Source organism: Citrobacter sp. 172116965, from assembly GCF_013458095.1.
GTDB lineage: Bacteria > Pseudomonadota > Gammaproteobacteria > Enterobacterales > Enterobacteriaceae > Citrobacter > Citrobacter braakii.
The window spans coordinates 2,923,680-2,979,071 of the sequence record NZ_CP046673.1; the positions used below are offsets into that span (position 1 = coordinate 2,923,680).

Consider the following 55,392-nt stretch of genomic DNA (forward strand, 5'->3'; position numbering starts at 1 on the left):
TCAAATTTAATGAAATTTTGTTTTATAAAATAATGAGGTGCTCACATTTTTTCTGAGACAGCTCAGAATAGCCTCAATAAAATGACGTCGTTGCGATTAATCACAGGTGATCTTCGGGCTATTCAAGCCATTGATGCGCCCCACATATGCCATGATAGCCTATCTCCGAACTTTCAGAGCGATCACATGAAGACCTTTATCCTTGCCCTTTTGCCGCTCGTGCTGACAGGATGCACTATTACTAAACAGGCGCAGGTCAGCGAAGCCAGTGCCATCACCGGCGTCGTTCGCCTGACCTACAACCAGGCCATGCTACAAACGGCGCGTACCGATGATTACGTGACCCAAGGCACAGCCACCAAAGAGTGTCAGCGCCTGGGTTATGCCAACGCAATGGCGTTTGGTCAGCCGGTATCAACCTGTAGCGTATATGCCGGTTCTCTGTGCTTAAATACCAAAATCACGCTCGCCTGGCAGTGTCACGGCGTTGCGGTATCCCAGTCGCCTGCCTTCAATTATTAATATTTTCGACCAGCACATTATTGCTGGTCTTCTGCCTTTTCATTATTTATATTCCCCGCTTAATAGCGTTAATGCGTTTTATTCCCATTCGCATTTTTAATAAATAAATTTATTATTTTACCTTTTGCAAATAATTAAATAACAAATTATAGTGACGCCACGCTAATATATAATAACGTTTGTGGAGCACAACCATGCTGAAAACAGAAATGATCGACCAACTGAATGAGCAAATGAACCTTGAATTATATTCATCTCTGCTCTACCAACAGATGAGCGCGTGGTGCAGCTATCACAGCTTTGAAGGTGCCGCCGCGTTTTTGCGCCGTCACGCCCAGGAAGAGATGACGCATATGCAGCGTCTGTTTGACTACCTGACCGATACCGGCAGCTTGCCGTGTATTAACACCGTCCCTTCCCCCTTTGCTGAATATGCGTCTCTGGACGAACTGTTCCGTGTTACTTACGAACACGAGCAGTTGATCACCCAGAAAATTAATGAGCTGGCACACGCGGCAATGACCCACCAGGATTATCCGACGTTTAATTTCCTGCAATGGTATGTTGCCGAGCAGCATGAAGAAGAGAAATTATTTAAATCTGTCATTGATAAGTTATCGCTGGCAGGGAAAAGTGGCGAAGGTCTTTATTTCATCGATAAAGAACTGGCTACGCTTGATACACAGAATTAATGTTGTGGGGTAATGAAGGCAACCCGCCATCATTACCCGCTAAAATCAGTGACGGCAGATCTTGCTTTCGTGCGTAGAGAAGCCGTCTTCTTTTGCAATAAATTTTCCCTTCGCCGCTAAAAACGCCACCAGCTCGGCTGCCGACATATCCGCCGCAGAACAGGTGTGAAAACGAGCCTGCTCGCCAAACCGTGCCGTAATCGCCGCTTCAAGGCTGGCATGTGAATACTGCTCGCCAGATTCAATCATCATGTTGAGCACTTCGTGACCGTGAATAGATTCCATACTACCTCCTCAATAAAGTCCGTAGCCTAATGTGAACGGCACGGCCTTGCTTTGCGCTAACGCAGGTTTACCCGCAGATAAATATCATTTGTGATACATCTTAACGCGCCAAACATCGTAAAGATTAATGTACATTCATTGTAACGATGATTTGACGAAAATAGCGTTTTGCCTTAACCTGCGCCGCAGATATAACCGTTGATTATCTCTGGGACAGAGGAAAGCGTGAAAAACAGAACCCTGGGTAGTATTTTTATCGTGGCGGGAACCACGATTGGTGCCGGTATGTTGGCAATGCCGCTGGCCGCGGCAGGCGTGGGGTTTAGCGTCACGCTGGTATTGTTAGTGAGTCTTTGGGCGCTAATGTGCTACACCGCGCTGTTGCTGCTTGAAGTGTATCAACACGTACCGGCAGACACCGGGTTGGGTACGCTGGCAAAACGTTATCTTGGTCGTTACGGACAATGGGTAACGGGCTTTAGCATGATGTTTTTAATGTACGCGCTGACGGCGGCGTATATCAGTGGCGCTGGTGAGTTGCTGGCTTCCAGCATCAGCGACTGGACCGGGACAACGCTCTCCCCGACAACAGGCGTACTGCTGTTCACCTTTGTTGCCGGTGGCGTGGTTTGCGTTGGCACATCTTTGGTCGATCTGTTCAACCGTCTGTTGTTCAGTGCCAAGATAATCTTCCTGGTGGTGATGCTGGCCCTGTTAATGCCGCATATCCATAAAGTAAACCTGCTTACGTTGCCGCTTCAGCAGGGGCTGGCACTTTCTGCAATCCCGGTTATCTTCACTTCGTTCGGTTTTCACGGCAGCGTCCCCAGTATCGTCAGCTATATGAACGGTAACATCCGTAAACTGCGTTGGGTGTTTATCACCGGGAGCGCCATTCCGCTGGTCGCCTATATCTTCTGGCAACTGGCCACGCTTGGCAGTATTAACTCCTCAACGTTCATGGGGCTGTTAGCCAACCACGCTGGTTTAAACGGTTTATTACAAGCATTACGTGAAGTCGTGGCTTCGCCGCACGTCGAACTGGCGGTGCATCTGTTTGCCGACCTTGCGCTGGCAACCTCTTTCCTCGGCGTCGCACTGGGATTATTTGACTACCTGGCCGACCTCTTCCAGCGCCGCAATACCGTAGCAGGAAGAATGCAAACCGGCGTGGTGACCTTCCTGCCGCCGCTGGCATTCGCGCTGTTCTATCCGCGTGGTTTCGTCATGGCCCTGGGGTATGCGGGCGTTGCCCTGGCGGTGCTGGCGCTGCTCATTCCCTCGATGCTGGCATGGCAGAGCAGAAAACAGAATCCACAGGCTAACTACCGCGTGGCAGGGGGTGCTCCGGCGCTGGCGCTGGTATTTTTGTGCGGCATTGTGGTGATAGCCGTACAGTTTTCTATTGCAGCAGGATTACTACCGGAAGTGGGTTAAAACAAAAGGGGCTTAACGCCCCTTTTTCTTAATGCAAACAGCACTGCTTATATTTTTTGCCGCTACCGCACGGACAAGGGTCATTGCGCCCTACCTTGGCATCCACTTTGACCGGTACTTTAACCGGCGTTTCCTGAGGATGCGCCATCCAGTAAGCATGCAGATCCAGCGCCGCCAGGCGGATGGCATCCACGCTCTCTTCGAACGCTTCTGGCGTCAGTTTCTCAACGACCGCAAAGTTTTCTTCCGTACCGTGCAGCGCAATAGCCTCGAGCGCCGGTTTTAACGAGTCTGGTAACGCGGACCAGTCCGACAGCGCGACGCCGCGCATATAACCAAAACACCACTCTTCAACGATGGTCAGTTCATGCTCGTCAATTTCACGCAAACCAAACAGCGGCTCAAACTGCTCAGGATATTCATCCAGGCGATCGGCCGTATCCGCCATATGTTGAAACGCCAGGTTCATGAAACGCGTCATTTCTTTTTCGGAGGACCAGCGAGGAACATACTGCGCGCCGCCCCAAATAGCGACCAGCCACTGCTCCGGTTCAATTTCATACGGTGAACTCAGTACCGCCGTCAGTAAACCATCCAGTTCTGACACATCCAGAATAGCCTTATCCGTATTGTACTTAGTCAGTACATCATCCAGCCATTCCAGTTCGCTCTCGTTTAATGGTCCCGTTTTCATAACGCTTTTCCTTAGTCAAAAAATCTTGCCTGTGATCATCCTACATGGCTGGAGGGATAACAGATATAAATGGGCATATGCGGCTTACAGCAGCCGCCTGTTCAGGTTAACAGGAAAAGAGGGGAATTCCGGTAGTTAACGCACAAAAGAGAACACTAAGCCGCCGGGCATCATACCGGGAAAACACAATAAAACCACCCGCAGGTGGTTTACTGTTGTTCAATACGGTTGAGCGTTGCGGTATAGCCCGTTTTCGCTACTGCGTTAAGTAGAGTATCGGTTGGGAAACCTTCTGGCACGATGGCTTCTGCCTGCCGGGTTTTGAGAGAGGATTTTGCTTTAATCACGCCGTCGGTTTCACGTAGCGCCTGATTGACCGAAATAACGCATAACGAGCAGGTCATATTTTGTATATCCAGCACCACTTTTTGATTGGCCGCCTGAGCCCACAGCGGCAACAGCAAGCATGCAACTAACGCGAAGATCTTCATTCAAATACCTCATAAAACCAGGCAACAAGCGTTGGGTAAAATAGCACCGGCAAAATCAATGCCAGCGCGCACCAGTAGAGAACGCGCGCTTGCTTCAGAGTTAACCACCCGGAGCACCACAACCGTTTGGAAAAATAGAGCTGCCAGAAGACACGCAGTAATAATCCCAGGGACAGCAGTACCAGAGGAGTTCGCAAAAACTCAAACCGGGTGAAAACGGCGAAGCTCGCCGCCGAAATACCAAACAGCAGGTAAAGTAGCGGTCCAACACAGCATAAGCCAGCGGTGACGGCGGCGGCCGCAGCCGTCAACAGGGTAAGCCCCGCACCTTTAGCGTTGTTCTGTGGCGACATAGCTGTAGGAGAACGCTTTAGGATCATAAAAATTGATCGGGTCACCATCGACTTCAGCGTAAGGATAACCAAAGTTATTCATGGCCCCCTGCTCCGTTGCCGGATACAACTCGAAATCACGTCCGTAGTTGAATCCAACCCAGTTCATTTCCCAGTTACCAAACAGGTAAGCGTTAACCGCCTGGACATCGGCATCCTGATGCGTTTTTTTCTCTGCCAGACGCATTTTGGTCACGTCAGCAGGATCGCACGGTAACCAACCGTAACCTGCCAGATAGAACTCAGCACGGCAGTGTTGACCGCCGCTCACATTGGCAACGCCTGCACTGTCGGCTGTGCCAAAAGCACTTTTCGAGTAACGTTCGAGCTTAATGGCCTTGCCCAGACGGATGCCAAACAGTTCGCGCGCCGGAATACCGCTGGCCCGCGCCAGAGCAACAAAAACGGAGCTCATGTCGGTGCATTTTCCTTTGAGCTTACCGCTTTTTAATATCTCCGCCACATCCCCCGTGCCGCAGCCAATAACGTCGTTGTCACGCTCCATATGGCTGCTGACCCATTCGTAAATCAGGCGCGCTTTTTTTAGCGGATCCTGCTCATTACCGGTGATTTTACGCGCGGTTTCCAGGACCAGTCCATCAACTGGGGTATGTGCCGTCGGCAACAGATACGGTTTTACATCCAGCGGATAAATAATCTGCTCAGGTGCCTGCCAGTTTTTCAGCGCGTCCTGCTTCAGCGGTTCCCAGTCGGCGGTTTCAATGTCGATATCAACGTTAACCAACAATTCACCCTGCGAGTCAGCCCAGGTGGCAAACAGCGTTTTCGCGCCGTAGGTATTATTGGTGGTGACGTACGCCTGCTTATAGTTTCCGCTAAAGGCAAGCGCCGTCATTTGTTGAAACGCGGTATCCACCGGTAGCGGGATCCACAGTTTCACCACGCCGCTCGATCCCTTAGGAGGATTAAGTTTATACGTTTGAGATAAGACAAAGCGTCGACGAGCTATTGGCGCAACGGATGGCTCAGCGGCACGTACCGTCTGGCTAATGACTGCAGGGCCGACTAATCCGGCGGCGGAAAGGAGAACGCTATTTTTGAGAAATTGACGACGTTGCATTGCTGTCTGTCCAGGTTGTAAGAGTTGAGCTACGGCTAAAGGGGAAACCGTACGCGATCATCACAGCAGACAGAGGCTGGCATAAAAAGGCGAGTCGATGGAGATTATTCATCAATAACAGACCTGTTAACTGTGAATGAAGTGAGAAACTGCAAGGTCGCTATTAAGCCATTTACAGCCAAAAAAGTACAGCAGCGGAGATACGTTCAGACTATATACACAGTCGTTGCCAGTTTGCGGGCTAACCCTCTTGCCCCCTCGCGCATGACCGTATTGTGATTCCAGCGAAATACAGGTGCTGCAAGCGGGGCGAGATAATTCATCCAGCGGATCGTGGTACGCACATTCCAGTCATATCTGACAATAGTCGCTGTACCATTGGGAGTAAAAGACCATACCCCTCGCCCTTCCACCGCGCCGCTGGCTTGTCCTTCAAGCAATGTGCAAGGCCGTATTTTCAACACATTGATATCAAAGGTTAAGCGATAAGGAAGCGCCCCTTTCCAGGTATAACGATGCAACGCCCCAATACCCCGTAAATCCCCTTTCCTTATCTCAACGATGCGTTGCAGACTTCCCCACCATTCAGGCCACCTGTCCGGATGGGAAAAAACATCCCATACCTCCTGAACTGAAGCCTCAACCCGCCAGATTGTGGAAAACTGATAGTCAGCCATAGTGCAGGCTCCCTCAAGGCGTGAAAAAATTGACGGTGAAACGGGTGTTAATAACCATAGCATCCAGAAGAACAGTTTCTAATCGCTGCCCATCTGGCGCATAGCTGATCACTTTGGCAGGGAGTCCGTGATTATTATCCAGCCAGATGTCGTAGCGGTGAACGCAACTCGCGGAGAAAATGAGCCGCGCATAACCGCCCCCTGTATCGGTACTATCTGCAAACTGGAGTCATCAGCTGTCGACTGTTTTTATTATAGTTCTTAATTGCGCGGCACTCCTCTCCCGCCCCCTTAGACTCTGTACAGGCAACAGGCTTAAACTGTTCATTTTCTATTCAGATGAGATGACGACATAAGACTATACTTTAATAGCCATACTTTTAATGGGTATTAATCATGAAACTGCCACCGGTATTTTCATGCGCCGTCCTCGTATTGCTGTTGGCGTCATCGTCTGCCGCAGCCAGCGCGTTACAAAACCAGGCCGCAAGAGAGCAAGAGTTAAGCGCGGCACTTCTTGCAGGAAATGGCGTCATCATCATTGGCGGGACGGATGATTTCGCTTTCACATTCAGGGCACGTAACCGAATCCACAGACATTTGGCGATTCAGGATGGCATAGGCGATCCCATCATGATGAATGGTTTTCAGGACCACAACTATAATCCCGCCCGGGATGGCTTTATCAACAACCCAGCCCGGGGAAGGTTTATGTTTAATGCACCGATTCGTCGATAGATTGATTGGCAATGGGGAGTGTGTAGCGGGCGGCTTAACGTATCTGGCAGGCTTACTTGACGCAAAATATCTATGGTTCGTCAAAAGCCGGCACAAAAAAACCACCCGTAGGTGGTTTCGCGACACTGCTTATTGCTTTGATTGTTCTATTCTTTCCCATGGTTCCGGTGTGGGATTTGCCCCCACACAGCACGAACGCCGAGCAGTTCAGAATATTTTTCAAGAAGTTAATATGTAACTTACTTCTGCGTAAACACCTTTGTTAATCAGGTATGCGGGATCGGAAGTCCGGCAACAGAAAACTGGTGATTCGATTATTTTTAACCTGCGTGGTTAAGCTTGTTGCAGACCGTTCAAATCGTTAAGCATCCGCTTGAGACATTTGATTTTATTCTTATCGCGAACTGATTGCGAAAGCTTACTGAGTTGAAAAAACGTTTTGTCACCAAACCCGTCAATAACTTTGAAGCGATAATCCTGACGCTCGCTATCCCAGGCATAAACAATGTTTTTACAATGCAGGGAGTTAATAATGACTTTGGTGCTGACAAACCAGGCTAAAAAAGCATTCAGCTTCTGCAATTTGCTGTCATCGAGTTCGTTTTTGAGAGCAAGCTGATAAAGAGTTTGAGCAAGGTTGCCATGCTCATCGCACTCCTTCACAGTGATCTGCCCTACACCTTTATTTGTTTCAACAAGGCCTTCGATCTTTTGCATATAAAGAGAGTCTGTTTGATGGCCAGGCTTGCATTCTTTGAGGTCCCGGAAGACTTCCCGTAACTTGCTTTTATAGTTCGCAATATCTGAAATAACGATTTTGATCAGCAGGTTACTATCCTGTGGATGCTGAAAGACGTAACGATCGTTACCTCGTGCAAGTAAGTCTTCATCTGTCAATACAAGCTCTTGTTTCATGATAGTTTTTGACTCTTACCCTAAGGGAAATGAAATTGCCTCAACTGACCTGCATCGGTAAGTTCTGCTAATCAAAAACTATTATGTATATATTTATTTCAATAATTGATAAACGAAATGCATTCGGAGTGAGACAAATGTCTCTTCAGGCAAGTGGGCAGGCTAATGAACCTGTTTTGATCCCCCGCAAATACGCTTCTCCAGTCGTGAACGAGGGTTATCAGCAAAGAGCAGGCACCGGTATGAAGTCAACAGGCACCCGATAATATTAAGCGGAAAGATTACTTAACCCGTTTCCCCGTTTCGTCAATGACCTTTTCGCCATCCTCTTTGGTAAAAGAGCCTTTCTGACCTTCAGGTAAAATATCCAGCACAATTTCTGAGGGACGACAAAGACGCGTGCCAAGCGGCGTCACTACAATCGGCCGATTAATCAGGATCGGATGCTGAATCATAAAATCGATCAACTGCTCATCAGAAAACTTATCTTCATCAAGACCAAGCTGCTCATAAGGTTCAACGTTCTTACGCAGCAATGCGCGTACTGAAATGCCCATATCTGAAATCAGTTTGGTCAGTTCATCACGAGTCGGGGGCGTATCGAGATAATAAATAATAGTTGGTTCGTTACCGCTGTTACGGATCATCTCCAGCGTGTTACGTGAAGTGCCACAGGCCGGGTTGTGATAGATGGTAATGTTGCTCATATCAGTATCTCATTACAAAGTGACAAAGAGCCGCCACGCCAGCGCGGCCAGAGTGACGAACAGCACGGGCAGAGTCATGATAATGCCGGTGCGGAAGTAATATCCCCAGGTGATGGTCATATTTTTCTGTGCCAACACATGAAGCCACAGCAGAGTTGCCAAACTGCCTATCGGGGTGATTTTAGGACCTAAATCGCAGCCAATCACATTGGCATAAATCATCGCCTCTTTGACGACGCCGGTCGCAGCACTCCCGTCTATGGACAATGCACCAATCAGCACCGTCGGCATATTGTTCATCACAGACGACAAGAAGGCAGTCAGGAAGCCGGTACCGAACGTGGCAGCCCATAAACCTTTGTCTGCCAGCATATTGAGTACAGCAGAAAGATACTCGGTGAGTCCTGCATTACGCAGGCCGTAGACGACCATATACATACCCAGCGAGAAAATCACGATCTGCCAGGGCGCCCCGCGCAGCACTTTCCCGGTATTAATAGCGTGGCCACGCTTGGCTACCACGAACAGCACCGCAGCCCCAACTGCTGCTATCGCGCTTACAGGGATCCCCAGCGGCTCCAGAACAAAGAAACCGACCAACAGGAACAGCAGAACAATCCAGCCCGCCCTGAACGTCGCCGGATCTTTAATCGCACTGGCGGGCATCTTGAGCAGTGAAACGTCATATCTGGCCGGGATATCGCGGCGGAAGAAGAGATGGAGCATGACCAACGTGGCAGCAATGGCCGCCAGGTTCACAGGGACCATCACGGAGGCATACTGTGTAAAGCCCAGGCCGAAGAAATCCGCCGAGACAATATTGACCAGGTTAGAGACAATCAGCGGCAGGCTGGCAGTATCTGCGATAAATCCTGCAGCCATGACAAAGGCCAGCGTCGTCGCCTGGCTGACCCCCAGGGCGAGTAGCATCGCAATCACAATCGGCGTCAGTATCAGTGCTGCACCGTCGTTAGCAAACAGCGCAGCAACAGCAGCGCCAAGCAGTATTATCCAGGTAAACAGCAGGCGACCACGCCCGTTACCCCAGCGGGAGACATGCAGCGCGGCCCATTCAAAGAAACCGGACTCATCGAGCAGCAGGCTGATGATAATCACCGCGATGAATGCCGCTGTTGCGTTCCAGACGATATTCCAGACTACGGGAATATCATCAATGTGGATGACCCCCGTCCCCAGTGCCAGTAAGGCTCCGATACTTGCGCTCCAGCCAATGCTGAGACCTCTGGGCTGCCAGATGACCAGGACCAGCGTCAGTATAAAAATACTCCCTGCCAAAAGCATTTTAGATTCCTTTATATATGATTATGTGTATGTAAAAAATTCTCTCAACAGGATGTGCAGGCTGATTTTTTCAGCCATTCACCCACATCTTTCCTCAGACACTGCCAGGACGTCGTGATCGTCTCAGCGGCCCACGCAGGCATGTGGGGAGACAGACGGTAGTGAATCCATTTGCCTTCCCGGCGGTCAAGCACCAGCTCCGCTTCTCGCAGAATAGCCATGTGGCGAGAGATTTTAGGCTGTGATACAGAGGTCGCCGCGCATATATCGCATACGCACAGTTCGCCGGATTCCCGGAGAAGCATAACAATGGCGAGACGGGTTTCATCCGACAGGATTTTAAAAAGCTGAACTGGCTGTAGCATTTTTTACTCCGTTCCCTTTAGAATACATATATGATAAATCATATGTGTTGAATTTGAAATCACAGAACCTCCCGGAGGAGTAAAAAATGGAACACTTTCCTGCACTGAATGCTGATTGCTTCGATCAGCAGATTGCTGAACGCCTGCAGCTCCAGGAACCGCCACGCATACTGATTCTGTATGGCTCGGTAAGAGAGCGTTCTTACAGTCGTTTTGCCGCAGAAGAAGCGGGACGCCTGCTGACGGCGATGGGGGCGGAAGTAAGACTGTTTAATCCCTCAGGTTTACCCCTGCCGGATGATGCCCCAGATACGCACCCAAAAGTCACCGAGCTGCGCGAGCTGGTCAGATGGTGTGATGGGATGGTGTGGAGTTCCCCGGAGCGGCATGGGGCAATGAGTGCGGTGATGAAGGCACAGATCGACTGGATACCCTTAAGCGAAGGGGCCGTTCGCCCTTCACAGGGAAAAACACTGGCGGTGATGCAGGTCTGCGGCGGGTCTCAATCTTTTAACGCCGTGAACCAGATGCGTATCCTTGGGCGCTGGATGAGGATGTTCACGATCCCTAACCAGTCCTCAATAGCCAAAGCCTGGCAAGAATTCGATGAGAACGGGCGAATGAAACCTTCGTCCTGGTATGATCGTATCGTCGATGTAGCCGAGGAGTTGTTTAAAATCACGCTGCTGCTCAAGGGGCAAACCGATTACCTTGCCGATCGCTACAGCGAACGAAAAGAGAGCCATCAGGAGCTTTCATCTCGCGTCAATCAGGCCAAAATATAACGGCCTTTTTTACTGAGCTCAAAAACGTCCGCTTTTTGCTGTGCGTTCAACCGCTGGATGCAACAATGTTAATTCTTTGCTGGCTGCGAACCGATAAGCCAGCTCCTTTTGGAAAATACTGTCTGAGCAATCTGTTCGTATTTTCATTAGAACCACGCAGCCAGGGAGATTGAGGATTACAGAAATAAATTTGGGAAGCCGCCCTTATCATCAGGCTCTTTGCGATACCTTTTCTTTATATTTACATATCCAAAACATCATAAAGTTAAGATTTTTTGGACAAATTAGGGTATGGTTGAAGTTCATCCACTCAAGGAAAAGCCTATGTCAGAACGTAAAGACTCTAAATCACGCCGCAACTATCTTGTCAAATGCACCTGCCCAAACTGTACCCAACAATCTGAACACAGTTTTTCAAGAGTTCAAAAAGGTTCTCTTTTAATCTGTCCTCATTGCAATAAAGTATTCCAGACAAACCAAAAAGAAGCAGCCTGAATCCGTTTTAGACTCTATTTCTGGAACAGAATCACCACATCTGTATTTTAAGATTTATCAAGCTACAGATAATAGAAAACCCGCTGGCTGCGGGTTTAGTATTTTCATATTTAAAAAATAAAAATTATGGTGATATCTGGGAAAAGCTATCCCCTTGCGTACGTTGCCGTGCAAAGCAAGCGGTTAGACTTTTCGTGCAGCGAACCTACACGTACTCACAATGGTCAGCATACTTTCTCATGCAAAAGAGAGATGAAATATGCTGACCGTTGCCCTGAATGCCGGATCAGTAACATTTCATCTCTACTGACCCAACAATACATCCATTGCTTCTGTCAGTATGTCTACTCAGGCTTTAGCCTTCTTCGTTATCGCATACAGACAATAAAGGATTTACTCTGTAATAACTACATTGCCAGCAACCGGACCTTTAGTACCATTCTCAATGGAGTATGAGACTTTTTGCCCTTCAAACAAGGTGCGGAAATTATCGCTCTGGATAGCAGAAAAATGTACAAATAAATCTTTACTACCGTCAACAGGAGAAATAAAACCGAATCCCTTATCGGCATTAAACCATTTTACTAAACCATTCATCTTTTTTGACATTTTGTATTCCTTAATTTGGCCTTCCGGCGAACATGGTTTTATTACAGAAACTACTTAGTGCTTAGTGGGGAGACTCAAAGAAGGGATAAATATAAAACACCTGAAATGAGAACTGCTTTAGTAAACTACTTTGTATTTTGTCTGTTCTTCAAACCGACGCGACCATTAACGCACGGGCGTATATAATAATCAATGTTTATTTTAGCTATCCAGATCTCACGATAGCTGAAAAATATTTCTGGCATTATCCCGGGGTATGTGTATAGTGCAACACGTTATTAGCTTTAAGGAATTTTTTTGTCTCGTAAAATGACAGGAATTGTCAAAGCCTTTGACTGCAAGAGCGGTAAAGGCCTTATCTCCCCCTCCGATGGTCGCAAAGATGTACAGCTTCACATTTCAGCCTTAAGTCTCCGTGACTCAGAAGTACTCATCCCCGGATTACGCGTTGAGTTTTGTCGAATAAATGGTCTTCGAGGCCCCTCGGCTGCGAACGTTTATCTCTCATGACCTGTAGCCGCCCCTCCTGACTTCTGGAATCATAAAAGAGAATTTCAAAACAGGGAGAGTTTCATATGTATCAGAAAATCTATCTCAACGACTGGCTGACGGGCCTTAAGAGCTCATGCTGCACGCTGATAGTAACTCTGCTTGTTTTCATCTAACCTGTTAGTTCAAGACCGGTAAGAGTTGCAATAGCGTTGGCGTACCTGTGTTGCGCCCGTCAGGGTGATATGCTTGCGTTACACCCCAAATGCCTGTGATGCACAAAGGATGAAAGCCAGGGGATTTCTTATCTTGAAGGTTCGCTGAGCGAGAAGCGGGAAATTTCAGGCACAAAAAAACCACCCGTAGGTGGTTTCACGACACTGCTTATTGCTTTGATTATTCTTTTCTTTCCCATGGTACCCGGAGTGGGACTTGAACCCACACAGCGCGAACGCCGAGGGATTTTAAATTCTACGCAGGATCAATGAGTTACATAGCAGTGCATTGCGAAACTTTGCTGTAATTGTTTACTCATTTTACTGTAATTGGCAGTAAATAGATAGACTTGGATAACTTTGAGGACAGAATCTGCACAGGTAAGTCCCCCTCTCACGGAGGCCTACCTGTCCTTTGCTATATCTATATGACTGCAAAGTTACGAGTTTGACTGGAAGTCTTCAATTATCTTCTGATTGTAATCATCCAGATACTTTTGCAGTTCATCCCTGTCGATCAAACGTACCAAGGCTGATTCAGCTAATTCTTTGGCAGAGCGTGTGAAGTAGGAATTAGTCACTACCATCGCCTCATCACAACCATAGAACGTTTTAGCCGAGATCACCTGCTGCACCGCCGAGTTACCTACAGAACCAGAATAATTTTTCGCCTGAATAACCATATCCTTACCAAATCGAGTGACGAAAAGATCTGCACCCTGATCTTGCGTTCTCTTGGTTTCTTTGACGTCATAACCCATAGTCTGGAATATTTCCACAAGGAAATCTTCGAACTGGAAACCATCCATTGCATCAACTAAATACATGGTGACGAATTTATTAGGGTTAAAATGCTCAAGGCGTGTAGCTAATCTATCAACCAGAATATCAAAATAAATACGTTCGCACACTGCCAAGTATTTTTTAACTTCCTCAAATAAAACCAAAGGGACACCAGGCGTGGCCTCTGCTTTTTCATTGAATTCTACTGATGAGAACTCTATATTATTACTCCATATATAGAATAGAAATAATGAAAGATCTGCCCGAAAAGTGGTGCCCGCTTCCTCAATCCATGACTTCAAGGATTCAGTAAGTGTAGATTTAATATGCCGTTTAACTTCCTTAGCGAAACCATAATAAAGAGCGTTAAATGACGTGGTAAGGAGTAATTTATCTAATAGCTCAGGTAACTCCTCAAGCTCATTGAACCCTTTTCTGACCAACACCTCGCGGAAAAGTTGTAATTCGGAGTATGTGCCATTATCTGTTGAGAAATCTGCTTCAGATTTATTATTATGTGAGAATCTGGAAGTGTAAATGAAGTTAGTAAAATATGGATCTTTTAAATTGGAGTATTTTTCGAGAACATTTTCAAGCAATTGATTAAGCTGAGTTTGTTCTTTCTTTTTCCCAAATAGATCTTTAAGAACACCCTTTGAACGATACTGAAATTCGGGATAAAACGATGGATTCAATGGTGTCATACGTTGTATATCTATTGCTTGTGAGGTCGATGATGCTGAACCCCATGCAGACGTTTTTACAGGCGAAACTCCACTACACCATGGACAATTAATCTCAAAAGTCGTTCTACTGCAAGTATCACACTGATAAATCATTTGAATATTCTCCTTTTATTCCAATATCTGTCTATTCGGCGCTTCAATTACCAGCCTAATAATCCACAATTTAAAAAAATCGTCATCACTCAGTCATATTACTTTATGTTCTTATTTTTGAGTCCATCCACTTAGTCATATCCTTAAGTAGAACCAGTGCATCTTTTTTGCTTCTCGTATTCCCCCAAAAACTCAGTTCAAGCACTTTCCCCTTCCCAGTAATTGATACTTCATAGTCCTCAGGGCTAGCTGTTGGAATGAAATCTCCAGCACTTAAAGCAACTCTTATTTCTTCTTTTAGTGCATTAACTTCAGGGTAATCATCTGAATGTATCCATCCATATACGTAGAACTCAGCTTCATCTCGTCCATCCTCTGAAGGGCGATAAACTAACGTAATTCCTGTTTTACCTTGCCCCCAGCATCCCGGCATCAGATGAATTGCTTTATAGTAACCCTTCCAGTTATTAATACCTGTTGCAATATGAATATCAGGCAATACCTCTGAGACAACCGATTTAGCTTCCTCGGTGATAGCATTTTGGTACATTTCCAGCAGTTGAACCGATTTTATCAAAGCTGAGAAATTTTCAGTGACAAACTCCACATTTTTATCAGATACCTTATCCATACTAACCTCACTCAATTTTTTAAGATGACTTAAAAACTCCTGATAAAAAACAGTCCACTTGCTGAACTCTTGATTCATCATCTCCAACCCCAGACGTCGAATGGCGGTTTCCTGCAGCAGTGAATAATTGATCAGTTGCCAACCGTCTACGCCTTTAGCACTGTTACCGTCAGGCTTTAATATACAGCGAAATAGATTTTGATTGTTGCCGCCGTAACTATCAATGAGACTTACATAGCTGGGAAAAGGATTATATGTATCAGCCAAAACTTTATGCTCAATACCTATGATGAATTCATCATGTCTGATAAGAATATCAAGATATTTCCCATCCTCTGTTCTGGCCTCTCTCATTAATTCCAGAGAGGTGAAATCAATTTCATCAACATCGAGGGAATCATCCAGGCAACATAACAATGCTTTTAGCAACCATGGCGGCACCATTTTCTGGGCTCCCATAAACAAAGCCATCAAATCCGTTGTTGGGTTTTCGAGATATCCGGAACCTCCCAATTCAAAAAAATTGAATTCAACATCATCCTCAACCGAGATGCCTTTCAGTTGTTCAATAAATTCGATAGCCAACGCTTCAGAATGCAATTCAACCTCCCTTTAACAATCATGTTTACTATGCCATTTGTTTGATATTTTAGTTATTGAAAACTGTCACTATTAATCAATATCCATGCAGAAAACTCAAACATTATTCATTAATCCTCTTGCGGGCAATATCTATCTCTATCGCCATTTTAATTTCATCTTTCTGGGATTCTATAATCCTGATATCTTTTTCCATACTTCCAATTAAAGCATTAAGTGTTTTTCTTTTTTCAGGGTCACTTTCATATTTTAACTTTACCTCCGGCTCAATCATTTTCATTCTTATTGCATGAATTTGTTCGTTAAGAGGTTTTGTTTTTTCATTTATGATTCTGTTTTTCTCATTGAACCAGTGCATGCCTTCATTAAAACGTTCCAGCCCGACATTTGTATCATTGAGCACCCTGGCTACAACATTTGATACTTCTCCTGATTTACTCTTTCTTTTACCGAGAAGTTTCATTAATAATCCAGAAACAACAATCACCGGAATAGCCACATAAGTTAAATAGACACCAACATAGCTGACAGTTAGTAATGTCAGGACATAAAGAATCAGAGTGGTATAAAAAACATACTTCGATAGCGAATACATAACTTCCCCGGTTAGTTTCTAAATGAAAATCAGCCCCAAAATCACATATCCGCCAACAACATCCCAGCCATCCCGTCCAGCCGTTTCTTGACCTTTTCCCAGCCCGGCATAACCTGCCCCATCAGACGGTAAAACTCCTCGCTGTGGTTGTGTTCAGCAACATGGCATAACTCATGCAACAAGACATAGTCGATACATTCTGAGGATGCCTTAACCAGCCATGGATTCAGGGTCAGACAGCCTTTCGCAGAACAGTTTCCCCATTGCGTTTGCATCGCCCGCAAACGTATCGGAGGACGCTCACTAACCCAAAGGGTCTGCGGTATCAGTGAATCAAGCCTGCGTTGAAAGACATCTCTGGCACGTTCCCGATACCATTCGGCCAGCAACGCTTTCACTTTTTCAGCCGATTTGTGTCTGACCGTCACTTCCAGACGCCCTCGCAACATTTTGACTCGTTGGGGCATAGAAGCATCTTCTGTCACTTTCAACTGATACTGCTTGCCAAGATAATAATGGCTTTCTCCGCTGACATACTGACGCGGAACAATGTGCGTCTGTTGCTCCCTGAATTCACGCAGTTGCTGATAAATCCAGCGCCCTCGTTTTTTCAGCGCAGACAACACCTCGTGCTCAGGTGTTTCTGGCGGTACAGAGGCCACAACTCGACAGTCGGGATGCACCTTGATGAGCACCCTGCCCTTAACGACCTGACGCGGAACACACTGTACGACGATGACCTCATCACCATAGACAATGCGTATCGCTTTCATTGCTGGCGACTCTTTTTCACTCATGATTTCATTAAACCAACGCGCAGTATCTGGATGATGGTTTCCACGATACGGTTAACCTGATTCATTCCGGCACCTATTTCCCGGCAGGCCGTAAACAGTAACGGTAAGAGATTTGTCTTGACTACTTTCTCGATATCCTGAGGGTTCAGGGAGTTTTCTGCCACCGCTTTGACGATAATGCTGTCCACTTCAAAAGCAAGTTTTGTCCACTTATCCTGCACCTGATCGTCGTTTACCGCAAAAACCTCAGGTAGCTCTTTTTTAAAAACACCATAATACGCCTGAGCATGCTTGTTTACCGCCAGGGCATCCGGGATATCGCTGAGCTTACGGGCTTCAACTTTGTCTTCAAACTCACGGAATAAGAGGTATTGTTTCAGTGGATGGTCGAACAGTTTTTCTGCTTCTTCGATAGCCATACGCAGGAGTTTTGAAAAAGCCTCCTGAGCGTACGGGTCATCACGCAGTTCCTGCTCAATCATCTTCGTCACACGGGTTTTAATGATGTCGGTTTCATTGCGGGTTTTATTGTTGTCCCACTCTTCTGGCTTTTCGCTCTTGCCCATTTTACCGACTTCAAACACGCCATCCGGTTCACGAACCTCAACGCCGGTGACATGCTTATCCAGCAGTTTTTTCACCTGCTCCGCGTAGTCGTCATAATTGACCTGCTCGCCGCTGACCTGCATTGCCCACTGGCGCAGGCTGGACATCTGTTTTACGGTTTCTTTATAGAGATTTCGGTCTTGTTCCGTAAAGCTCTTGTCGGTGAAGAAGGTGGCGGACTGCAGTGCCACTTTCAGGCATCCGGCAAAGGCCGTTAACGCCTCGAAGAAATCATCACGGATTTTCTGATGGATATCGACCATCTCTCCGTCATGTTCTTCCATTTTAGGCACCAGAACTGCACGCAACTGTTCAGTATCATTCTTGTTTTTGACACCGGCAAATATGGCCCACAGTTGGTTATAGAGATGTGGCAGCCGCTTGTATTCAGAACTCATGGCGCTGTACAACCCATCAATATCCTTGATGTCGTATCCTCCTTGAGTTCGGGAGGCGAGATCCTGATATTTACCGATAGTCGTGTCCAGCTCAGCCAGAATGCCGCGATAATCAATCAGCAGGCCAAACTTTTTCAGTGGGTGCAACCGGTTCACTCGGGCAATCGCCTGGATAAGGTTATGGGATTTAAGCGGCTTGTCGATATACAGCACGGTATTCTTCGGTTCATCAAACCCGGTGAGCAGTTTATCAACGACGATCAGCAATTTGAGCTTATCATCTGTATCGAAACGGCTAATGATATTGCGGGTATACACAGACTCATCCTGCGTGCCGACATTATCCTTCCACCATTTCGTCACTTCCGGCAGTTTGCTTTCATCCACCTCGGTATTCCCTTCCCGGGTATCCGGCGGGCTGATAACTACAGCTGACTCAAACAACCCGGCTTCATCAAGATACTTTTTATATTTGATGGCGGAAATCTTGCTGTCGCAGGCAAGTTGCCCTTTCAGCCCCTCATCAATATTCTTCGAGAAGTGTGTGGCGATATCGAGTGCGATCAGCCGGATGCGGTCATCTGCACTGTAGACCTCACCTTTACGGGCATATTTACGTTTAAGGTCGGCTTTTTGCGCTTCGCTTAATCCATCGGTAATACGGTCAAACCAGGCATCTATTGCCCGATCGTTAACCTCAAGGTCGGGAATACGTTCTTCATACAGCAAAGGTGTAACGGCTTTATCTTCTACCGCCCGCTGCATGGTATAAGCGTGGACAATCGGCCCGAATTTATTGGTGGTCTTATCTTCTTTCAGCAATGGCGTACCGGTAAATGCCACAAAGGCGGCATTCGGCAGGGCCAGTTTCATTCGCACATGGTTCTCACCACCCTGGCTGCGGTGTCCTTCATCAATCAGAACGATGATGTCAGGGCTGGTATTAACGCATTCAGGCAATTTTGTCGCTGAGTTAAATTTCTGGATAAGAGTAAAGATTATACGTTCTTTACCAGAGCCAATCTGCTGTGCCAGCTTCTGACCTGAGGTCGCCATCGCTTTGGCCTTATCATCCTTCCCGGCCAGTTCGCCACCAGAGGCGAAAGTGCCGCTGAGCTGCCCTTCAAGGTCTACACGATCCGTCACCACCACAATACGACACTGCTTCAGGCTGTCATGAAGAATCAGTGCCTTGCTGAGGAACACCATAGTGTACGATTTGCCGGAACCCGTGGTATGCCAGATCACCCCACCTTCCCTGCCCCCATCCGGTCTGCGAGTACTGATGCGTTCCAGCAGTCTTTTTATCCCGAACACCTGCTGATAGCGGGCAACAATTTTCCCAGTCTTTTTATCAAACAGGGTGAAGAAGCGGGTCATCTCCAGCAGACGTTCCGGCGAAAGCAGGCTGATAAGCAGCTTATCCTGCCCGCTGACGGCCAGTTCACCAGCGGCGATTAACTGCTGGTACCAGTCGAGATCGGCTGAAGGACGATGATCAAACAACGCATGAATTTGTTCAATCGATAACTGATGGTTGCGCAGAGCATACATTTGCGCATCGGTAATATCCTCTTCGCGCCATGCTGCCCAGAATTTCATTGGCGTATGGCAGGTACCGTAGCGCCCGTCATGCCCGTTAATTGAAAGCAATAGCTGGCTAAAGGCAAACAGTTGCGGGATTTCATCGTTGAGCTGGTTACGGATGCTCTGTGATATCCCCTCGTCAATGGTTGGCCCTTTCTTACCGTGACCTGCCGGGCTTTTCGCTTCAATGACTGCCAACGGGATACCATTCACAAAACAGACAATATCCGGTCTGCGGGTTTCAACACCGCCTGAGCGCAATACCGTAAATTCTTCAGTGAAGTGGAACTGGTTATTTTCCGGATGTTCCCAGTCAATCAGCGCAATGGTAGGGTTCACCTTTTTGCTATCGACAAACTCGGTAACCGCGATACCGTAGAGCAAATGGTTGTACATCCGCTCATTGGCTTTCAGCAGCCCTTCGTTCAGCGCCGGAGAACAGACCTGAGATATCAGGTTATCCAGCGCCTTTTCCGATAATGAGCAAGTTTTACCGCCTGCCATAAAGGAACGCTTCGACAACGCCTCACGCAGAACCGGACGCAGCACTACCTCATCCTGTTTATAGCCCCGATAATCCATAATCTGTTTCGGGGGTAAAAACGTCCAGCCGAGGCTGGTCAGTAACGTCAGCGCCGGAATTTTAGCGCTGTATTCTTCCTGAAATTTAGGCGTGTACGGCAGGTTCATGAGCGTTCCTTGTTCTTCGCGTTATGCACTAACGGCTTCTTCAGCTTCTACTTTGACACGACGTTTTCCGGTCAGTAACTGTTGCATTAGAGCTTTTTTCTCATCTTTCAAGCAGGCGAGTTTATCCTGAAGAACACGTATCGTCCTGCTGGAGTTATATAACATATCAGCGATGCTTTCCTGCTCTTCAAAACATGGAACAGGGACTTTTGTTTGCATAAACTCTGTCGGTTTGATATTTAATAAACCATTATTTCGGACCCCAGTATTAACTAGCGCCCCTAACTGTGGCTTGAGATAATCAGCCTCAAATAAATATTTAAAATAACGGTGACTGAGCCCATTTTTTAATCTAAAGCAAACATAGACATGGGGTACCAGTCCTGCTTCATATGCTTCAAGATCAAAAACACATCCGAACTCGTATGTTTTTGAGTTTCCTTTGTTATATGCAAACTCACCTTTTTTAAGCAGGATATAATTTTTCACACTTTCTCCCGCCATATAACGGCTATAACGCTCATCCTGCCGGACAAATCCGGATAAAGATGATATTGTTAAAATAGGATGTTCGGCAGCATCATTTTTACGTTGAACTCGCGTTGCTACTTCACTTATTTTTTTAAACTCCCACTCCGTGCTAAACCTCACCCCATTCTCATCCAGTAACCGTTTCTTCCCGGTAAGCAATTGCTGCATCAGGGCTTTTTTCTGCTGTTGGCTGTTGGTGAGAAGCTTTTCCGTCACCGAAATCGCCTTATCCCAGGTTGACAGAATTTGGGCGATTTTTTTCTGTTCAAGAAGGGGGGGTAATAATGTTCTTACCTTCCGTAATTCTGTCAGAGATATTTCTTGTAATGCAGATCCACCGACTCTCCGTATTAAATCTGCCCGGAATTGAGGGGAACGAAGTTCCCACAGTAAGAACTCGGGAAGAACAACTTTAGTTTCAGGAGAGATCCTTGCCAAACCTCTAGTAATGTTTGCGCCGACAAGATTATCGTCAATAATACGTGCTAATCCAATCTCTCCACGCAATGCCATTACGATTTCATCTTTCTCCAGTATTGTTTTTCTGTATGCTTTATTTGTCTCTTCAGGTGTCCTAATCATATCCTCAAGACGCATGACATCTCGTGTGAGATCCACAACTCGAAGACATGGTATACCGTTGGGCAAATTATCCCCTGTCTGTACAATCCCATATGATATTTGCTTTCTACAAATATCACTTAATATCCAGCTGTTCCATCCCTTAGGCACCATAACCCAACTCCTTCAGGTAACCTGCCATCTCCGTTTCCAGCTTCGCCAGTTCAACTTTCAGTTGCTCACGCTCAGCACGCACGGCCAGTAAATCAATCTCGTCCTCTTCCTCAAATGTATCCACATAACGAGGGATATTGAGGTTATAGTCATTGCCCTGAATCTCTTTCAGGCTCGCAAGATAAGAGTATTTCTCGACGTTATCGCCATCGCGGTAGGTCTTGACGATTTTCTCAATGTTTTCTTCGCTGAGCTGGTTCTGGTTTTTGCCCGCCTTAAATTCACGGCTGGCATCGATAAACAGCACCTTGTCATCCACTTTCTGCTTCTTAAAAATCAGAATCGCAGCCGGAATACCCGTACCGTAGAACAGTTTTTCAGGTAGGCCAATCACCGCATCCAGCAGATTTTCGTCGATCAGTTTCTGGCGAATTTTACCTTCGCTGGAGCCACGGAAAAGCACCCCGTGTGGCACCACTACGCCCATACGCCCCGTTCCCGGTTTCAGGGTTTCGATCATATGCGAGATAAAGGCGTAATCTCCTTTAGTCTTTGGCGGTACACCGCGACGGAAACGACCAAACTTATCGTTCTCGGCCTCGTCATGGCCCCACTTATCCAGGCTGAACGGTGGGTTAGCCGTCACGATATCAAACAGCATCAGGTCGCCATTTTTATCGAGCAGCTTCGGGTTACGAATAGTATCACCCCACTCGATTTTGTGATTGTCTTCGCCGTGCAGGAACATGTTCATTTTCGCCAGCGACCACGTGGAGCCAATCGCTTCCTGACCGAACAACGCATAATTGCGGCTATCATGTCCTGAGACAATTTTACGCCCGCACTTCATTAGCAAAGAACCGGAACCACAGGCCGGGTCGCAGATGGTATCACCCGGTTGCGGATCGAGCAGTTCAGCAATCAGATCCGAGACTTCCGGCGGAGTATAGAACTCACCTGCTTTCTGCCCACCGCTGGCGGCAAAGTTTTTGATCAGATATTCGTAAGCATTACCGATAACGTCCAGCGTACCTACACGGCTCGGCTTCAGGTTGAGATCTTCACCGGAGAAGTCTTCCAGCAACTGGCGCAGGATGGTGTTCTTCTGTTTTTCTTCACCCAAGCGGTCAGTGTTAAACGAAATATCCTGGAAGACACTTTTCCCGGCGTCTTTCAGTTTGGTGCCATTGGCTTCTTCAATCGCATGCAATGCCTGATCGATACGCTCGCCGTTGCCCGGTTCATGACGGCGCTCATACAGAGCATAGAAACTGGCGATTTTTGGCAACACGAAGCGTTCATTCGCCATCATCGCTTCAATCAGCTCCGGCGTATCACCATATTGTTCTTTATATTCGTCGTAGTGATCTTGCCAGACATCCGAAATGTACTTGAGGAACAGCATGGTAAGGATAAAGTCTTTGTAAGTATCAGCACTGATGGTGCCACGGAAGGTGTCGCACGCGGACCACAGGGCTTTGTTGATAGTATCCTGACTGATTTTATTATTCATGAATCATCCAATTACGAGAGTGATTGCACCAGCATTCAGCATTGGCAATTAATGGGCTAATAATACCGGAAAACATATTTTGGGGCATGTCATACTCTGACAGAAATCAAAATGAAGTAAGAGGAAAAAGAGAAATGAAGCAGGATGATGAACGCAATAAACAAAAACAAAAAAACCACCCGTAGGTGGTTTCACGACACTGCTTATTGCTTTGATTATTCTTTTCTTTCCCATGGTACCCGGAGTGGGACTTGAACCCACACAGCGCGAACGCCGAGGGATTTTAAATCCCTTGTGTCTACCGATTCCACCATCCGGGCTCGGGAAGAAATTGGAGGCGCGTTCCGGAGTCGAACCGGACTAGACGGATTTGCAATCCGCTACATAACCGCTTTGCTAACGCGCCGAAATCTTCTGGCTTTTCAGCCGACATCCGCTATTGCCGATGTCTTTAATTTGGAGCGGGAAACGAGACTCGAACTCGCGACCCCGACCTTGGCAAGGTCGTGCTCTACCAACTGAGCTATTCCCGCATCACCAAGTAACTTTGTTAATCACTTGATTTTGTTATCGTCTGGCAATCAGTGCTGCCGTTCGATGCGTTGCATTCTACTTACCTGACGCAATGAGTCAACGATATTTTTCACCACTGACGATCGTTTGCTGAAATTTGCGCCGAAACGATCACTGTTCAAGCAAATCTCCCCACGCAGCGCTCAAATACTGGAACATTGACCACAACGTCAGTATCGCGGCGACGAAGAAAAGTGCGATCCCGGCGTACTCTACCCAAATATTTGGACGCCACAGCAGCCATGCGAGCGCGGCCATTTGCGAAGTGGTTTTCACTTTGCCGATCCAGGACACCGCCACACTGCTACGTTTACCCAGTTCAGCCATCCACTCACGCAGCGCAGAGATAATAATTTCACGCGCGATCATCGTGGCGGCAGGAAGCGTTACCCACCAGCTGTGATAGTGCTCGGTCACCAGCACCATCGCGATAGCCACCAGTACCTTATCAGCCACCGGATCGAGGAAGGCGCCAAAACGCGTGCTTTGGTTCCAGCGACGCGCCAGATAGCCGTCAAACCAGTCGGTGACCGCCGCAATACAGAAGATCAGCGCACAAACGAAGGGAGCCCAGGTGAATGGCAGATAAAAAGCCAATACAAAGAATGGGATCAGGATGACGCGAAACAGCGTGAGCAACGTAGGGATATTAAATTGCATATGACGGATAACTATCTGTTGTCAGTAAAATTACCCCTATGTTGCTACAGAGGGCCTAATGTTTCAACGAGTAGAAGATCTTTTCTGCCAGAGCTTGCGAAATACCCGGCACTTTTGCAATTTCTTCAATACTCGCGTTACGAAGCCCTTGCAAACCGCCCATATATTTCAACAACATCTGCCGACGCTTCGGCCCGACACCTTCAATAGTCTCCAGCGTGCTGGTACTTTTCACCTTCGCCCGTTTTTTACGGTGCCCGCTTATTGCATGATCGTGAGATTCATCGCGGATATGCTGGATAACGTGCAATGCAGGCGAATCCGGCGGTAGGCTAAAGCCCTCACCTTCCGGCTCAAAGAACAACGTTTCCAGGCCTGCTTTACGATCGGCCCCTTTTGCCACGCCCAACAAAAGCGGGTGCTGTTTGTCCCAGGGAACGTCCAGCTCAGCAAACACGGCTTTCGCCTGCCCCAGTTGACCTTTCCCGCCGTCGATCAATATGACGTCCGGAATCTTACTTTCTTCAATCGCCTTACCGTAGCGCCGACGGAGAACCTGATTCATTGCCGCATAATCATCACCCGGCGTAATACCCGTGATGTTATAGCGGCGATACTCGGCGCGCAGTGGTCCATTGGCATCGAATACCACGCAGGAGGCTACCGTCTGCTCGCCCATCGTGTGGCTAATATCAAAGCACTCCATGCGTTTCACTGCGGGTAACTTCAGTACTGATGCCAGCGCCGTCAGGCGTTGAGTAATGGTCGACTGCTGGGAAAGTTTTGTGGTTAACGCCACCGCCGCGTTGGTACGCGCCAGCTTCAGATATCGTGCGCGATCGCCTCGCGGTTTCGTCTGAACGTTGATCTTCCGCCCGGCCAGCTCAGACAAAGAGTCTGCCAGCAGGGTTTTATCGCTAAGATTAAAATCGAGCAGGATCTCACCGGGTAAGGTGCGCATCTGACTTCCCTGCAGATAAAACTGTCCGACAAAGGTTTCAACGACCTCGCCGAGTTCTGTTCCACCTGGTACTTTCGGGAAATAGCTACGACTGCCTAACACTTTACCCTGGCGAATAAACAGCACGTGCACACAGGCCATGCCGGCGTCAAACGCCACGCCGATGACGTCCAGATCGTCTCCGGTATTAGAGACAAACTGTTTTTCGGTCACGCGGCGTACGGCCTGAATTTGGTCACGAATGCGGGCAGCCTCTTCAAACTCGAGATTTTGGCTGGCCTTTTCCATCCGGGCGATCAGCTGCGTTAATACCTGATCGTCTTTCCCGGACAGGAACAGACGAACGTAATCAACCTGCTGCGCATACTCTTCCTCACTCACCAGACCCGCCACACACGGACCGAGGCAGCGGCCAATCTGATATTGCAGACAGGGCCGCGAGCGATTGCGATAAACACTATTTTCGCACTGACGAATAGGGAAGATTTTCTGCAGCAACGCCAGCGTTTCGCGTACAGCGTAGCCGTTAGGAAACGGTCCAAAGTACTCGCCTTTGGCATGCCTGGCCCCGCGATGCATTGCCAGGCGAGGATGGGTATCGCCGCTGAGGAAAATAAAAGGATAGGATTTATCGTCGCGCAGCAAAACGTTATAACGCGGCTGATACAGCTTGATGTAGTTGTGCTCAAGCAATAACGCCTCGGTTTCGGTGTGCGTTACCGTGACATCAATCTGCTGTATTTGCGCGACCAGTGCTTCGGTCTTACGCGATGCGAGGTTGCTACGGAAGTAGCTGGAAAGCCTTTTTTTCAGGTCTTTCGCTTTCCCGACGTAGATGACCGTCCCGGCGCCATCATACATACGATAAACGCCGGGCTGACTGGTCACGGTTTTCAGGAACGCTTTGGCATCAAACTGATCGGTCACTGGCTTGTTAATGTCTCCGCATTACACAGGCCATGGCGAATTGCCAGGTGAGTCAGCTCAACATCGCCGTGAATGTTTAATTTACTGAACATTCGATAGCGATAGCTGTTCACCGTTTTAGGACTAAGATTCAGTTGCTCTGAGATCTCATTGACCTTCTGACCTTTGGTGATCATCAGCATAATCTGCAACTCACGTTCAGACAAACTGGCAAACGGGGTTTCCGTTTTCTCAGGCTCAATCTGGCTAAGCGCCATCTGCTGAGCGATATCGGAGGCAATATAACGTTGGCCAGAATAAACCGAACGAATCGCACTCACGACCTCCTGGGGCGCAGCCCCCTTACTGAGATAGCCCGCGGCTCCCGCCTGCATGACTTTTGCAGGTAACGGGTTTTCGGTATGGACAGTCAGCATGATCACTTTAATGTCAGCCGTTGAACGCGCAATTTTACGCGTTGCCTCAAGGCCACCAATACCGGGCATATTCATGTCCATCAGCACAACGTCAACGGAATTTGAGCGGCACCATTTTACCGCATCTTCACCGCAGCACGCCTCGCCGACAACTTTAATGCCTTTTATATCTTCAAGAATGCGTCGTATCCCTGCGCGCACCAGTTCGTGGTCATCAACAAGAAAAACGTTGATCAAAGGAATATCTCCAGAATAGGGATAACGCTACCGATAGTTAATCGGTCCTATGTTAACGGGTTTTATCTCAACTTTGAAATGTAAAAATCGCCGTCTTTCGATTTTGCTCTCGTTTTTGGAAATTAGAAGGTACGACGAGTGGAAACTTTCTGTTATGGCAACCTTTTGCCACGGTTATATCTGCATAGCTGTTTCAGAATAGTGACAAAAAATTCATATTCGTCCGTTGAATGCAAAATAGGCAGCTAAAGTTGTAACAATAATTAACGAGTAAAATACTCGAAATAAACAACAGATGGAGAAAATATATGCAGTGCAACATGTTGTTTATTTTAATGTCCGCGGCTTATGTTTGCACAGAAAACAACCGCTGATATTTTTAGCCTCGCTTATGGTATACTCCGGCGCCTTAAGATTTGACATCGCACTTTTTCATTGAAACATAACGAGGAAAATAAATGAGTACGCCTGACTTTTCCACTGCTGAGAATAACCAGGAACTGGCCAACGAAGTCACCTGCCTGAAAGCCATGTTAACGCTGATGCTGCAGGCAATGGGCCAAGCCGATGCAGGGCGCGTGATTCTTAAAATGGAAAAACAGATCGCGCTGATTGAAGATCAATCACAGGCTGCGGTATTTTCCAGCACTGTTAAGCAAATTAAACAGGCCTACCGCCAGTAATAAGAACCCGGCTGACAGCGATGCTCTCAGCCGGGTTTGCGTCTGACACTCAGAACGGTGATTTACTCAGATCAGCCCGGTTGCCGCGGCATAACAGGCGATCTGCGTTTTGTTTGGTGCATTAAATTTCTTTTGCATATTTTTCTGGTGAAAGTTAACGGTATTTTCAGAAATCGACAGAATTATCGCTATCTCTGAAGAGGTTTTCCCCTCTGCCGTCCATTTCAATATCTCTTTTTCCCGCTTGCTAAAGCGCATCTCTGGCGCCATGACCATGTCATCTTGCAGCCGCGTCAGTACCGACAAGCTTTCCCGCACCAGTAGTTGCATCCTGAGCTCTACCTCATCGTTTGCAAAGCGACTATTACGGACACTCGCACGCGATACCGATAAAAAACCCAACGCCCGATTAGGCAACATTAAGCATTGCGTCATCCCTTTACGTAAACCGTGATTGCGCGCGGCATCCCACAGGGGCTGTGCATCGCGAAATAAGGTATCGTTCCAGGGTAAATGCCCCTGACTGAAGTTTTCAGGCTTCAGCACCGGATCAATAGCGAAATAATTCTCGGACTGATAATGCGCCACCCATGCTTTGGGATAGGTCGTGTGAAGCGACGTTTTAGGTCGGGTAAAAGGTACGGGATGACGAACACAGAGCGCGTAAAAATCGAACTCTAAATGCTGCGTCTGTTGTTGTAATTCATTATACACATCCTCTGCCGTCGCCATTTCCTGAAAGCGTAACAGCATACTCCGTCGCCAGGTGAAGAAATCATGACCCTGCATACTAAGTGGTAATACCCCTGAGATTGATAATCATCCAAACATATGAAACAAGCTAACACATAAATGTATTTTATATATGCAAATTATCGGACAAATGAACAATTACTTGAGCATTACTCAACGACGGCAGGAAGTAACAGTATTGGGAGTTAATAATAAAGCAATAATTATAAATAGTTATGCGAACAGCACTCGCCAAAAAACAATTTCGACGAGTGCTGCATGCACTATTTATTGCATCAGAAACTTTTCAAGAAACTGACGGGTTCGCGGTTGCTGCGGATGCGTGAATAAGGATTTAGCTGGCCCCTGCTCCACTATCCGTCCTTGATCCATAAATATCGCCCGATCGGCAACGTCGCGCGCAAAGCTCATTTCATGCGTCACAATCACCATGGTGCGTTTTTCCTGCGCCAGTTGGCGGATGGTATTAAGTACCTCACCAACCAGTTCAGGATCAAGCGCGGAGGTCGGTTCATCAAAAAGAATAACCTCAGGTCGCATCGCCAACGCCCGGGCAATAGCCACGCGCTGCTGCTGCCCGCCGGACAAACGCCGCGGATAGCTGGTTTCTTTACCAGCTAACCCGACTTTCGCCAGCAGTTCGCGCGCTCGGGCTGTCGCTTCGGCTTTCGGTTCGCCTTTAACAATCACCGGACCTTCAATAATGTTTTCCAGCACCGTGCGATGCGGGAACAAATTAAAGTTCTGGAACACAAAGCCCACGTGCTGGCGCAACTGACGAATCAGACCTTTCTGCTGAGTTAACGAACGCGCGGTATCAATGGTTATCTCACCCACCTTAATGGTGCCCGCCTCCGGTTGCTCCAGCAAATTAATGCTGCGCAGCAGCGTCGTTTTGCCCGAACCGCTCGGCCCGATAATCGCCACAACTTCACCGGGTTTGACGTCAAGATCGATCCCATGCAGCACCGTTTGCCCATGGAATTTTTTGACCAGGTTTCTGACTTCGATAGCACTCATTTCGGCTCTCTCTCCTGGCGATTCAGTTGCTCTTCAAAATAGTTTTGCAGTGCAGAAAGCACCGTCGCCATCACCCAATAAATCAACGAGGCTGCCAGATACATCGTGAATACCTCCAGCGTACGCGAGGTAATCAACTGCGCCTGACGGAACAGTTCCGGTACCTGAATAGTCGCGGCCAGAGAGGTGTCTTTCACCAGGCTGATAAAGCTGTTACTCAGCGGTGGGAGCGCAACCCGCGCAGCCTGCGGCAGGATTGCCCGGCGCATGGTTTGCCACCGCGTCATCCCAATACTGGCACCCGCTTCCCACTGCCCTTTGTCGATGGAGGAGATTGCCGCACGCAGCGTTTCCGCAGCGTAGGCCGCCGTATTAAGCGACAAGCCAATCATCGCCGCCGGAATAGGATCAAGCTCAATACCAAACTGCGGCAGACCGTAATAGATCATGAACAGCTGGGCAATCAACGGCGTTCCGCGAAAGATAGAGATATAAAAGCGCGCCAGCCAGCGCACAGGCAGCAGCGGCGACAGACGCATCAGCGCCAGGATAAACCCCAGCACGAGGCCAAAGAACATCCCACCGATACTCAGTTGCAGCGTAAACACTGCGCCCTTGAGCAGATACGGCAGAGAATCAATCACCAGTTGGATACTTTCATGCATTAGCGTTTTTCTACCTGGTCGTTACACGTGAGGATGGTAGGCAAACAGCGCAGGTGCCCCACCAGTATGAATAAAGAGAATTGGCCCTTCATCTTTGAAGCGCTTCTGGCTAATGCCATCAATCAGACCCGCCATCGCCTTGCCGGTATACACCGGATCCAACAAAATGCCTTCCAGACGCGCCAGCAGTTTTACCGCCTCCATGCCCTCTTCGTTTGGCGTACCGTAGCCCGGCGCATAATAATCGTCCCATAACAGGATTTCCGCTGAGGCCGTCAGTTCCAGCTCCCGGGCAATATCCTGCTGCAGTGCAACAACTTTGGGCTTTTGATCCGCCACGCTGCGTGAGACGGTCACGCCGATGAGTTCGACGTCTGGCATCAATTGCTCCAGACCCACGGCCAGTCCGGCATGGGTTCCCGCACTGCCCGAGGCCACCACTACGGAAGAGAGCGAAACGGCCCCTTCACACTGTTGGGCAATTTCCAGCGCACTTTCCACATAGCCCAGCGCACCCAGTGCATTGGAACCCCCAACCGGGATCACATACGGGCGGAACCCTTGCGCTTCAATCCGCGTCGCCAGCTCCTGCAGCTGTGCATTCGGATCGGTCAGCGCATCGCACATTTCAATCTGCGTATTAAACAGGTCCAGCAGCAGACGGTTGCCATTGGTGAGATAGTTTTCGGCAGTGGTGCCTATCGGATTTTCCAACAGCGCCACGCAGTGCAGGCCAAGCTTAGCGGCGACCGCCGCCGTCTGGCGAACGTGGTTAGACTGAATCGCACCCGCGGTTATCAGCGTATCCGCGCCTTCACGCAGCGCGTCTGCGGCCAGAAACTCCAGCTTACGCAGCTTATTGCCGCCCATAGCCATCGGCGTGACGTCATCGCGTTTAATGAAAATATCACGCCCGAGGTAATCTGAGAGGCGCGGAAGATATTCGAGTGGCGTTGGCGCGCCAATAAATTCCAGACGTGGAAAGCGCGTTAAATTATGCAGCGGCATACAGCCTCCGGTATTCGTTGTTGTGATGTTCTTTTATTATGCACGTTCAGGCGCAATGAAATAAAAAAAGGCGCTGTTAAAGGCGCCTTTTTTCATCAGATGACGATTATTTCGTCACATCTGCTCCAAACCATTTTTCAGACAGGGCTTTCAGCGAACCGTCTTTCTGCATTTCAGCAATGGCTGCATCCACCGCTTTCAGCAGATCTTCATTGCCTTTACGCAGCGCCACGCCGGACTCCTGGCGGGAGAATGCTTCACCGGTAACGGCCAGCGTATCCTTGGTTTTTTTCACCAGATCCAGCGCGGCCAGACGGTCAACCAGGATGGCGTCGATACGACCTACGCGCAGATCCTGATATTTGGTCGGGTCATCATCATAGGTACGAATATCCACGCCCTGCACGTTCTGGCGCAACCACTCTTCATAGTTGGTTCCCAGACCCACGCCGACTTTTTTACCTTTCAGATCGGCAGCAGTCTTAATAACGCCTTCATTGCCTTTCTTCACCAGCGCCTGGATACCAGAGACCGTATACGGGGTAGAGAAATCGTATTTTTTCTTACGATCATCAGAGATAGTCACCTGGTTGATGACCACGTCAATGCGTTTGGAATCAAGAGAAGCCAGCATACCGTCCCATTTGGTCGGCTTCAGCGTGGCTTTCACTCCGAGATGCTTGGCCAGTTCCTCGGCAAACTCCACTTCGAAACCGGTCAGCTTGCCGTCATCGCCCTGAAAACTAAACGGGGGATAGGTCCCTTCCAGGCCCACCAGCAGCGTGCCGCGCTCTTTAACTTTATTTAACAGACCTTCATCTGCATAAGTCTTCACGCTCATTCCGGCGACAAGTGCAACAGCCATTACACCCATCAGAGCCTGACGTCCCAGAAGTGCTAATTTCATAGTTACCCCGAATATTGTCATTATTGACTATCATTTATGACTACAGTGTAAAGCGTTTGCCGTGATCCACAAACACGACTCTGTTACACCTTATTCGTTTTTAATATATATCAGAACTGGCTGTCCAGGAGGATTTCTGCATATGTCCCATATGCGTATGGGCTTTAAACTGCTCATACTTACGCAAGGCGATGCGGTAATTGTTGGTGCTGGTTTCCGGCAGCCACGGGGCAAGGTTTTCGTCGAGAAACCCTTCCTGCAGCAGATCGTGAGAGATATTTTGTTCGGTCAGATGATTCCCGAGGCGACGCAGGCGCACAACGTATTCGCGTACGGTGCCGTGACTCATTTCGGTCTGCTCGAATAAAAATTGCTTGAAGCCGATAATGTCAAAAAAGTCGCTCTGCTCTTTGCAGTGCAAATCACCACAAAAACGACACAGCGCCACCCACTCTTTTTTCTCCTGTTCCCACTCTGCTTCATTCAGCAACGTGTCCAGTCGGGCGATGGCGATTTTATTCACAATTTGCCCGCGGCGAACCAGCGTGATCCTGTCGAGCAACTTAAAGCAATGGGCGCAATGCGTCTGGCTGTGTTTGAAATCTTTGAGGTAGCGGCTTAGAGGCCGTCTTTTTGATTGCTGCACCGTCATGAGAACTCCTGGTAGTCAATTCGTAATGCGGCATTGTTCAGGGGTAATGATGTACCCCTATAGCTTACCCAGCTTGGTGCGTAGACGTTTGATGGCCTGACTGTGCAACTGGCTAACCCGTGACTCCCCCACTTCCAGTACCGCGCCAATCTCTTTCAGATTCAGCTCTTCCTGGTAGTACAGCGTTAACACCAGCTTTTCGCGTTCCGGCAACGCTTCGATCGCGTCCATCACGCGCTGGCGGAGGTTACCCTCAAGTAGCTGCTGTAACGGGTTTTCCTGCTGATGTTCTTCCGTCACCAGCTCAATACTATCGCCATGCTCTTCCCGCCACTCGTCGTAGGAGAAGAGTTGGCTATTATTGGTATCAAGCAACATCTGACGATACTCTTGCACAGGAATAGCCAGACGCTCCGCCACTTCGGTTTCCGTCGCGTTACGCCCTAATTCCTGCTCCAGTTGCCCCATCGCCTGTGCCACTTCGCGAGCATTGCGCCGAACGCTACGCGGCACCCAATCCCGGCTACGTAGTTCGTCCAGCATCGCTCCACGAATACGCTGCACTGCGTAAGTGGTAAATGCCGTTCCTTGCAAAGCGTCATATCGGTCGACTGCATTCAATAACCCGATGCCGCCCGCTTGTAGCAGGTCATCCAGTTCTACGCTCGCCGGCAAACGCACCTGAAGGCGCAATGCTTCGTGACGCACCAACGGTACATAACGCTGCCACAGCGAGTGTTTATCCATTACACCTTCAGCGGTATACAGTGAATTCACGATAAACAGCCCTGCGTTAAATGAGTTATCGGCATGATTATCCGTTTCTGCAGGGGGTTCTATCGGAGGAATAAGGCTATAAAAGAAGGGTTATTTCACTTATGTAGCTGATGGCGTTATTTCGAATAAGAAATAATCAATAATAAATCAAATAGTTAGCCTGCGAGGGATGCGTTTTCACGCATCCCGTTAAAATTATGTCAAGAGATGAATCATCGACAGGTCATCACCTGTTCTGACGGTTTCGATGTGCTTGTGGAAGTTCTCATGCACGATCGGATTATGCTGACTTAGTGAATGGAAGCTGTAGACGATATTGATCGCATCTTCCTTCTCCAGGTACGTTCTTTCGTAGGCACTCGCGGCGATCAATATTTTGATAAAATAATACTCAACGCTGATCATGTACAAGGTACGTAGTGGATCTACATTTTTTTGATTCGGGAAATTACTTTTCCATATTTTGTACAAAATCAGATTTTTAAAATCAAAGGTAACTTCTGTTTTTTCTTTGTACATTTGTTGCCAGGTTGCCTCTAGTTTTGCAATAGCTTCATCAATGGAATCTTTTCCGTCCAGTGATAATGTCTGCAAGAGACACTGAATATAATATCCCAATACTCCGCTTGCGCGGCTAGAGGATAAACTACGAAAATAATCCTGAAGTAATAGGATTAGCGTACGTTTTATCGTCAGATCAGAAGAAAAACTTGATAACTCTTTACTTAACTCACCCGACTGTAGTTGGGCCATTATCGCATGATAAATTCGCTCAATTTCGATTAATTCAACATTATCAACCTGATCGTGTTTTTGAATGTACAAAGTCAATTTAATCAAGGCATAAAGCCCAACATCAACCCCATGTCCCGCTTGCTCGACAAGACTCAAGCAATAAAGATTGAGAAGTTTGTACCGTTGAGAAAGCGACGGAGCATTATTAGCTGTCGGCTTTAACATTGTGGACTCATTCAACACCATTGCGTCTGGATTCGTCAAAACGATCCTTGCAACTTCGGGGCATGACAGGTTAAGTGCTTTCCTAATATCATGCTTAAAAACTTGTTCCACTCGCGGAAAAATCTTACACGTGGCGCTTAATGCTTGGTGACCAAGTTTTTTTTGCACCTGGCATAAACTATTCTCAGTCAGGTATGGGCAGTTTTTAGTATTTTCATTGAGTTTTATTACCCCCCAATTATCAATACTTTTCTTGAGTACGATAATTTTTTCTCTTGCGATATTTCTTATTCCATAATCTTTACTGGAAAGATATTTTTTAACCGTTGCCTTATCCAGATTGATATTCCAGTTTTTGCAGCAATGATCGCGGCACTCAGAACCGATACACTGGAATGTTGTAACAAAAGTCGGTTCGGTAACGGTAATTTCTTGCATTATTCAGACTCCAGTATAGAAAAAAGGCAGCTATCGCTGCCTTTATTGTCTCTAATGACTGAGTAACCCAATCGGTGGATTAACGCAGTAAAGAGAGTACGTTTTGCGTGGTCTGGTTAGCCTGCGCCAGGACAGAAGTACCCGCCTGCTGCAGGATCTGCGCACGAGACATGTTAGACACTTCGGTCGCGTAGTCGGAGTCTTCGATACGGCTACGGGCAGAAGACAGGTTGTTAACGGTGTTACCCAGGTTGGTCACTGCAGATTCAAAACGGTTCTGTACCGCACCCAAGGAGCTACGGAATTTATCAACATCAGACAGCGCATCATCGATTTTCTTCAGCGGGTCAAGGCTGATATCAGGAGTAACAGTTGTAGTACCTTTGGCCGCGGCACCAGTAGTACCGTTAAAGGTAACATCTTTGAAGACACCATCAGCTTGTTTAACAGCAAATTTAGTTTCTTTTGTAGTTGTATCTTTATAAGAAATCAGGCTTTCACCAGCAGCTAAGCCCGTTCCACTATAAGCAACGTCTTTGTTAATAGTGTTAACTTTGGCGAAAGCACCACCAGGTGCAGTGGTTGTTACGCTCGCTGGATCTACCGTGATTTTCCCAGTTTTATTATCAACAGTAGCATCATAGTAATCTGTACCATTTTTAACTTTGAAGGTTGCACCATCGCTTTGCAGTTCTGCGCCAGCAACGAAAGTAATAGCTGCACCAGATGATTCCATGACATTTTTATCTGCAGTGATCGCAGCACTGACAGTTGTACCTTTAGAAACAGTGGTGGCGATCTTAGTAACATCCAGATCGTTCAGTTTCAACGTTTCACTGTTGATTTTTTTCAAGTCAATAGTGATGGTTTCACCGTCTTTTGCACCAACCTGAATAGTCAACTGGCCGTCCTGGTTCAGAACTTTTTTACCGTTGAAGTCGGTCTGCTCGGAAACACGGTTGATTTCTGCCAGACGCTGATTAATTTCGTCCTGGATAGAAGTCAGGTCAGACTCGGAGTTGGAGCCGTTCGCTGCCTGTACAGACAGTTCACGAACACGCTGCAGGTTGTTGTTGATTTCAGACAGCGCGCCTTCAGTGGTCTGTGCAACGGAGATACCGTCGTTGGCGTTACGGGACGCCTGAGTCAGACCTTTGATGTTAGCGGTGAAACGGTTTGCAATCGCCTGACCAGCAGCATCGTCTTTCGCGCTGTTGATACGCAGACCAGAGGACAGACGCTCGATAGCGGAGCCCAGAGCGGACTGAGATTTGTTCAGGTTGTTTTGGGTCAACAGCGACAGGCTGTTTGTATTGATGACTTGTGCCATGATCTTTTCCTTATCAATTACAACTTGATGTTATTGGGCTGTTGCCCACGGTTTCTCACCGTAACCCATGTATCGGCACCTTAATTTCGAACTTTAGAAAATTTTTACTTTCTGTCGTTTTTTTTCTTAGCCCGCGAAATACCCTCTATATGCACCACTATTCCGCGCATTATTTTGACAAAACTATCATTAAACTTTGCGCGCAGATTGCCGATAACCCGCATAACAATTGTTTGCAATCACAAGGAATCGGGCATGGCTTCATTTACATCATTAGGCGTAGGCTCAGGCTTACCACTGGACACGTTGCTAAACAACCTGACTATTGCTGAGAAAAAACGTCTAAATCCAATTACTCAGCAGCAGACCGACAATACTGCCCGTCTGACGGCTTACGGTACGCTGAAGAGTGCGCTGGAAAAATTCCAGACGGCCAATACCGCGTTAAATAAACCGGAGTTGTTCAGAAGCAGTAATGTGACGAGCAGTACTGAAGACCTGAAAGTCACCACCGAAGCAGGCGCGGCACCGGGTATTTATACCATCAGCGTCACGCAACTGGCACAGGCACAATCGCTGAGCACCACATCGGTGGGCTCAAACAAAGAGGCTCTGGGTGATGGCTCCGCCACGCGTACCATTAAAATTGAGCAGCCGGGCCGTAAAGAGCCGCTGGAGATTAAACTCTCCCAAGATAAGACCACGCTGGATGATATCAGCAAGGCAATTAACGATACCGATAGCGGTATCTCCGCCAGTATCGTGAAGGTGAAAGACGGCGAGTTCAAACTGGTGTTGACCGCAGCAGAAGGTCTGGACAGCAAGATGACCATCTCTGTTGAGGGCGACAGCAAGCTTAACGATATGCTGGCTTACGACAGCACGACCGGTACAGGAAAAATGACTGAGCTGGTTCAGGCCCAGAACTCCAAGCTCACGATGAACGGTATCGATATTGAACGTCAAAGCAACAAAGTCACCGATGCCCCGCAGGGTGTTACGCTGGAACTGACCAAAAAAGTTACCGACGCGCGCGTAACGGTGACGAAAAGCAATGAGAAAGCCACGGAAGCGATTAAAGGTTGGGTGGATGCCTATAACTCACTGATCGATACCTTTAATACGCTGACCAAATATAAAGCCGTAGATGCAGGAGCGGAAGGTCAGGACAAAGACAACGGCGCGCTGGTCGGTGATAGCGTAGTACGTACGATTCAGACCGGCATTCGTGCACAGTTTGCTAACTCCGGTGCTGAAGGTGCTTTTAAGACACTGAATGAAATCGGCATCAAACAAGATGGCAAAACCGGCAAGATGTCCATCGATGATACCAAGCTGAAAAAAGCGCTGGATGAAAACACCGCCTCTGTTCGCGAACTGCTGGCTGGCGACGGCAAAGAAACCGGCATCACCACCAAAATTGCCGCTGAAGTAAAAAGTTATCTCGCCGATGACGGCATTATCGACAATGCGCAAGACAGCATTAACGCCACGCTGAAAAAACTGACCAAACAATATCTGTCAGTCAGCGCCAGCATTGACGACATGGTTGCGCGTTATACGGCGCAGTTTACCCAGCTTGATAGCATGATGAGCAAACTGAATAACACCAGTACCTATCTGGGCCAACAATTTACAGCGATGAATAAATCCTGATAACACGAGGTAAGCATGTATACCGCGAGCGGTACCAAAGCCTATGCACAGGTCAGCGTGGAAAGCGCCGTGATGAGCGCCAGCCCACATCAGCTGATTGAGATGTTGTTTGACGGCGCGAACAGCGCCCTGGTGCGCGCTCGCCTGTTTATGCAACAGGGTGATATCGTCGCCAAAGGTGAAGCGTTAAGTAAAGCCATTAATATTATCGACAATGGCCTGAAGGCAGGACTTGATCAAGAGAATGGCGGCGAAATCGCCACCAATCTGTCTTCTCTGTATGACTATATGATTCGCCGTTTACTGCAAGCTAACTTGCGTAATGATTGTCAGGCCATTGAAGAAGTCGAAGGGTTACTCGGCAACATTGCAGATGCCTGGAAACAGATCTCACCGAAAGCATCTTCCCAGGAGTCTCGTTAATGACCTCAGCCGTGGAGTTTATCAACCGTTGGCAGCGCATCGCGCTGCTCAGTCACTCACTGCTGGAACTGGCGCAGCGCGGTGAATGGGACCTTTTACTGGAACAGGAAGTTACCTATCTGCAAAGTATTGAAGTGGTCATGGAAGAGCAAACTCCACCAGGCATTACGCGAAGTATTCAGGATTTAGTGGCCGGGTACATTAAACAGACGCTGGATAACGAACAACTGCTCAAAACATTGTTACAGCAGCGTCTGGATGAACTCAGCAATCTCATCGGTCAGTCGACGCGCCAAAAGACGCTAAATAACGCTTATGGCCGTCTTTCCGGCATGCTGTTAGTTCCCGACGCCCCCACTGCCCCACAATAATTTCCCGTCTCGTCTGAATAATCTTCCATACTCCAGAGGTCGGCCAAACGACTTCTGGAGCACGGAAGATGAAAAATCCCACGTTATTGCAGTATTTTCACTGGTATTACCCCGAGGGCGGTCAACTCTGGCCCGAACTTGCCGAACGCGCAGGTGGACTCAATGACATCGGCATCAATATGGTGTGGTTACCTCCCGCTTATAAAGGCGCATCCGGCGGCTATTCCGTTGGTTACGACTCCTACGATCTGTTTGATCTGGGCGAATTCGACCAAAAGGGAACCATCGCTACCAAATATGGCGATAAAAACCAACTGCTGGCGGCGATAGACGCGCTAAAACACAATGATATTGCCGTACTGCTCGACGTGGTGGTTAACCACAAAATGGGTGCAGATGAGAAAGAGAATATTCGTGTACAGCGGGTTAACGCCGAGGATCGCACGCAAATAGACGATGAGATTGTCGAATGCGAAGGCTGGACGCGCTACACCTTCCCTGCCCGCGCGGGCCAGTACTCGCAATTCATTTGGGACTTTAAATGCTTCAGCGGTATTGACCATATCGAAAACCCAACCGAAGACGGCATTTTTAAAATCGTGAACGACTACACCGGCGAAGGCTGGAACGATCAGGTTGATGATGAGTTGGGTAATTTTGATTATCTGATGGGCGAAAACATCGATTTTCGCAATCACGCCGTAACTGAGGAGATCAAATACTGGGCGCGTTGGGTGATGGAGCAAACCCAGTGTGACGGCTTTCGTTTAGATGCCGTGAAACATATTCCGGCATGGTTTTATAAAGAGTGGATTGAGCATGTGCAGGAAGTCGCCCCCAAGCCGCTGTTTATCGTCGCGGAATACTGGTCGCATGAAGTCGACAAGCTGCAAACCTACATTAATCAGGTGGAGGGGAAAACCATGTTATTCGACGCCCCTTTGCAGATGAAATTCCACGAAGCCTCTCGTCAGGGTCGCGATTACGACATGAGTCAGATTTTCACCGACACCCTGGTGGAAGCCGATCCCTTTCATGCCGTCACGCTGGTCGCCAATCACGACACTCAGCCCTTGCAGGCGCTGGAAGCCCCTGTCGAGCCATGGTTTAAGCCGCTGGCCTATGCGCTGATCCTGTTGCGCGAAAACGGCGTGCCGTCAGTGTTTTATCCTGACCTCTACGGGGCGCATTACGAAGACACTGGCGGCGATGGCGAAACCTATCCTATCGACATGCCGATCATTGAACAGCTTGATGAACTGATCCTCGCGCGCCAGCGCTTCGCGCACGGGGTACAAACGCTCTTTTTCGATCATCCTAACTGTATCGCTTTTAGCCGCAGCGGAACGGACGAGGATCCCGGCTGTGTGGTGGTACTGTCAAACGGCGATGACGGGGAAAAGACCATCAATCTCGGTGCGAATTACGGGAATAAAACCTGGCGCGACTATCTGGGAAATCGCGAAGAAAGCGTGGTCACCGATGAGAACGGTGAAGCGACGTTTTATTGTAACGGCGGTAGCGTCAGCGTGTGGGTGATTGAAGACGTGTTATAAAGCTCAACCCCGGTGGCCGTTGGCTACCGGGGCGTATAGCTTATGGCAATGGCGTGGCCAGCGGCGTTTTCTTTAACGCGTCAGCACATTCCTGCGTCGGGCGGTCGACCCGCTGCAGCGTCATACCGTCATATTCCAGCGTATTGCCTTCCCGCTCAATCTCATACAGCTCGCGTTTCACCGTCACGTTGGTGAGATCGCCAGAGATCATCGTCAGTTTCCCCGGCAGCGCGATCACTCGCTGCCACTGGCGACAATCCAGCGTGTCGCCCTCTTTTGTTACCACCAGGCTGGCAATCGCTTCCGGGCTCACCAGACTGCGTTGCGGACCTTTTGACTGCCAGTATCCTTCCAGACCGGCTGGCGCTGGCGTTTTCACCACGTCGTTATAATTTTCTACTTCGGCGCATCCGGTAAGCGCCAGAAATACAGCAACGATTGCTAATTTTTTCATCATTCATCCTGCATGCGAAGAAAATGGGATTGTGGCATTAAAGGCCTGATGTCGCCAGCCTTTCGGCAGTGTCGAGAAAGATTGATCCAGACGGTGTTACCTCTTATTACTCATAGTCAAAAATTCTGATCGGTGTAGTATCCACACTTCTTGTTACATACCTTCTGAGTTCAGAGGCACAACGCATGTCATGGCAACACTTCAAACAGGCCTGGTTAATTAAATTTTGGGCCCCCGCCCCTGCGGTCATCGCAGCGGGTATTCTCTCTACCTACTATTTCGGCATTACGGGAACCTTCTGGGCCGTTACCGGCGAATTCACTCGCTGGGGTGGTCAAATCCTGCAACTGTTCGGCGTTCACGCCGAAGAATGGGGATACTACAAGCTGATCCATCTCGAAGGCTCACCCCTGACCCGCATTGACGGCATGATGATCCTCGGTATGTTCGGGGGCTGTTTTGCTGCCGCATTGTGGGCAAACAACGTCAAATTACGCATGCCGCGCAGTCGGGTGCGCATTATGCAGGCGATCGTCGGCGGGATGATTGCCGGATTCGGCGCCCGGCTGGCAATGGGCTGTAACTTGGCCGCATTCTTCACCGGTATTCCACAGTTCTCGCTACACGCCTGGTTTTTCGCCCTGGCAACGGCTATTGGCTCATGGTTTGGCGCACGCTTTACCCTGCTGCCGATGTTTCGTATTCCGGTCAAAATGCAGAAAGTCTCCGCCGCTTCTCCGTTAACGCAAAAGCCAGATCAGGCCCGTCGCCGTTTCCGCCTCGGCATGCTGGTGTTTATCGCCATGATCGGCTGGGCGCTCCTCACTGCGATGGATAAGCCCAAACTTGGTTTGGCCATGCTGTTTGGCGTCGGGTTCGGGCTGCTGATTGAACGGGCGCAAATCTGCTTCACCTCCGCCTTCCGCGATCTGTGGATTTCCGGTCGCACCCATATGGCGAAAGCGATCATCTTCGGGATGGCGGTCAGCGCCATCGGTATCTTTAGCTACGTACAACTGGGCGTCGAGCCTAAAATCATGTGGGCAGGTCCGAATGCGGTGATCGGCGGCTTGCTGTTCGGCTTCGGCATTGTTCTGGCGGGCGGGTGTGAAACGGGCTGGATGTACCGCGCCGTTGAAGGCCAGGTGCATTACTGGTGGGTGGGACTGGGCAACGTTATTGGCTCGACCATTCTGGCCTACTACTGGGATGATTTTGCTCCCGCGCTTGCCACCAGTTGGGACAAAGTGAATCTGCTCAACACCTTCGGCCCGCTCGGTGGCCTGCTGGTAACCTATCTGCTGTTATTTACCGCGCTGATGCTCATCATCGGCTGGGAAAAACGCTTCTTCCGTCGCGCTGGGCTGACGCCTGCCAAGGAGTCTGTATGAAAAATATCGTGCCTGATTATCGCCTCGATATGGTCGGCGAGCCGTGTCCGTACCCGGCTGTCGCCACACTGGAAGCGATGCCGCAATTGAAGAAAGGTGAGATTCTGGAAGTGGTGAGCGATTGCCCGCAGTCAATCAACAATATTCCACTGGATGCGCGTAATCACGGCTATACGGTGCTGGATATTCAGCAGGATGGTCCAACGATTCGTTATTTAATTCAGAAGTAATGCGATTCTCCCGTTGCCCGACGCAGCGGGAGAATGTTCGGCTTGCTACACCTGCATCGACATCACTTCCTGATACGCCGACACCAGTTTGTTGCGCACCTGGATCCCCATCTGCATCGATACCGACGCTTTTTGCATATCGGTCATCACATCGTTCAGCGCAATACCCGGTTCACCGAGGGTAAATTTCTCAGCCTGCACACGGGACGCGGTTTGTACATCGCTGATCCTGTCTAACGCCGCATGCAGTTGACCGGCAAAGCTCACGGTCGGTTGTGGCTGCATATCCTGCATTTTTGCTGACATCGCCGTGGTCTGTAGCTGGCTGATGACCCCTTCAATCCCCTGTATTGCCGACATTCTGATCCCCTGGATAATTTTTTACGTAGTTGAGATTACCAGTTAGTCAATAAGATAAAGGCGTTAAATAACGATAAAAAACCACGGTTTTTAACGCATAGAAAAATTCGAAACCGCAAATAATGAGACCGTCAATTTTTCGAGTTTGCTGACCCGGGAGTGAGTCTTGTTCCACTTTGCAAAAAACGCCGTCCACGATAAGCCACGAGGTGCGAGATGAGTGCGACAGCATCGACTGCAACCCAGCTTAAACCTCTCGAGTGGTTAAACCGCCTGCGCGCGAATCCCAAAATTCCTCTGATTGTGGCGGGAGCCGCTGCCGTCGCGATCATCGTGGCGATGGTCCTGTGGGCCAAAGCACCTGACTACCGCACGCTGTTCAGCAATCTTTCCGATCAGGATGGTGGCGCGATCGTCACCCAACTGACGCAGATGAACGTTCCCTACCGTTTTACTGAGGGAAGCGGCGCCATTGAAGTTCCTGCCGATAAAGTCCACGAACTGCGTTTACGTCTGGCGCAGCAAGGTCTGCCCAAAGGCGGCGCGGTGGGTTTTGAACTGCTGGATCAGGAAAAGTTTGGTATCAGCCAGTTTAGCGAGCAGGTCAACTACCAGCGCGCGCTGGAAGGTGAATTAGCCCGTACGATTGAAACGTTGGGACCGGTAAAACGCGCCCGCGTGCATCTGGCTATGCCGAAACCGTCGCTGTTTGTGCGTGAGCAAAAAGCGCCTTCAGCCTCCGTCACCGTCAACCTGGAGCCGGGTCGCGCGCTGGATGAAGGTCAGATCAGTGCGGTCACGCATCTGGTTTCCAGCGCTGTTGCAGGCTTGCCGCCGGGCAACGTTACGCTGGTCGACCAGGCGGGGCATCTGTTAACCCAGTCGAATACCAGTAGCCGCGATCTTAACGATGCGCAGCTGAAATACGCCAGCGACGTCGAAGGCCGCGTTCAGCGCCGTATCGAATCAATTCTGTCGCCGATTGTCGGCAACGGTAACGTACATGCGCAGGTTACCGCGCAACTGGATTTTGCCAACAAAGAGCAAACCGAAGAACAGTACCGTCCAAACGGTGATGAGTCCCAGGCCGTGCTGCGTTCTCGTCAGTTGAACGTCAGTGAGCAGGTCGGTAGCGGAGCACCAGGCGGCGTCCCGGGCGCGTTGTCAAATCAGCCCGCTCCGGCAAATACTGCGCCAATCGCCACCCCACCCGCTAATCAGCAAAACGCGCAAAATACGCAAAACGCACAGACGGCGAATAACAGTAATAATGCCGGCCCGCGCAATACTCAGCGCAATGAAACCAGCAACTATGAAGTTGACCGCACCATTCGCCATACCAAAATGAACGTTGGCGATGTGCAGCGTCTCTCGGTGGCTGTCGTGGTCAACTACAAAACGTTACCAGACGGCAAACCGTTGCCGTTAACCGCCGAGCAGATGAAACAGATTGAGGATCTGACCCGCGAAGCGATGGGATTCTCCGACAAGCGTGGCGATACCCTGAACGTGGTGAACTCTCCCTTCACTGCGACCGACGATTCCATGGGCGAGCTACCGTTCTGGAAACAGCCGTTCTTTATTGATCAGTTAATGTCCGCAGGTCGTTGGTTGCTGGTTCTGTTGGTGGCGTGGATCCTGTGGCGGAAAGCCGTTCGTCCGCAGTTGGTCCGTCGCAGTGAAGAAGCGAAAGCCGTACAAGAACAAACGCGTGTCCGTCAGGAAACCGAAGAAGCGGTAGAAGTTCGCCTCAGCAAAGACGAACAAACCCAGCAGCGTCGTACTAATCAGCGTCTGGGAGCAGAAGTCATGAGTCAGCGTATTCGTGAAATGTCAGATAACGATCCGCGCGTCGTGGCGCTGGTCATTCGCCAGTGGATGAGTAACGATCATGAGTAATCTTACCGGTACCGATAAAAGCGTCATCCTGCTGATGACAATTGGCGAAGATCGCGCGGCGGAGGTGTTTAAGCACCTTTCCACGCGCGAAGTTCAGGCGCTCAGTACGGCGATGGCCAACGTTCGCCAGATTTCCAACAAACAGTTGACGGAAGTGCTGGCCGAATTTGAACAAGAAGCCGAACAGTTTGCCGCGCTGAATATCAACGCCAACGAATATCTGCGTTCCGTGCTGGTGAAAGCGCTGGGCGAAGAACGTGCCTCCAGTCTGCTGGAAGATATTCTGGAAACCCGCGATACCACCAGCGGCATTGAAACGCTTAACTTTATGGAGCCGCAAAGCGCCGCCGACCTTATCCGCGACGAGCATCCGCAGATTATCGCCACCATTCTGGTGCACCTCAAGCGGGGCCAGGCTGCCGATATTCTGGCACTGTTCGACGAGCGTTTACGTCACGACGTGATGCTGCGTATCGCCACTTTTGGCGGCGTACAGCCTGCCGCGCTGGCAGAACTGACCGAGGTACTCAACGGCCTGCTCGATGGCCAGAACCTCAAGCGCAGCAAAATGGGCGGCGTGAGAACGGCGGCAGAAATTATCAACCTGATGAAAACCCAGCAGGAAGAAGCGGTTATTACCGCCGTACGCGAATTCGACGGCGAGCTGGCGCAGAAAATTATCGACGAGATGTTCCTGTTCGAGAACCTGGTGGATGTCGACGATCGCAGTATCCAGCGCCTGCTGCAGGAAGTGGATTCCGAATCGTTGCTGATTGCCCTGAAAGGTGCCGAACAGCCGCTGCGCGAGAAGTTCCTGCGCAACATGTCGCAACGTGCTGCCGATATTCTGCGCGACGACCTCGCCAACCGCGGTCCGGTGCGTTTGTCGCAGGTGGAAAACGAACAGAAAGCCATTCTGCTTATTGTGCGTCGTCTGGCGGAAACCGGCGAGATGGTGATAGGCAGCGGCGAGGATACCTATGTCTAACGAACTGCCGTGGAAAGTCTGGACCCCGGACGACCTCGCCCCACCGATGGCGGAGTTCGTACTGGCTGACCACAGCGAAAACCCGCTGTCAGAAGAAACAGAAGAACCAGAGCTTTCCGCAGAGCAACAGCTTGAACAGCAGCTCGCACAGCTGCAACTGCAGGCCCATGAGCAAGGCTATAACGCGGGTCTGGCGGAAGGTCGACAAAAAGGCCACGAACAAGGTTATCAGGAAGGCCTGAGTCAGGGGCTGGAGCAAGGCCAGAACCAGGCGCGCGCTCAGCATGCGCCGATCCATGCCCGCATGCAGCAACTGGTGAGCGAGTTTCAGAATACGCTGGACGCGCTGGACAGCGTCATTGCCTCGCGTCTGATGCAAATGGCGCTGGAAGCTGCGCGTCAGGTTATAGGTCAGACGCCTATTGTGGATAACGCTGCGCTGATTAAACAAATCCAACAGCTGTTGCAGCAAGAACCGCTGTTTAGCGGTAAACCGCAGCTACGCGTACATCCGGACGATCTCCAGCGTGTGGAAGAGATGCTCGGTGCGACCCTCAGCCTGCACGGCTGGCGGCTGCGCGGCGATCCGACGCTGCATCACGGCGGCTGTAAAGTCTCAGCCGATGAAGGAGATCTGGATGCCAGCGTCGCCACGCGCTGGCAAGAACTCTGCCGTCTGGCAGCGCCGGGAGTCGTGTAATGACCACTCGCCTGACTCGCTGGCTCAACACGCTGGACAGCTTCGAAGAGAAAATGTCGCTACTGCCTGCGGTGCGCCGTTACGGTCGCCTGACCCGCGCCACTGGGCTGGTGCTGGAGGCTACGGGATTACAGTTGCCGCTGGGCGCCACCTGCGTTATTGAACGCCAGGACGGCAACGAAACCCAGGAGGTCGAAAGTGAAGTCGTGGGCTTTAACGGTCAGCGTCTGTTTCTGATGCCCCTCGAAGAGGTTGAAGGCGTTCTGCCCGGCGCGCGCGTGTACGCGAAGAACATTGCCGGAGAAGGTCTGCAAAGCGGGAAGCAATTACCGCTTGGCCCTGCATTGCTGGGTCGTGTGCTTGACGGTAGCGGAAAACCGCTCGACGGTCTGCCCGCCCCGGATACCACCGAAACCGGGGCGCTGATTACGCCGCCGTTTAACCCGCTACAACGCACCGCGATTGAACACGTCCTGGATACCGGCGTACGCCCCATCAACGCGTTGTTAACCGTCGGTCGCGGTCAGCGTATGGGACTTTTCGCGGGTTCCGGTGTCGGTAAAAGCGTTCTGCTCGGCATGATGGCGCGCTATACCCAGGCCGATGTTATCGTCGTGGGTCTGATTGGCGAACGTGGTCGCGAAGTTAAAGATTTTATTGAAAATATTCTCGGTACCGACGGTCGTGCACGCTCGGTGGTGATTGCTGCTCCCGCAGATGTCTCGCCGCTGTTACGTATGCAAGGCGCGGCCTATGCCACGCGTATCGCCGAAGATTTTCGCGATCGTGGACAGCACGTATTGCTGATTATGGATTCCCTCACCCGCTACGCGATGGCGCAACGTGAAATCGCCCTGGCGATCGGAGAGCCGCCGGCAACGAAAGGTTATCCCCCCTCAGTATTCGCCAAATTACCGGCGCTGGTCGAACGCGCCGGGAACGGTATTCACGGCGGCGGTTCCGTTACCGCGTTTTACACGGTACTGACCGAAGGTGACGACCAGCAGGACCCCATTGCGGATTCCGCGCGCGCGATTCTGGACGGCCACATTGTGCTGTCCCGTCATCTGGCCGAAGCGGGTCACTATCCGGCCATCGATATTGAAGCCTCGATCAGCCGCGCCATGACCGCGCTTATTAGTGAACAACACTATGCGCGGGTACGTAACTTTAAACAGCTGCTATCCAGCTTCCAGCGCAACCGCGATCTGGTCAGCGTGGGGGCGTATGCCAAAGGCAGCGATCCCATGCTGGATAAAGCCATCGCCCTATGGCCACAACTGGAAGCATTCTTACAGCAAGGCATTTTTGAACGGGCGGACTGGGAAGATTCTCTGCACGCGTTAGAACTGATTTTCCCTGGTGTGTGAGTAAGCAGGAGAGCATAGGTCATGGCACAACATGGTGCATTAGCCACACTGAAAGACCTGGCTGAAAAAGAGGTAGATGACGCCGCTGTCTTATTGGGAGAGATGCGTCGTGGCTGTCAGCAGGCGGAAGAGCAGTTGAAAATGCTGATCGATTATCAGCATGAGTACCGCAACAATCTGAACAGTGACATGGGTCAGGGTATTACCAGTAATCGCTGGATCAATTACCAACAATTTATTCAGACGCTGGAAAAAGCGATTGAGCAACACCGCCAACAGCTCAATCAGTGGACGCAGAAAGTAGACCAGGCATTGAACAGTTGGCGCGACAAAAAACAACGTTTACAGGCGTGGCAGACTCTGCAGGACAGACAAACCTCGGCGGCGTTACTGGCCGAAAACCGCCTGGATCAGAAAAAAATGGATGAATTTGCTCAGCGTGCAGCTATGAGGAAACCCGAATGATTACTTTACCCCAACTGATTACCACCGACACCGACGTAGCCGCAGGTCTTCAGTCAGGCAAAGCGGTTGATTCACCCGAGGATTTTTTAGCGCTGCTGGCGGGTGCATTAGGTGCGGACAACGCGCAGGGTAAAGACGCCCCGCTGTCGTTTGCCGACTTACAGGCGGCCGGTAGCAAACTGCAAAAAGGGTTACTGCAAAAAAATGGCGATTCAGCACCGTCGCTCAAGTTGACCGAACTACTGGCGCAAAAAGAGATGCACACTGATGCTTCTCTTGTCGACATGACAGACGCTCAGCAACTGTTGTCTGCCCTCACGCCCTCACTGAAAGTTAATGCCCTGACGACACTGGGCAAAGTCGCTCAGCAGGATGAAAAAAACACCGCACTGAGCGATGAGGATCTCGCCAACCTGAGCGCATTGTTCGCCATGCTGCCAGGACAACCGCAGACCACGCCTGCCGTCGACAGCGCGCCAGCCCCCGTTGATGCGACGCTTTCGGCGTTGTCACGAGGCTCGGTACACAGCGCTATCGCCGATAATGCTGGCGAATTGCTGCCAGGTGATGCCAAAAAAGGCAAAGCGGATATTGCAACGCCTGCCAGCAGCGTAGATCAGACAAACAATCCGACATTAACCCCGTTGACGGCAGCGGCGACGACCAGAGCGGAAATTGAAAGCTCCCCTTCGCCGACCAGCATTGGCATGACGACAGCGCCGTTAAGTGGCCCGCAGTCCCACGCTCAACCGTTACCGACCGCCGCACCTGTGCTAAGCGCACCATTGGGTAGCCAGGAATGGCAGCAATCACTGAGCCAGCACGTCACTCTGTTTACTCGCCAGGGCCAGCAAAGCGCAGAACTGCGTCTGCATCCACAGGATCTGGGCCAGGTGCACATTTCCCTCAAGCTGGATGACAATCTCGCGCAGTTGCAAATGGTATCGCCACACAGTCACGTGCGCGCTGCGCTGGAAGCTGCATTACCGATGCTGCGTACGCAGTTGGCTGAAAGCGGGATCCAGCTTGGACAAAGCAGTATCAGCAGTGAAAGCTTTGCCGGTAATCAGCAGTCTTCCGGGCAGCAACAGCAGGCGGGTCGCGCTCAGGGACAAGACATTTTTGCCGCTGAAGATGACGCCGTACTGGCAGCGCCAGCCTCACTGCAAGCTGCAGCACGCGGTGATGGAGCAGTAGACATCTTCGCCTAACGCCAGAGGTAGCATGATTATCCGCGTCTTTTCCACGCTTTGTCGTGGACAGGACACGGGATAATCAGCCCATAAGCTGTACCGAAACAGGAAGCCCGTATCTGATGACTGACTCCGCGATTAACAAAAAAAGTAAACGCGCTATTTGGATCCCTCTGCTGGTATTGATTACCCTCGCCGCCTGCGCAACTGCGGGTTATAGCTACTGGCGCATGCAGCAGCAGCCGTCCGCCAGCGTCAAAGCGGAACCGGCTCCACCGCCAGCCCCGGTATTCTTTGCGCTGGATACCTTTACCGTCAATCTGGGTGATGCGGACCGTGTACTGTATATCGGTATCACGCTGCGCATGAAAGACGAGGCAACGCGTTCACGTCTTAACGAATATCTGCCGGAAGTGCGCAGCCGCTTGCTGCTGCTGTTCTCTCGTCAGAACGCGGCTACGCTCGCCACCGAAGAAGGTAAGCAACAGCTCATTGCCGCCATCAAAGAGACGCTCGCGACTCCGCTCGTTGTTGGGCAACCCAAACAGGTTGTCACCGACGTTCTTTATACAGCTTTTATTCTGCGGTAAAGACATGGGCGACAGTATTCTTTCTCAGGCTGAAATCGACGCATTGCTTAATGGCGATAGCGAAACTAAAGACGAACCCATTTCCGGTATCGCAAAAGAAAGCGATATTCGTCCTTACGATCCCAACACCCAGCGCCGCGTAGTACGTGAGCGTTTACAGGCGCTGGAGATCATTAACGAACGCTTCGCGCGCCAGTTCCGTATGGGATTATTTAACCTGTTGCGCCGTAGCCCGGATATTACCGTGGGTGCGATCCGTATCCAGCCATACCACGAGTTTGCGCGCAACTTACCGGTTCCGACCAACCTGAACTTAATCCACCTGAAGCCGCTGCGCGGTACGGGTCTGGTGGTGTTCTCACCGAGTCTGGTATTTATCGCCGTCGATAACCTCTTCGGCGGTGATGGCCGCTTCCCGACGAAAGTGGAAGGCCGTGAATTTACCCATACCGAACAGCGCGTTATCAACCGCATGCTGAAGCTGGCGCTGGAAAGCTACAGCGACGCGTGGAAGGCCATCAATCCGCTGGAAGTGGAATACGTTCGTTCCGAGATGCAGGTGAAATTTACCAATATCACCACGTCTCCTAACGACATCGTGGTCAATACCCCATTCCACGTTGAAATTGGCAACCTGACCGGTGAATTTAACATCTGTCTGCCATTCAGCATGATTGAACCGTTGCGTGAGCTGCTGGTGAACCCGCCGCTGGAAAACTCGCGTAATGAAGATCAGAACTGGCGCAATAATCTGGTGCGTCAGGTTCAGCATTCTGAGCTGGAGTTGGTGGCAAACTTTGCTGACATTCCGCTGCGGCTATCCCAGATTTTAAAACTGAAACCCGGCGATGTACTGCCGATTGAAAAACCCGACCGCATTATTGCTCATGTGGACGGCGTGCCTGTACTGACCAGCCAGTATGGCACGGTGAACGGTCAGTATGCGTTACGCGTAGAACATCTGATAAACCCGATTTTGAATTCGCTGAATGAGGAACAGCCCAAATGAGTGATATGAATAATCCGTCCGATGAGAACACTGGTGCATTGGACGATCTGTGGGCTGACGCGTTAAACGAGCAAAAAACCACGCCCACCAAAAGTGCGGCCGATGCGGTATTCCAGCAGTTAGGTGGCGGCGACGTCAGCGGTGCCTTGCAGGACATCGACCTGATCATGGACATTCCGGTCAAACTGACCGTCGAATTGGGCCGAACCCGTATGACCATCAAAGAGCTGCTGCGTCTGACACAGGGTTCGGTCGTCGCGTTGGATGGTCTGGCGGGCGAGCCGCTGGATATCCTGATCAACGGTTACCTGATTGCCCAGGGTGAAGTGGTGGTTGTCGCAGACAAATACGGCGTACGTATCACCGACATTATTACCCCATCTGAACGCATGCGCCGTCTGAGCCGTTAATCATGAATACCCAGGCTACAGTTTCTCAGCCAGCCGCCGTACCCGGCTCACCGCTGGTTCAGGTAAGCGGCGCGCTGCTTGGGATCATCGTATTGATCCTGGCTGCAGCCTGGGTGATTAAGCGTATGGGGTTTGCCCCCAAAAGCGCCGGTACGCGCGGACTGAAAGTTGCGGCAAGTACCTCACTGGGTCCACGTGAGCGCGTGGTGATTGTTGAGGTTGAAGATGCGCGCCTGGTACTGGGCGTCACGGCCTCGCAAATTAACGTGCTGCACACCCTGCCCCCGGCGCCTGCTGATACAGAAGAAAAACCGGCCTCCCCCGCGGATTTCCAGGCCATGATGAAGAGTTTGCTTAAGCGTTCCGGGAGATCCTGATGCGCCGTTTGTTATCCATCACGCTGGCAGGCTTATGGCTTTTCAGCCCAGTAGCCCTCGCCCAGCTCCCGGGTCTGGTTAGCCAGCCGCTGCCTGGCGGCGGACAAAGCTGGTCTTTGCCCGTGCAAACGCTGGTGTTTATCACCTCGCTGACGTTCCTGCCCGCCATTTTATTGATGATGACCAGCTTCACCCGCATCATCATCGTTTTCGGTCTGTTACGAAATGCGCTGGGAACCCCTTCGGCCCCCCCGAACCAGGTGCTACTGGGCCTTGCGCTATTTTTGACCTTTTTCATCATGTCGCCGGTAATCGACAAAATCTACGTCGACGCATATCAGCCGTTCAGCGAAGAGAAAATCTCTATGCAGGAAGCCATGGAGAAAGGCGCACAGCCGCTGCGCGAGTTTATGTTGCGCCAGACCCGTGAAGCCGATCTGGCACTCTTCGCGCGCTTAGCAAACAGCGGTCCCCTACAGGGACCAGAAGCCGTACCGATGCGGATTTTGCTTCCAGCCTATGTCACCAGCGAGCTGAAGACGGCATTCCAGATAGGCTTTACCATTTTTATTCCGTTTCTGATTATCGACCTGGTCATCGCCAGCGTGCTGATGGCGCTCGGGATGATGATGGTCCCCCCGGCCACGATCGCGCTACCGTTCAAGCTGATGCTGTTTGTGTTGGTAGACGGTTGGCAGTTGCTTGTCGGCTCGCTAGCTCAAAGCTTTTACAGTTAGAGGCGCGAAATGACACCTGAATCGGTCATGATGATGGGCACAGAGGCGATGAAAGTCGCCCTAGCCCTTGCCGCGCCTTTGCTGTTGGTCGCCCTCGTTACAGGTCTTATCATCAGTATTTTGCAGGCGGCGACCCAGATAAACGAAATGACGCTGTCCTTCATTCCCAAAATTGTCGCGGTTTTTATTGCCATCATTGTTGCCGGCCCGTGGATGCTTAACCTGCTGCTCGACTACGTGCGTACGCTGTTCAGCAATATCCCCTACATCATCGGGTAGATGACATTATGCTGCAGGTGACCAGCGTTGAGTGGCTCCACTGGCTGAATCTTTACTTCTGGCCTTTGCTGCGCATCCTGGCGCTCATCTCAACGGCGCCGATTCTCAGCGAGCGCGCGATCCCCAAACGGGTAAAACTCGGGCTGGGGTTAATGATAACCGTCGTTATCGCTCCGTCGATTCCCCCGGTAGACGTCCCTATCTTTTCTATCGTGGCGCTATGGCAGGCAATGCAACAAATCCTGATCGGCATCGCTCTGGGCTTCACTATGCAGTTTGCCTTCGCGGCAGTACGTACCGCCGGGGAATTGATTGGTCTGCAAATGGGTCTCTCCTTCGCAACCTTCTTTGATCCCGGCAGCCGTCTGAATATGCCGGTACTGGCGAGACTGATCGACATGCTCGCCATGCTGTTATTCCTGACTTTTAACGGCCATTTGTGGCTTATTTCGCTGTTGGTGGATACATTTCATACCTTGCCAATCGGCGGCAATCCGGTGAACAGCAATGCGTTTCTCGCGCTGGCGCGGGCGGGTAGCCTGATTTTCCTCAACGGGCTAATGTTGGCCCTGCCGATAATGACGCTGCTACTCACCCTAAACCTCGCACTCGGTCTGTTGAATCGCATGGCTCCTCAGCTGTCGATTTTCGTCATCGGTTTTCCACTCACCCTCGCCGTGGGTATTTCATTAATGGCGGCCCTGATGCCATTAATTGCGCCATTCTGCGAGCGATTATTCAGCGAAATTTTTAATTTGTTGGCTGATATTGTCAGCGAAATGCCCGGAAAATAATAACCCTTAATTTTTATCCTGTTTTACTAAGGATTGTCCTAAATTTAAAAAGCGACAACATCAACCAGGATATCTCTGTCGCGGTTTATTTATTATTGACTCACTCACATAACGCAACATTTACTTTACTTTAAGATGTTTCCTGGCAAATTATACGCAACTTTACGGGATAGTAATTTCGCCTGAAAAACAGCGAAAGCGTCATCTTGGGTCGTTATTATTCCGTTTAGTTGTGATGAAAATAATCAGGTAAGGGGAATTATCGTTACGCATTGAGTGAGGGTATGCCATGTCAACGATTATTATGGATTTGTGCAGTTACACCCGGCTAGGGTTGACCGGATATCTGGTAAGTCGGGGGGTGAAGAAAAGGGAAATCAACAACATTTCCAACGTTGAGGAGCTCAGTCTCGCCTGTGTCTCTCAACAGCCCGCTGTGGTGTTTATTAATGAGGACTGCTTTATCCACGATCCTGCTAATAGCCAGCAAATAAAGCAAATCATTAATCAGCATCCCGGCACATTATTTATTGTGTTTATGGCAATTGCCAACGTGCATTTTGATGAGTATCTATTAGTCAGAAAAAATTTATTGATTAGTTCTAAGTCGATTAAACCAGATTCACTGGATGAACTCCTTGGCGATATTCTGAAAAAAGAAGTAGATTTTGTCATTGATGTGAATCTACCAACATTATCATTGAGCCGTACCGAGTCCAGCATGCTACGCATGTGGATGGAGGGTCAGGGAACAATACAGATATCCGACCAAATGAATATCAAGGCCAAGACCGTGTCATCCCATAAGGGGAATATAAAACGAAAGATAAAGACGCATAATAAGCAAGTTATCTATCACGTTGTGAGACTCACCGATAACGTTACCAATGGTATCTTTGTGAATACGCGCTAACACGTTCTGACTGGTGGCGAATCCACCAGTCAGGATCATGCAGCAAAACTCACCTTATTCTACTTTTTCCACGAAGATACCATCCTGATGACCTGATTCATTAAAGAACCAGATACCGAGCGGGTAGTCTTCCAGCGAAACCAGGTACATGGTGCCTTCACTAAACTCTTCGATAGCCAGTACCACGCCCGGTCGACGAGGACCGCCGTCCGTTTTGACTGTGACCCGATCATTCACCTTCATAGTTTTCCTCCTGTGGCTTTGTGCCAGTGTAGAACAATTTCCTTTTTCTGGCAGCGCCTGCCTCGCGCGATTGCGGGTTTTATCGACGGTCTATACTTAAGTTGTGCGTATCTGATGTTTGGATGCGCTCCCCCGGTATCCTTAACGGTTGAGAGGTATGAGGATGAAAACCGCGAAAGAGTACAGCGATACGGCCAAACGTGAAGTCAGCGTCGATGTGGACGCGCTACTGAAGGCAATCAACGAAATTTGCGAGAGTGAAATTCATCGCAGTCAGGATGACCCGGAACGCGTCAGCGTCGACGGACGTGATTACCACACGTGGCATGAACTGGCCGACGCGTTCGAGCTTGATATCCATGATTTTAGCGTGTCGGAGATCAATCGCTGACTGAGGGCGAAAAAAATCCCGGCCCTTATCGGGTCGGGATCAAGCTTGCTTATGCAAGAAGCACTTGAAAATTCGTTACACCAGGAAATCTGATGTGAAACAAACCTTATCTGCAATTTTTTTGCCTGACAAGTAAATAATTCTCACTAAAATGATAAATATAACTAATGATTGAAAGATCACCCGGTTACGCGCCCCCCAGGTGTTCAGGCATCCTGGCAGAGCTTTCTTCGCTCGCCCGGCACCAGTTCATCTTCACGGAATGCTTCCCGTTTGACGCCAAAGCCGTCATACCAGCGACACTCCACCATTCCGCTGGCATACCCGGTAACGATCATGCGTGGGCCACCCTCTTTGGAGGTGACTTCCTCACTGACAGAAAAGACCATACCTGCCTCCTGTATCAAGAGAAACCTTTACACCTTAGACG

At 49.6% G+C, this 55,392-nt stretch carries 63 protein-coding genes, 3 tRNA genes and 1 pseudogene; 29 read left to right on the forward strand and 38 right to left on the reverse strand.

Features of this window, described 5'->3' with window-relative positions; translation table 11 throughout:
- Positions 1–186 precede the first annotated feature (186 nt).
- Together GPJ68_RS14210 and ftnA are read left to right on the forward strand one after the other, a co-directional pair.
- Positions 187–522: a YecR-like lipofamily protein gene (locus tag GPJ68_RS14210; RefSeq protein ID WP_016153455.1), complete on the forward strand. Its 336-nt coding sequence runs from the start codon at positions 187–189 to the stop codon at positions 520–522.
- Positions 523–716: 194 nt separating this feature from the next.
- Complete coding sequence (gene ftnA / locus GPJ68_RS14215) at positions 717–1,214, forward strand: non-heme ferritin (RefSeq protein WP_016153456.1); 498 nt, start codon at positions 717–719, stop codon at positions 1,212–1,214.
- A 45-nt stretch (positions 1,215–1,259) separates the two neighbouring features.
- Here ftnA and GPJ68_RS14220 read toward each other — a convergent pair whose 3' ends face one another.
- A complete protein-coding gene (locus tag GPJ68_RS14220) occupies positions 1,260–1,499 on the reverse strand; it encodes a YecH family metal-binding protein (protein ID WP_019077055.1) in 240 nt (79 codons plus the stop codon).
- A 225-nt stretch (positions 1,500–1,724) separates the two neighbouring features.
- On the opposite strand from GPJ68_RS14220, the gene tyrP reads away from it, so the two are divergent.
- A complete protein-coding gene (gene tyrP / locus GPJ68_RS14225) occupies positions 1,725–2,936 on the forward strand; it encodes a tyrosine transporter TyrP (RefSeq protein WP_016153458.1) in 1,212 nt (403 codons plus the stop codon).
- A gap of 28 nt (positions 2,937–2,964) precedes the next feature.
- On the opposite strand, the gene GPJ68_RS14230 is transcribed toward tyrP, so the two are convergent.
- The 5 genes from GPJ68_RS14230 to GPJ68_RS14250 form a co-directional block, all read right to left on the reverse strand.
- Positions 2,965–3,630: a YecA family protein gene (locus tag GPJ68_RS14230; RefSeq protein ID WP_079939953.1), complete on the reverse strand. Its 666-nt coding sequence runs from the start codon at positions 3,628–3,630 to the stop codon at positions 2,965–2,967.
- 209 nt (positions 3,631–3,839) lie between these two features.
- The gene (locus tag GPJ68_RS14235) at positions 3,840–4,121 is read right to left on the reverse strand and encodes a heavy-metal-associated domain-containing protein (protein WP_016153460.1); all 282 of its coding nucleotides are present in this window, start codon (positions 4,119–4,121) and stop codon (positions 3,840–3,842) included.
- Positions 4,118–4,474, reverse strand: a complete 357-nt coding sequence (locus tag GPJ68_RS14240) for a mercuric transporter MerT family protein (RefSeq protein WP_104651443.1) — start codon at positions 4,472–4,474, stop codon at positions 4,118–4,120. The genes GPJ68_RS14235 and GPJ68_RS14240 overlap by 4 nt, the downstream gene beginning before the upstream one ends.
- Positions 4,452–5,594 (reverse strand): transglutaminase-like domain-containing protein, encoded by a 1,143-nt coding sequence (locus tag GPJ68_RS14245; protein WP_104651444.1) that lies wholly within the window; start codon positions 5,592–5,594, stop codon positions 4,452–4,454. The genes GPJ68_RS14240 and GPJ68_RS14245 overlap by 23 nt, the downstream gene beginning before the upstream one ends.
- Positions 5,595–5,800: 206 nt before the next feature.
- On the reverse strand, positions 5,801–6,271 hold the full coding sequence (locus GPJ68_RS14250; protein WP_104651445.1) for an SRPBCC family protein: 471 nt from the start codon (positions 6,269–6,271) through the stop codon (positions 5,801–5,803).
- Positions 6,272–6,667: 396 nt separating this feature from the next.
- Here GPJ68_RS14250 and GPJ68_RS14255 point away from each other — a divergent pair, with 396 nt between their 5' ends.
- The gene (locus GPJ68_RS14255) at positions 6,668–7,009 is read left to right on the forward strand and encodes a hypothetical protein (protein WP_049040545.1); all 342 of its coding nucleotides are present in this window, start codon (positions 6,668–6,670) and stop codon (positions 7,007–7,009) included.
- A 333-nt stretch (positions 7,010–7,342) separates the two neighbouring features.
- On the opposite strand, the gene GPJ68_RS14260 is transcribed toward GPJ68_RS14255, so the two are convergent.
- The 4 genes from GPJ68_RS14260 to GPJ68_RS14275 form a co-directional block, all read right to left on the reverse strand.
- On the reverse strand, positions 7,343–7,924 hold the full coding sequence (locus GPJ68_RS14260; protein WP_172860489.1) for a YrbL family protein: 582 nt from the start codon (positions 7,922–7,924) through the stop codon (positions 7,343–7,345).
- A 281-nt stretch (positions 7,925–8,205) separates the two neighbouring features.
- Positions 8,206–8,631, reverse strand: coding sequence for a glutaredoxin-dependent arsenate reductase (gene arsC / locus GPJ68_RS14265; RefSeq protein WP_019077061.1), 426 nt, complete (start codon positions 8,629–8,631; stop codon positions 8,206–8,208).
- Between the two features lie 12 nt (positions 8,632–8,643).
- Positions 8,644–9,933, reverse strand: a complete 1,290-nt coding sequence (locus tag GPJ68_RS14270; RefSeq protein ID WP_104652397.1) for an arsenic transporter — start codon at positions 9,931–9,933, stop codon at positions 8,644–8,646.
- Positions 9,934–9,977: 44 nt separating this feature from the next.
- Positions 9,978–10,298 carry a transcriptional regulator gene (locus GPJ68_RS14275; RefSeq protein WP_049040547.1) on the reverse strand — a complete coding sequence of 107 codons (321 nt, stop codon included), beginning with the start codon at positions 10,296–10,298 and terminating at the stop codon, positions 9,978–9,980.
- Positions 10,299–10,384: 86 nt separating this feature from the next.
- Here GPJ68_RS14275 and arsH point away from each other — a divergent pair, with 86 nt between their 5' ends.
- The gene (gene arsH / locus GPJ68_RS14280; protein ID WP_016156832.1) at positions 10,385–11,083 is read left to right on the forward strand and encodes an arsenical resistance protein ArsH; all 699 of its coding nucleotides are present in this window, start codon (positions 10,385–10,387) and stop codon (positions 11,081–11,083) included.
- Between the two features lie 58 nt (positions 11,084–11,141).
- Here the strand turns inward: arsH and GPJ68_RS24985 are convergent.
- Positions 11,142–11,276, reverse strand: a pseudogene (locus GPJ68_RS24985) (IS30 family transposase); the annotation flags it as partial.
- A gap of 131 nt (positions 11,277–11,407) precedes the next feature.
- Here GPJ68_RS24985 and GPJ68_RS14285 point away from each other — a divergent pair.
- On the forward strand, positions 11,408–11,578 hold the full coding sequence (locus tag GPJ68_RS14285) for a YnfU family zinc-binding protein (RefSeq protein WP_162835200.1): 171 nt from the start codon (positions 11,408–11,410) through the stop codon (positions 11,576–11,578).
- 393 nt (positions 11,579–11,971) lie between these two features.
- Here GPJ68_RS14285 and cspA read toward each other — a convergent pair whose 3' ends face one another.
- Complete coding sequence (gene cspA, locus GPJ68_RS14290) at positions 11,972–12,187, reverse strand: RNA chaperone/antiterminator CspA (RefSeq protein ID WP_016153470.1); 216 nt, start codon at positions 12,185–12,187, stop codon at positions 11,972–11,974.
- Between the two features lie 297 nt (positions 12,188–12,484).
- Between cspA and cspH the strand changes: the two genes are divergently transcribed.
- A complete protein-coding gene (gene cspH, locus GPJ68_RS14295; protein WP_049040548.1) occupies positions 12,485–12,697 on the forward strand; it encodes a cold shock-like protein CspH in 213 nt (70 codons plus the stop codon).
- Positions 12,698–13,331: 634 nt separating this feature from the next.
- Here cspH and GPJ68_RS14300 read toward each other — a convergent pair.
- The 13 genes from GPJ68_RS14300 to uvrY form a co-directional block, all read right to left on the reverse strand.
- A complete protein-coding gene (locus GPJ68_RS14300) occupies positions 13,332–14,513 on the reverse strand; it encodes a restriction endonuclease (protein ID WP_103774905.1) in 1,182 nt (393 codons plus the stop codon).
- Positions 14,514–14,616: 103 nt separating this feature from the next.
- The gene (locus GPJ68_RS14305) at positions 14,617–15,744 is read right to left on the reverse strand and encodes a PD-(D/E)XK nuclease family protein (protein WP_104652396.1); all 1,128 of its coding nucleotides are present in this window, start codon (positions 15,742–15,744) and stop codon (positions 14,617–14,619) included.
- Between the two features lie 103 nt (positions 15,745–15,847).
- The gene (locus GPJ68_RS14310) at positions 15,848–16,339 is read right to left on the reverse strand and encodes a hypothetical protein (RefSeq protein ID WP_104652395.1); all 492 of its coding nucleotides are present in this window, start codon (positions 16,337–16,339) and stop codon (positions 15,848–15,850) included.
- A 41-nt stretch (positions 16,340–16,380) separates the two neighbouring features.
- A complete protein-coding gene (locus GPJ68_RS14315) occupies positions 16,381–17,136 on the reverse strand; it encodes a M48 family metallopeptidase (RefSeq protein ID WP_104652394.1) in 756 nt (251 codons plus the stop codon).
- On the reverse strand, positions 17,133–20,417 hold the full coding sequence (locus tag GPJ68_RS14320) for a type I restriction endonuclease subunit R (RefSeq protein ID WP_104652393.1): 3,285 nt from the start codon (positions 20,415–20,417) through the stop codon (positions 17,133–17,135). Before GPJ68_RS14320 ends, GPJ68_RS14315 begins: the two co-directional genes overlap by 4 nt.
- 21 nt (positions 20,418–20,438) lie before the next feature.
- Positions 20,439–21,683, reverse strand: coding sequence for a restriction endonuclease subunit S (locus GPJ68_RS14325; protein WP_172860491.1), 1,245 nt, complete (start codon positions 21,681–21,683; stop codon positions 20,439–20,441).
- Entirely contained in the window at positions 21,673–23,196 is a 1,524-nt protein-coding gene (locus GPJ68_RS14330) for a type I restriction-modification system subunit M (RefSeq protein ID WP_104651511.1), read from the reverse strand. The genes GPJ68_RS14325 and GPJ68_RS14330 overlap by 11 nt, the downstream gene beginning before the upstream one ends.
- Positions 23,197–23,429: 233 nt before the next feature.
- Positions 23,430–23,516 (reverse strand) — tRNA-Leu (locus GPJ68_RS14335).
- 12 nt (positions 23,517–23,528) lie between these two features.
- Positions 23,529–23,602, reverse strand: a tRNA-Cys gene (locus GPJ68_RS14340).
- Between the two features lie 51 nt (positions 23,603–23,653).
- Positions 23,654–23,729, reverse strand: a tRNA-Gly gene (locus GPJ68_RS14345).
- Positions 23,730–23,880: 151 nt separating this feature from the next.
- On the reverse strand, positions 23,881–24,429 hold the full coding sequence (gene pgsA, locus GPJ68_RS14350; protein ID WP_016153472.1) for a CDP-diacylglycerol--glycerol-3-phosphate 3-phosphatidyltransferase: 549 nt from the start codon (positions 24,427–24,429) through the stop codon (positions 23,881–23,883).
- A gap of 55 nt (positions 24,430–24,484) precedes the next feature.
- Entirely contained in the window at positions 24,485–26,317 is a 1,833-nt protein-coding gene (uvrC, locus tag GPJ68_RS14355; RefSeq protein WP_180836777.1) for an excinuclease ABC subunit UvrC, read from the reverse strand.
- Complete coding sequence (gene uvrY / locus GPJ68_RS14360; protein ID WP_006684079.1) at positions 26,314–26,970, reverse strand: UvrY/SirA/GacA family response regulator transcription factor; 657 nt, start codon at positions 26,968–26,970, stop codon at positions 26,314–26,316. Before uvrY ends, uvrC begins: the two co-directional genes overlap by 4 nt.
- Before the next feature lie 458 nt (positions 26,971–27,428).
- On the opposite strand from uvrY, the gene GPJ68_RS14365 reads away from it, so the two are divergent.
- On the forward strand, positions 27,429–27,653 hold the full coding sequence (locus tag GPJ68_RS14365) for a DUF2594 family protein (protein WP_016153474.1): 225 nt from the start codon (positions 27,429–27,431) through the stop codon (positions 27,651–27,653).
- Positions 27,654–27,719: 66 nt separating this feature from the next.
- Here the strand turns inward: GPJ68_RS14365 and sdiA are convergent, their stop codons facing one another.
- The 9 genes from sdiA to GPJ68_RS14410 all read right to left on the reverse strand — a co-directional run bounded on the left by sdiA (position 27,720) and on the right by GPJ68_RS14410 (position 36,163).
- Positions 27,720–28,442 carry a transcriptional regulator SdiA gene (gene sdiA, locus GPJ68_RS14370; RefSeq protein WP_016156833.1) on the reverse strand — a complete coding sequence of 241 codons (723 nt, stop codon included), beginning with the start codon at positions 28,440–28,442 and terminating at the stop codon, positions 27,720–27,722.
- A gap of 231 nt (positions 28,443–28,673) precedes the next feature.
- Positions 28,674–29,426 carry an L-cystine ABC transporter ATP-binding protein TcyN gene (gene tcyN, locus GPJ68_RS14375; protein WP_003030477.1) on the reverse strand — a complete coding sequence of 251 codons (753 nt, stop codon included), beginning with the start codon at positions 29,424–29,426 and terminating at the stop codon, positions 28,674–28,676.
- Positions 29,423–30,091 (reverse strand): cystine ABC transporter permease, encoded by a 669-nt coding sequence (gene tcyL, locus GPJ68_RS14380; protein ID WP_003030474.1) that lies wholly within the window; start codon positions 30,089–30,091, stop codon positions 29,423–29,425. Before tcyL ends, tcyN begins: the two co-directional genes overlap by 4 nt.
- Before the next feature lie 21 nt (positions 30,092–30,112).
- A complete protein-coding gene (gene dcyD / locus GPJ68_RS14385; RefSeq protein WP_104651509.1) occupies positions 30,113–31,099 on the reverse strand; it encodes a D-cysteine desulfhydrase in 987 nt (328 codons plus the stop codon).
- Positions 31,100–31,205: 106 nt separating this feature from the next.
- On the reverse strand, positions 31,206–32,006 hold the full coding sequence (gene tcyJ / locus GPJ68_RS14390; protein ID WP_016156835.1) for a cystine ABC transporter substrate-binding protein: 801 nt from the start codon (positions 32,004–32,006) through the stop codon (positions 31,206–31,208).
- A 100-nt stretch (positions 32,007–32,106) separates the two neighbouring features.
- Complete coding sequence (fliZ, locus tag GPJ68_RS14395) at positions 32,107–32,658, reverse strand: flagella biosynthesis regulatory protein FliZ (protein WP_016153478.1); 552 nt, start codon at positions 32,656–32,658, stop codon at positions 32,107–32,109.
- A 57-nt stretch (positions 32,659–32,715) separates the two neighbouring features.
- The gene (gene fliA, locus GPJ68_RS14400; RefSeq protein WP_016153479.1) at positions 32,716–33,435 is read right to left on the reverse strand and encodes an RNA polymerase sigma factor FliA; all 720 of its coding nucleotides are present in this window, start codon (positions 33,433–33,435) and stop codon (positions 32,716–32,718) included.
- Positions 33,436–33,630: 195 nt separating this feature from the next.
- A complete protein-coding gene (fliB, locus tag GPJ68_RS14405; RefSeq protein WP_169330015.1) occupies positions 33,631–34,833 on the reverse strand; it encodes a flagellin lysine-N-methylase in 1,203 nt (400 codons plus the stop codon).
- A 79-nt stretch (positions 34,834–34,912) separates the two neighbouring features.
- On the reverse strand, positions 34,913–36,163 hold the full coding sequence (locus GPJ68_RS14410; RefSeq protein ID WP_172860492.1) for a FliC/FljB family flagellin: 1,251 nt from the start codon (positions 36,161–36,163) through the stop codon (positions 34,913–34,915).
- Between the two features lie 255 nt (positions 36,164–36,418).
- Between GPJ68_RS14410 and fliD the strand changes: the two genes are divergently transcribed.
- From fliD to amyA, 4 genes are all read left to right on the forward strand, one after another.
- Entirely contained in the window at positions 36,419–37,819 is a 1,401-nt protein-coding gene (gene fliD, locus GPJ68_RS14415) for a flagellar filament capping protein FliD (protein ID WP_169330013.1), read from the forward strand.
- Positions 37,820–37,834: 15 nt separating this feature from the next.
- Positions 37,835–38,242, forward strand: a complete 408-nt coding sequence (gene fliS / locus GPJ68_RS14420) for a flagellar export chaperone FliS (protein ID WP_046669996.1) — start codon at positions 37,835–37,837, stop codon at positions 38,240–38,242.
- Positions 38,242–38,613: a flagella biosynthesis regulatory protein FliT gene (gene fliT / locus GPJ68_RS14425; protein WP_003030458.1), complete on the forward strand. Its 372-nt coding sequence runs from the start codon at positions 38,242–38,244 to the stop codon at positions 38,611–38,613. The genes fliS and fliT overlap by 1 nt, the downstream gene beginning before the upstream one ends.
- A 68-nt stretch (positions 38,614–38,681) precedes the next feature.
- Positions 38,682–40,169 carry an alpha-amylase gene (gene amyA / locus GPJ68_RS14430; protein WP_016156839.1) on the forward strand — a complete coding sequence of 496 codons (1,488 nt, stop codon included), beginning with the start codon at positions 38,682–38,684 and terminating at the stop codon, positions 40,167–40,169.
- 40 nt (positions 40,170–40,209) lie between these two features.
- Here the strand turns inward: amyA and yedD are convergent, their stop codons facing one another.
- The gene (gene yedD / locus GPJ68_RS14435) at positions 40,210–40,623 is read right to left on the reverse strand and encodes a lipoprotein YedD (protein WP_016153484.1); all 414 of its coding nucleotides are present in this window, start codon (positions 40,621–40,623) and stop codon (positions 40,210–40,212) included.
- Between the two features lie 128 nt (positions 40,624–40,751).
- Here yedD and yedE point away from each other — a divergent pair, with 128 nt between their 5' ends.
- Together yedE and yedF are read left to right on the forward strand one after the other, a co-directional pair.
- On the forward strand, positions 40,752–42,014 hold the full coding sequence (yedE, locus tag GPJ68_RS14440; RefSeq protein ID WP_323579337.1) for a selenium metabolism membrane protein YedE/FdhT: 1,263 nt from the start codon (positions 40,752–40,754) through the stop codon (positions 42,012–42,014).
- Positions 42,011–42,244: a sulfurtransferase-like selenium metabolism protein YedF gene (gene yedF, locus GPJ68_RS14445; protein WP_000790504.1), complete on the forward strand. Its 234-nt coding sequence runs from the start codon at positions 42,011–42,013 to the stop codon at positions 42,242–42,244. Before yedE ends, yedF begins: the two co-directional genes overlap by 4 nt.
- A gap of 45 nt (positions 42,245–42,289) precedes the next feature.
- Here yedF and fliE read toward each other — a convergent pair whose 3' ends face one another.
- Positions 42,290–42,604: a flagellar hook-basal body complex protein FliE gene (gene fliE, locus GPJ68_RS14450; protein WP_016153486.1), complete on the reverse strand. Its 315-nt coding sequence runs from the start codon at positions 42,602–42,604 to the stop codon at positions 42,290–42,292.
- Positions 42,605–42,820: 216 nt separating this feature from the next.
- On the opposite strand from fliE, the gene fliF reads away from it, so the two are divergent.
- The 14 genes from fliF to rcsA all read left to right on the forward strand — a co-directional run bounded on the left by fliF (position 42,821) and on the right by rcsA (position 54,328).
- Positions 42,821–44,503, forward strand: coding sequence for a flagellar basal-body MS-ring/collar protein FliF (gene fliF / locus GPJ68_RS14455; RefSeq protein ID WP_104651505.1), 1,683 nt, complete (start codon positions 42,821–42,823; stop codon positions 44,501–44,503).
- The gene (gene fliG / locus GPJ68_RS14460; RefSeq protein ID WP_016153488.1) at positions 44,496–45,491 is read left to right on the forward strand and encodes a flagellar motor switch protein FliG; all 996 of its coding nucleotides are present in this window, start codon (positions 44,496–44,498) and stop codon (positions 45,489–45,491) included. The genes fliF and fliG overlap by 8 nt, the downstream gene beginning before the upstream one ends.
- On the forward strand, positions 45,484–46,191 hold the full coding sequence (gene fliH, locus GPJ68_RS14465; protein ID WP_016156842.1) for a flagellar assembly protein FliH: 708 nt from the start codon (positions 45,484–45,486) through the stop codon (positions 46,189–46,191). Before fliG ends, fliH begins: the two co-directional genes overlap by 8 nt.
- Entirely contained in the window at positions 46,191–47,561 is a 1,371-nt protein-coding gene (gene fliI, locus GPJ68_RS14470) for a flagellar protein export ATPase FliI (protein WP_016153490.1), read from the forward strand. The genes fliH and fliI overlap by 1 nt, the downstream gene beginning before the upstream one ends.
- A 21-nt stretch (positions 47,562–47,582) precedes the next feature.
- Positions 47,583–48,026 carry a flagellar export protein FliJ gene (gene fliJ / locus GPJ68_RS14475; protein WP_016153491.1) on the forward strand — a complete coding sequence of 148 codons (444 nt, stop codon included), beginning with the start codon at positions 47,583–47,585 and terminating at the stop codon, positions 48,024–48,026.
- On the forward strand, positions 48,023–49,237 hold the full coding sequence (gene fliK / locus GPJ68_RS14480) for a flagellar hook length control protein FliK (protein WP_016153492.1): 1,215 nt from the start codon (positions 48,023–48,025) through the stop codon (positions 49,235–49,237). Before fliJ ends, fliK begins: the two co-directional genes overlap by 4 nt.
- 104 nt (positions 49,238–49,341) lie before the next feature.
- Positions 49,342–49,809 carry a flagellar basal body-associated protein FliL gene (gene fliL / locus GPJ68_RS14485; RefSeq protein ID WP_016153493.1) on the forward strand — a complete coding sequence of 156 codons (468 nt, stop codon included), beginning with the start codon at positions 49,342–49,344 and terminating at the stop codon, positions 49,807–49,809.
- Positions 49,810–49,813: 4 nt separating this feature from the next.
- Positions 49,814–50,818, forward strand: a complete 1,005-nt coding sequence (gene fliM, locus GPJ68_RS14490) for a flagellar motor switch protein FliM (RefSeq protein WP_003030434.1) — start codon at positions 49,814–49,816, stop codon at positions 50,816–50,818.
- Positions 50,815–51,228, forward strand: a complete 414-nt coding sequence (gene fliN, locus GPJ68_RS14495; protein WP_003030433.1) for a flagellar motor switch protein FliN — start codon at positions 50,815–50,817, stop codon at positions 51,226–51,228. Before fliM ends, fliN begins: the two co-directional genes overlap by 4 nt.
- The gene (fliO, locus tag GPJ68_RS14500; protein WP_104651503.1) at positions 51,228–51,605 is read left to right on the forward strand and encodes a flagellar biosynthetic protein FliO; all 378 of its coding nucleotides are present in this window, start codon (positions 51,228–51,230) and stop codon (positions 51,603–51,605) included. The genes fliN and fliO overlap by 1 nt, the downstream gene beginning before the upstream one ends.
- Entirely contained in the window at positions 51,605–52,342 is a 738-nt protein-coding gene (gene fliP / locus GPJ68_RS14505) for a flagellar type III secretion system pore protein FliP (RefSeq protein ID WP_006684053.1), read from the forward strand. The genes fliO and fliP overlap by 1 nt, the downstream gene beginning before the upstream one ends.
- A 9-nt stretch (positions 52,343–52,351) precedes the next feature.
- Positions 52,352–52,621, forward strand: coding sequence for a flagellar biosynthesis protein FliQ (gene fliQ, locus GPJ68_RS14510; RefSeq protein ID WP_003030425.1), 270 nt, complete (start codon positions 52,352–52,354; stop codon positions 52,619–52,621).
- Between the two features lie 8 nt (positions 52,622–52,629).
- Positions 52,630–53,415, forward strand: a complete 786-nt coding sequence (gene fliR, locus GPJ68_RS14515) for a flagellar biosynthetic protein FliR (RefSeq protein WP_016153496.1) — start codon at positions 52,630–52,632, stop codon at positions 53,413–53,415.
- 289 nt (positions 53,416–53,704) lie between these two features.
- Positions 53,705–54,328 carry a transcriptional regulator RcsA gene (rcsA, locus tag GPJ68_RS14520; protein WP_016153497.1) on the forward strand — a complete coding sequence of 208 codons (624 nt, stop codon included), beginning with the start codon at positions 53,705–53,707 and terminating at the stop codon, positions 54,326–54,328.
- Positions 54,329–54,382: 54 nt separating this feature from the next.
- Here the strand turns inward: rcsA and dsrB are convergent, their stop codons facing one another.
- The gene (gene dsrB / locus GPJ68_RS14525) at positions 54,383–54,571 is read right to left on the reverse strand and encodes a protein DsrB (RefSeq protein WP_003030419.1); all 189 of its coding nucleotides are present in this window, start codon (positions 54,569–54,571) and stop codon (positions 54,383–54,385) included.
- A gap of 163 nt (positions 54,572–54,734) precedes the next feature.
- Here dsrB and yodD point away from each other — a divergent pair, with 163 nt between their 5' ends.
- Positions 54,735–54,962 (forward strand): YodD family peroxide/acid resistance protein, encoded by a 228-nt coding sequence (gene yodD / locus GPJ68_RS14530; RefSeq protein WP_003030417.1) that lies wholly within the window; start codon positions 54,735–54,737, stop codon positions 54,960–54,962.
- Between the two features lie 206 nt (positions 54,963–55,168).
- Here yodD and GPJ68_RS14535 read toward each other — a convergent pair whose 3' ends face one another.
- Positions 55,169–55,351, reverse strand: a complete 183-nt coding sequence (locus GPJ68_RS14535; RefSeq protein ID WP_016153498.1) for a YodC family protein — start codon at positions 55,349–55,351, stop codon at positions 55,169–55,171.
- Positions 55,352–55,392: the final 41 nt, after the last annotated feature.

Coding starts and splice junctions, on each gene's coding strand:
- GPJ68_RS14210 (WP_016153455.1), top strand. CDS start 187: ATGAAGACCTTTATCCTTGCCCTTTTGCCGCTCGTGCTGACAGGATGC.
- ftnA (WP_016153456.1), top strand. CDS start 717: ATGCTGAAAACAGAAATGATCGACCAACTGAATGAGCAAATGAACCTT.
- GPJ68_RS14220 (WP_019077055.1), bottom strand. CDS start 1,499: ATGGAATCTATTCACGGTCACGAAGTGCTCAACATGATGATTGAATCT.
- GPJ68_RS14230 (WP_079939953.1), bottom strand. CDS start 3,630: ATGAAAACGGGACCATTAAACGAGAGCGAACTGGAATGGCTGGATGAT.
- GPJ68_RS14235 (WP_016153460.1), bottom strand. CDS start 4,121: ATGAAGATCTTCGCGTTAGTTGCATGCTTGCTGTTGCCGCTGTGGGCT.
- GPJ68_RS14240 (WP_104651443.1), bottom strand. CDS start 4,474: ATGTCGCCACAGAACAACGCTAAAGGTGCGGGGCTTACCCTGTTGACG.
- GPJ68_RS14245 (WP_104651444.1), bottom strand. CDS start 5,594: ATGCAACGTCGTCAATTTCTCAAAAATAGCGTTCTCCTTTCCGCCGCC.
- GPJ68_RS14250 (WP_104651445.1), bottom strand. CDS start 6,271: ATGGCTGACTATCAGTTTTCCACAATCTGGCGGGTTGAGGCTTCAGTT.
- GPJ68_RS14255 (WP_049040545.1), top strand. CDS start 6,668: ATGAAACTGCCACCGGTATTTTCATGCGCCGTCCTCGTATTGCTGTTG.
- GPJ68_RS14260 (WP_172860489.1), bottom strand. CDS start 7,924: ATGAAACAAGAGCTTGTATTGACAGATGAAGACTTACTTGCACGAGGT.
- arsC (WP_019077061.1), bottom strand. CDS start 8,631: ATGAGCAACATTACCATCTATCACAACCCGGCCTGTGGCACTTCACGT.
- GPJ68_RS14270 (WP_104652397.1), bottom strand. CDS start 9,933: ATGCTTTTGGCAGGGAGTATTTTTATACTGACGCTGGTCCTGGTCATC.
- GPJ68_RS14275 (WP_049040547.1), bottom strand. CDS start 10,298: ATGCTACAGCCAGTTCAGCTTTTTAAAATCCTGTCGGATGAAACCCGT.
- arsH (WP_016156832.1), top strand. CDS start 10,385: ATGGAACACTTTCCTGCACTGAATGCTGATTGCTTCGATCAGCAGATT.
- GPJ68_RS14285 (WP_162835200.1), top strand. CDS start 11,408: ATGTCAGAACGTAAAGACTCTAAATCACGCCGCAACTATCTTGTCAAA.
- cspA (WP_016153470.1), bottom strand. CDS start 12,187: ATGTCAAAAAAGATGAATGGTTTAGTAAAATGGTTTAATGCCGATAAG.
- GPJ68_RS14300 (WP_103774905.1), bottom strand. CDS start 14,513: ATGATTTATCAGTGTGATACTTGCAGTAGAACGACTTTTGAGATTAAT.
- GPJ68_RS14310 (WP_104652395.1), bottom strand. CDS start 16,339: ATGTATTCGCTATCGAAGTATGTTTTTTATACCACTCTGATTCTTTAT.
- GPJ68_RS14315 (WP_104652394.1), bottom strand. CDS start 17,136: ATGAGTGAAAAAGAGTCGCCAGCAATGAAAGCGATACGCATTGTCTAT.
- GPJ68_RS14320 (WP_104652393.1), bottom strand. CDS start 20,417: ATGAACCTGCCGTACACGCCTAAATTTCAGGAAGAATACAGCGCTAAA.
- GPJ68_RS14325 (WP_172860491.1), bottom strand. CDS start 21,683: ATGGTGCCTAAGGGATGGAACAGCTGGATATTAAGTGATATTTGTAGA.
- GPJ68_RS14330 (WP_104651511.1), bottom strand. CDS start 23,196: ATGAATAATAAAATCAGTCAGGATACTATCAACAAAGCCCTGTGGTCC.
- pgsA (WP_016153472.1), bottom strand. CDS start 24,429: ATGCAATTTAATATCCCTACGTTGCTCACGCTGTTTCGCGTCATCCTG.
- GPJ68_RS14365 (WP_016153474.1), top strand. CDS start 27,429: ATGAGTACGCCTGACTTTTCCACTGCTGAGAATAACCAGGAACTGGCC.
- sdiA (WP_016156833.1), bottom strand. CDS start 28,442: ATGCAGGGTCATGATTTCTTCACCTGGCGACGGAGTATGCTGTTACGC.
- tcyN (WP_003030477.1), bottom strand. CDS start 29,426: ATGAGTGCTATCGAAGTCAGAAACCTGGTCAAAAAATTCCATGGGCAA.
- tcyL (WP_003030474.1), bottom strand. CDS start 30,091: ATGCATGAAAGTATCCAACTGGTGATTGATTCTCTGCCGTATCTGCTC.
- dcyD (WP_104651509.1), bottom strand. CDS start 31,099: ATGCCGCTGCATAATTTAACGCGCTTTCCACGTCTGGAATTTATTGGC.
- tcyJ (WP_016156835.1), bottom strand. CDS start 32,006: ATGAAATTAGCACTTCTGGGACGTCAGGCTCTGATGGGTGTAATGGCT.
- fliZ (WP_016153478.1), bottom strand. CDS start 32,658: ATGACGGTGCAGCAATCAAAAAGACGGCCTCTAAGCCGCTACCTCAAA.
- fliB (WP_169330015.1), bottom strand. CDS start 34,833: ATGCAAGAAATTACCGTTACCGAACCGACTTTTGTTACAACATTCCAG.
- GPJ68_RS14410 (WP_172860492.1), bottom strand. CDS start 36,163: ATGGCACAAGTCATCAATACAAACAGCCTGTCGCTGTTGACCCAAAAC.
- fliD (WP_169330013.1), top strand. CDS start 36,419: ATGGCTTCATTTACATCATTAGGCGTAGGCTCAGGCTTACCACTGGAC.
- fliS (WP_046669996.1), top strand. CDS start 37,835: ATGTATACCGCGAGCGGTACCAAAGCCTATGCACAGGTCAGCGTGGAA.
- fliT (WP_003030458.1), top strand. CDS start 38,242: ATGACCTCAGCCGTGGAGTTTATCAACCGTTGGCAGCGCATCGCGCTG.
- amyA (WP_016156839.1), top strand. CDS start 38,682: ATGAAAAATCCCACGTTATTGCAGTATTTTCACTGGTATTACCCCGAG.
- yedD (WP_016153484.1), bottom strand. CDS start 40,623: ATGAAAAAATTAGCAATCGTTGCTGTATTTCTGGCGCTTACCGGATGC.
- yedF (WP_000790504.1), top strand. CDS start 42,011: ATGAAAAATATCGTGCCTGATTATCGCCTCGATATGGTCGGCGAGCCG.
- fliE (WP_016153486.1), bottom strand. CDS start 42,604: ATGTCGGCAATACAGGGGATTGAAGGGGTCATCAGCCAGCTACAGACC.
- fliF (WP_104651505.1), top strand. CDS start 42,821: ATGAGTGCGACAGCATCGACTGCAACCCAGCTTAAACCTCTCGAGTGG.
- fliG (WP_016153488.1), top strand. CDS start 44,496: ATGAGTAATCTTACCGGTACCGATAAAAGCGTCATCCTGCTGATGACA.
- fliH (WP_016156842.1), top strand. CDS start 45,484: ATGTCTAACGAACTGCCGTGGAAAGTCTGGACCCCGGACGACCTCGCC.
- fliI (WP_016153490.1), top strand. CDS start 46,191: ATGACCACTCGCCTGACTCGCTGGCTCAACACGCTGGACAGCTTCGAA.
- fliJ (WP_016153491.1), top strand. CDS start 47,583: ATGGCACAACATGGTGCATTAGCCACACTGAAAGACCTGGCTGAAAAA.
- fliK (WP_016153492.1), top strand. CDS start 48,023: ATGATTACTTTACCCCAACTGATTACCACCGACACCGACGTAGCCGCA.
- fliL (WP_016153493.1), top strand. CDS start 49,342: ATGACTGACTCCGCGATTAACAAAAAAAGTAAACGCGCTATTTGGATC.
- fliM (WP_003030434.1), top strand. CDS start 49,814: ATGGGCGACAGTATTCTTTCTCAGGCTGAAATCGACGCATTGCTTAAT.
- fliN (WP_003030433.1), top strand. CDS start 50,815: ATGAGTGATATGAATAATCCGTCCGATGAGAACACTGGTGCATTGGAC.
- fliP (WP_006684053.1), top strand. CDS start 51,605: ATGCGCCGTTTGTTATCCATCACGCTGGCAGGCTTATGGCTTTTCAGC.
- fliQ (WP_003030425.1), top strand. CDS start 52,352: ATGACACCTGAATCGGTCATGATGATGGGCACAGAGGCGATGAAAGTC.
- fliR (WP_016153496.1), top strand. CDS start 52,630: ATGCTGCAGGTGACCAGCGTTGAGTGGCTCCACTGGCTGAATCTTTAC.
- rcsA (WP_016153497.1), top strand. CDS start 53,705: ATGTCAACGATTATTATGGATTTGTGCAGTTACACCCGGCTAGGGTTG.
- dsrB (WP_003030419.1), bottom strand. CDS start 54,571: ATGAAGGTGAATGATCGGGTCACAGTCAAAACGGACGGCGGTCCTCGT.
- yodD (WP_003030417.1), top strand. CDS start 54,735: ATGAAAACCGCGAAAGAGTACAGCGATACGGCCAAACGTGAAGTCAGC.
- GPJ68_RS14535 (WP_016153498.1), bottom strand. CDS start 55,351: ATGGTCTTTTCTGTCAGTGAGGAAGTCACCTCCAAAGAGGGTGGCCCA.